General features: G+C 74.6%; 41 protein-coding genes (1 of these 41 running past the window's edge). 24 read left to right on the top strand and 17 right to left on the bottom strand.

From position 1 onward, the window contains the following. Positions 1-381: 381 nt before the first annotated feature. On the top strand, positions 382-1,392 hold the full coding sequence (locus tag IF45_RS0124090) for a helix-turn-helix transcriptional regulator (protein WP_030309509.1): 1,011 nt from the start codon (positions 382-384) through the stop codon (positions 1,390-1,392). Positions 1,393-1,648: 256 nt separating this feature from the next. Next, a complete protein-coding gene (locus IF45_RS0124085; RefSeq protein WP_008409584.1) occupies positions 1,649-1,864 on the top strand; it encodes an I78 family peptidase inhibitor in 216 nt (71 codons plus the stop codon). A 94-nt stretch (positions 1,865-1,958) separates the two neighbouring features. Here the strand turns inward: IF45_RS0124085 and IF45_RS0124080 are convergent, their stop codons facing one another. After that, positions 1,959-3,014 (bottom strand): phosphatase PAP2 family protein, encoded by a 1,056-nt coding sequence (locus IF45_RS0124080; RefSeq protein ID WP_003947317.1) that lies wholly within the window; start codon positions 3,012-3,014, stop codon positions 1,959-1,961. Positions 3,015-3,267: 253 nt separating this feature from the next. Further along, positions 3,268-4,326, bottom strand: a complete 1,059-nt coding sequence (locus IF45_RS0124075; protein WP_030309507.1) for a glycosyltransferase family 39 protein — start codon at positions 4,324-4,326, stop codon at positions 3,268-3,270. Between the two features lie 334 nt (positions 4,327-4,660). Between IF45_RS0124075 and IF45_RS0124070 the strand changes: the two genes are divergently transcribed. Beyond that, positions 4,661-6,382 (top strand): MFS transporter, encoded by a 1,722-nt coding sequence (locus IF45_RS0124070; RefSeq protein WP_030309504.1) that lies wholly within the window; start codon positions 4,661-4,663, stop codon positions 6,380-6,382. A 9-nt stretch (positions 6,383-6,391) separates the two neighbouring features. On the opposite strand, the gene IF45_RS0124065 is transcribed toward IF45_RS0124070, so the two are convergent. Beyond that, positions 6,392-6,835, bottom strand: coding sequence for a cell division protein SepF (locus tag IF45_RS0124065; RefSeq protein WP_008409578.1), 444 nt, complete (start codon positions 6,833-6,835; stop codon positions 6,392-6,394). Between the two features lie 292 nt (positions 6,836-7,127). Here IF45_RS0124065 and IF45_RS0124060 point away from each other — a divergent pair, with 292 nt between their 5' ends. Further along, entirely contained in the window at positions 7,128-8,306 is a 1,179-nt protein-coding gene (locus IF45_RS0124060; protein ID WP_030309502.1) for a DUF5685 family protein, read from the top strand. A gap of 16 nt (positions 8,307-8,322) precedes the next feature. On the opposite strand, the gene IF45_RS0124055 is transcribed toward IF45_RS0124060, so the two are convergent. Then, positions 8,323-9,309 (bottom strand): ABC transporter substrate-binding protein, encoded by a 987-nt coding sequence (locus tag IF45_RS0124055; protein ID WP_030309500.1) that lies wholly within the window; start codon positions 9,307-9,309, stop codon positions 8,323-8,325. A 606-nt stretch (positions 9,310-9,915) separates the two neighbouring features. On the opposite strand from IF45_RS0124055, the gene IF45_RS0124050 reads away from it, so the two are divergent. The 11 genes from IF45_RS0124050 to IF45_RS0124000 all read left to right on the top strand — a co-directional run bounded on the left by IF45_RS0124050 (position 9,916) and on the right by IF45_RS0124000 (position 22,790). Beyond that, positions 9,916-10,830, top strand: a complete 915-nt coding sequence (locus IF45_RS0124050) for an amino acid ABC transporter permease (RefSeq protein ID WP_030309498.1) — start codon at positions 9,916-9,918, stop codon at positions 10,828-10,830. Further along, entirely contained in the window at positions 10,827-12,728 is a 1,902-nt protein-coding gene (locus tag IF45_RS0124045; protein ID WP_030309496.1) for an FAD/NAD(P)-binding protein, read from the top strand. The genes IF45_RS0124050 and IF45_RS0124045 overlap by 4 nt, the downstream gene beginning before the upstream one ends. After that, positions 12,712-13,614: an amino acid ABC transporter permease gene (locus IF45_RS0124040; protein WP_030309494.1), complete on the top strand. Its 903-nt coding sequence runs from the start codon at positions 12,712-12,714 to the stop codon at positions 13,612-13,614. Before IF45_RS0124045 ends, IF45_RS0124040 begins: the two co-directional genes overlap by 17 nt. 5 nt (positions 13,615-13,619) lie before the next feature. Continuing rightward, positions 13,620-14,372, top strand: coding sequence for an amino acid ABC transporter ATP-binding protein (locus IF45_RS0124035; protein ID WP_018895411.1), 753 nt, complete (start codon positions 13,620-13,622; stop codon positions 14,370-14,372). Between the two features lie 75 nt (positions 14,373-14,447). Next, on the top strand, positions 14,448-15,434 hold the full coding sequence (locus tag IF45_RS0124030; RefSeq protein ID WP_030309492.1) for an ABC transporter substrate-binding protein: 987 nt from the start codon (positions 14,448-14,450) through the stop codon (positions 15,432-15,434). Positions 15,435-15,477: 43 nt separating this feature from the next. Next, positions 15,478-16,602: an LLM class flavin-dependent oxidoreductase gene (locus IF45_RS0124025; RefSeq protein WP_008409561.1), complete on the top strand. Its 1,125-nt coding sequence runs from the start codon at positions 15,478-15,480 to the stop codon at positions 16,600-16,602. Continuing rightward, the gene (locus IF45_RS0124020; RefSeq protein WP_018469255.1) at positions 16,599-17,936 is read left to right on the top strand and encodes an NtaA/DmoA family FMN-dependent monooxygenase; all 1,338 of its coding nucleotides are present in this window, start codon (positions 16,599-16,601) and stop codon (positions 17,934-17,936) included. Before IF45_RS0124025 ends, IF45_RS0124020 begins: the two co-directional genes overlap by 4 nt. After that, positions 17,929-18,723, top strand: coding sequence for a DUF1684 domain-containing protein (locus IF45_RS0124015; RefSeq protein ID WP_030309491.1), 795 nt, complete (start codon positions 17,929-17,931; stop codon positions 18,721-18,723). Before IF45_RS0124020 ends, IF45_RS0124015 begins: the two co-directional genes overlap by 8 nt. Positions 18,724-18,955: 232 nt before the next feature. Further along, positions 18,956-19,855 carry a S1 family peptidase gene (locus tag IF45_RS0124010; RefSeq protein ID WP_003947302.1) on the top strand — a complete coding sequence of 300 codons (900 nt, stop codon included), beginning with the start codon at positions 18,956-18,958 and terminating at the stop codon, positions 19,853-19,855. Positions 19,856-20,071: 216 nt separating this feature from the next. Then, positions 20,072-21,190 (top strand): slipin family protein, encoded by a 1,119-nt coding sequence (locus IF45_RS0124005; RefSeq protein WP_018469253.1) that lies wholly within the window; start codon positions 20,072-20,074, stop codon positions 21,188-21,190. 517 nt (positions 21,191-21,707) lie between these two features. Further along, a complete protein-coding gene (locus IF45_RS0124000) occupies positions 21,708-22,790 on the top strand; it encodes a S1 family peptidase (protein ID WP_030309488.1) in 1,083 nt (360 codons plus the stop codon). Between the two features lie 58 nt (positions 22,791-22,848). On the opposite strand, the gene IF45_RS0123995 is transcribed toward IF45_RS0124000, so the two are convergent. After that, positions 22,849-23,907, bottom strand: a complete 1,059-nt coding sequence (locus IF45_RS0123995) for a membrane protein (protein ID WP_030309484.1) — start codon at positions 23,905-23,907, stop codon at positions 22,849-22,851. A gap of 188 nt (positions 23,908-24,095) precedes the next feature. On the opposite strand from IF45_RS0123995, the gene IF45_RS0123990 reads away from it, so the two are divergent. The 3 genes from IF45_RS0123990 to IF45_RS0123980 all read left to right on the top strand — a co-directional run bounded on the left by IF45_RS0123990 (position 24,096) and on the right by IF45_RS0123980 (position 29,654). Next, a complete protein-coding gene (locus tag IF45_RS0123990) occupies positions 24,096-27,614 on the top strand; it encodes a DNA polymerase III subunit alpha (RefSeq protein WP_015508104.1) in 3,519 nt (1,172 codons plus the stop codon). After that, the gene (locus tag IF45_RS0123985) at positions 27,611-28,582 is read left to right on the top strand and encodes a DNA polymerase Y family protein (protein WP_018895416.1); all 972 of its coding nucleotides are present in this window, start codon (positions 27,611-27,613) and stop codon (positions 28,580-28,582) included. Before IF45_RS0123990 ends, IF45_RS0123985 begins: the two co-directional genes overlap by 4 nt. 199 nt (positions 28,583-28,781) lie before the next feature. Further along, positions 28,782-29,654 carry an esterase/lipase family protein gene (locus IF45_RS0123980; RefSeq protein ID WP_003947296.1) on the top strand — a complete coding sequence of 291 codons (873 nt, stop codon included), beginning with the start codon at positions 28,782-28,784 and terminating at the stop codon, positions 29,652-29,654. Positions 29,655-29,767: 113 nt separating this feature from the next. Here the strand turns inward: IF45_RS0123980 and IF45_RS0123975 are convergent, their stop codons facing one another. From IF45_RS0123975 to IF45_RS0123965, 3 genes are all read right to left on the bottom strand, one after another. After that, entirely contained in the window at positions 29,768-30,763 is a 996-nt protein-coding gene (locus tag IF45_RS0123975; protein ID WP_030309482.1) for a lytic polysaccharide monooxygenase auxiliary activity family 9 protein, read from the bottom strand. Between the two features lie 179 nt (positions 30,764-30,942). Then, positions 30,943-31,452 (bottom strand): ribonuclease FAU-1 family protein, encoded by a 510-nt coding sequence (locus IF45_RS0123970; RefSeq protein ID WP_008409552.1) that lies wholly within the window; start codon positions 31,450-31,452, stop codon positions 30,943-30,945. Beyond that, positions 31,433-32,350 carry a GNAT family N-acetyltransferase gene (locus IF45_RS0123965; protein ID WP_010636769.1) on the bottom strand — a complete coding sequence of 306 codons (918 nt, stop codon included), beginning with the start codon at positions 32,348-32,350 and terminating at the stop codon, positions 31,433-31,435. The genes IF45_RS0123970 and IF45_RS0123965 overlap by 20 nt, the downstream gene beginning before the upstream one ends. 175 nt (positions 32,351-32,525) lie before the next feature. On the opposite strand from IF45_RS0123965, the gene IF45_RS0123960 reads away from it, so the two are divergent. Then, positions 32,526-32,912, top strand: a complete 387-nt coding sequence (locus IF45_RS0123960; protein WP_010636767.1) for a GntR family transcriptional regulator — start codon at positions 32,526-32,528, stop codon at positions 32,910-32,912. Positions 32,913-32,990: 78 nt separating this feature from the next. On the opposite strand, the gene IF45_RS0123955 is transcribed toward IF45_RS0123960, so the two are convergent. Beyond that, complete coding sequence (locus tag IF45_RS0123955) at positions 32,991-34,160, bottom strand: DUF5925 domain-containing protein (RefSeq protein WP_030309480.1); 1,170 nt, start codon at positions 34,158-34,160, stop codon at positions 32,991-32,993. A gap of 151 nt (positions 34,161-34,311) precedes the next feature. Between IF45_RS0123955 and IF45_RS0123950 the strand changes: the two genes are divergently transcribed. The 3 genes from IF45_RS0123950 to IF45_RS0123940 all read left to right on the top strand — a co-directional run bounded on the left by IF45_RS0123950 (position 34,312) and on the right by IF45_RS0123940 (position 36,945). After that, positions 34,312-35,658 carry a GH39 family glycosyl hydrolase gene (locus tag IF45_RS0123950; protein WP_030309478.1) on the top strand — a complete coding sequence of 449 codons (1,347 nt, stop codon included), beginning with the start codon at positions 34,312-34,314 and terminating at the stop codon, positions 35,656-35,658. Positions 35,659-35,824: 166 nt separating this feature from the next. Then, on the top strand, positions 35,825-36,415 hold the full coding sequence (locus IF45_RS0123945; RefSeq protein ID WP_030309476.1) for a hypothetical protein: 591 nt from the start codon (positions 35,825-35,827) through the stop codon (positions 36,413-36,415). 83 nt (positions 36,416-36,498) lie between these two features. Next, positions 36,499-36,945 carry a cytidine deaminase gene (locus tag IF45_RS0123940; protein ID WP_030309474.1) on the top strand — a complete coding sequence of 149 codons (447 nt, stop codon included), beginning with the start codon at positions 36,499-36,501 and terminating at the stop codon, positions 36,943-36,945. 15 nt (positions 36,946-36,960) lie between these two features. Here the strand turns inward: IF45_RS0123940 and IF45_RS0123935 are convergent, their stop codons facing one another. The 5 genes from IF45_RS0123935 to IF45_RS0123915 are packed head-to-tail and all read right to left on the bottom strand — an operon-like array spanning position 36,961 to position 43,105. After that, on the bottom strand, positions 36,961-39,099 hold the full coding sequence (locus IF45_RS0123935; RefSeq protein ID WP_242534391.1) for a hypothetical protein: 2,139 nt from the start codon (positions 39,097-39,099) through the stop codon (positions 36,961-36,963). After that, a complete protein-coding gene (locus IF45_RS0123930; RefSeq protein ID WP_026047948.1) occupies positions 39,096-40,433 on the bottom strand; it encodes a lipopolysaccharide biosynthesis protein in 1,338 nt (445 codons plus the stop codon). The genes IF45_RS0123935 and IF45_RS0123930 overlap by 4 nt, the downstream gene beginning before the upstream one ends. Then, on the bottom strand, positions 40,426-41,328 hold the full coding sequence (locus IF45_RS0123925; protein ID WP_030309472.1) for a polysaccharide deacetylase family protein: 903 nt from the start codon (positions 41,326-41,328) through the stop codon (positions 40,426-40,428). The genes IF45_RS0123930 and IF45_RS0123925 overlap by 8 nt, the downstream gene beginning before the upstream one ends. Further along, positions 41,325-42,362: a glycosyltransferase family 2 protein gene (locus IF45_RS0123920; RefSeq protein ID WP_030309467.1), complete on the bottom strand. Its 1,038-nt coding sequence runs from the start codon at positions 42,360-42,362 to the stop codon at positions 41,325-41,327. Before IF45_RS0123920 ends, IF45_RS0123925 begins: the two co-directional genes overlap by 4 nt. After that, positions 42,359-43,105: a glycosyltransferase family 2 protein gene (locus tag IF45_RS0123915; protein WP_239965136.1), complete on the bottom strand. Its 747-nt coding sequence runs from the start codon at positions 43,103-43,105 to the stop codon at positions 42,359-42,361. The genes IF45_RS0123920 and IF45_RS0123915 overlap by 4 nt, the downstream gene beginning before the upstream one ends. Before the next feature lie 370 nt (positions 43,106-43,475). Here IF45_RS0123915 and IF45_RS33160 point away from each other — a divergent pair, with 370 nt between their 5' ends. Further along, entirely contained in the window at positions 43,476-43,712 is a 237-nt protein-coding gene (locus tag IF45_RS33160; protein WP_129805864.1) for a hypothetical protein, read from the top strand. Between the two features lie 5 nt (positions 43,713-43,717). On the opposite strand, the gene IF45_RS0123910 is transcribed toward IF45_RS33160, so the two are convergent. Then, on the bottom strand, positions 43,718-44,812 hold the full coding sequence (locus IF45_RS0123910; RefSeq protein WP_030309465.1) for a GNAT family N-acetyltransferase: 1,095 nt from the start codon (positions 44,810-44,812) through the stop codon (positions 43,718-43,720). A gap of 1 nt (position 44,813) precedes the next feature. After that, positions 44,814-45,230 carry a hypothetical protein gene (locus IF45_RS0123905; protein ID WP_242534392.1) on the bottom strand — a complete coding sequence of 139 codons (417 nt, stop codon included), beginning with the start codon at positions 45,228-45,230 and terminating at the stop codon, positions 44,814-44,816. A 326-nt stretch (positions 45,231-45,556) separates the two neighbouring features. On the opposite strand from IF45_RS0123905, the gene IF45_RS0123900 reads away from it, so the two are divergent. Then, on the top strand, positions 45,557-46,366 hold the full coding sequence (locus IF45_RS0123900; protein WP_008414260.1) for an SGNH/GDSL hydrolase family protein: 810 nt from the start codon (positions 45,557-45,559) through the stop codon (positions 46,364-46,366). 98 nt (positions 46,367-46,464) lie between these two features. Here IF45_RS0123900 and IF45_RS0123895 read toward each other — a convergent pair whose 3' ends face one another. Then, positions 46,465-47,077: the 3' portion of a serine/threonine-protein kinase gene (locus IF45_RS0123895; protein WP_078842918.1), read on the bottom strand. The gene runs 491 nt beyond the window's last position; 613 of the gene's 1,104 nt are visible here — the last part of the coding sequence; its start codon lies off the right edge, out of view; it ends in the stop codon at positions 46,465-46,467.

Raw genomic sequence — 47,077 nt, 5'->3', positions numbered from 1 at the left:
GGTCTCGTGGGCTCGGAGATGTGTATAAGAGACAGCCTCTACACCCCGGGCCACGACCTCACCCTCCGCCTGAGCCCGGCACTGCCGCCTCCTCGGCGGGGGTGAGCGCGGGGTGACGGTGGCCTCAAGCGCCGGCCGGGCTGTGAAGGGTGGGGGCTGAGCTTGCCGCCCGCCTTCGCGTCACCGATGGCCTCAAGCGCCGGCCGGGCTTGGTCCTTGCCCCAGCGGCGAGCAACCACCCTCAGCCCGGCCGGCGTTTGAGGCCATCGGTGACCGACGCCCGGGACAGGCGGCCCCGTCCCCACCCGTCGGCCCGGCCGACAAGCCCGCCCCGGGAAATCGCGGACACCTCCTGTCCGCAACCCCTGCCAGACTCCCCCCATGCTGGACACCTCCGCGCGTCTCCTTCGCCTTCTTTCGCTGCTCCAGGCGCACCGCTCCTGGACCGGGCCCCAGCTGGCCGATCGTCTGGGGGTCACCGCGCGCACCGTCCGGCGGGACGTGGAGCGCCTGCGGGAGCTGGGGTACCCGGTCAACGCCGCCCCCGGCACCACCGGCGGTTACCAGCTCGGCGCCGGTGCCGAACTCCCTCCGCTGCTGCTCGACGACGACGAGGCGGTCGCCGTCGCGGTCGGGCTGCGGACCGCCGCGGGCGGGGGTGTCGAGGGGGTGGGGGAGTCCTCGGTGCGTGCTCTGGCCAAGCTGGAGCAGGTTCTGCCGAGCCGGCTGCGGCGCCGGGTCGGGGCTCTGCACGCGTACACCGTGCCGCTGCTGCGGGATCCCGGCGGGCCGGGGGTCGAGCCGGGGGTGCTGACGGAGCTGGCGGCGGTCTGCCGGGACGCCGAGCGGCTGCGGTTCGCCTACCGGGACCATGCGGGGAACGAGTCCCGGCGCACGGTCGAGCCGCACCGCCTGGTCTGCACCGAGCGCCGCTGGTACCTGGTCGCCTGGGATGTGGACCGGGCCGACTGGCGGACCTTCCGGGCCGACCGGATCACCCCCAGGCCGCCGCACGGGCCGCGCTTCACCCCGCGCGAGGGGCCGGCCGGGGATCTCGCGGCCTACGTCTCCGAGGGGCTGTCCACCCGGGTCTACCCGGACCGGGTGGTGCTGCGGCTGCTGGTGCCGCTGGCGGAGGCGGCCGGGCGGATCTCCCCGTCGGACGGCACCCTGGCGGCCGAGAGCGCCGACAGCTGCCTGCTGACGGCGGGGGCCACCAGCCTCGACGTCCTGGTGATCCACGTTCTGCTGCTGGGCCTGGAGTTCGAGGTGGTCGAGGGGGACGGCGTGCAGGAGGGGCTGCGGGCCGCCCACGGTCTGCTCGGGCGGGCGCTGGAGCGTGGTGGGCGGAAGGGGGAGCGGGACGACGGCGCTTTCCCGGAATCGGAATAGCGGGCCCGTGAATTCCTCTCCCGCGTTGCGGCGCGGCCGCGCGGCGGACGGGCCGGGCCGGGGGGAATGCGGGGCGAGCCCGCGGCAGCGGAATGGCGAATTCCAAGTGGCGGGCGAATAACCCTCCGTAAACCGGCGGAAGAAAAAAGTTGGGCGGGGAACGCCCGTACGTGTGAACGGGTTCCCGGCACACGGGTGTCGCGGTCCTGTGACAGAAGCGTGACCCGTGGGGAATCCGAGGGGCTACGGTGGCGCCATGGCTTCTCTCCCGACTCCGCCCCCCGACCCGCAGGACGACCCCGCCGCCTACGTCGGTCTGACCGCCGAGGAGGCCGAACGGCAGGCAGGGGAACGCGGCTGGACCACCGTCCGTACCCTGCAGCCCGGCGCCATGATCACCATGGAGTTCCTCGTCGGCCGGATCAACTTCGAGGTCACCGACGGCCGCGTCACCCGCGGCTGGAAGGGCTGACGCCCGCCGCGACCGGTACGAGAACGGGCCCGGCCCCCGCACGCGGTGCGGGGGCCGGGCCCGTCGGTGTCTCCGTGGTCTCCGCGGCGCCTGCTCAGCCGCCGGCGACCGGCCGGGGCGAAGGCCCGCCCCGCTGGCCGCGGTCGCCGGAGTGCGGCGGCCTGCGCGTGGCCGAAGGGGGCTGCGACGGCCGTTCGGCCCGGCCCGCGTGCGGGCGCTGCGCCAGGTGCGGGCGGTTGCCCCCCGGTCGTAGCTGCTGTGCCGACGGCTCCACCACCAGCCGTTCGGCGGGGGCGGACGACGTGGACGGCGGGGCGGGCGGTGCCGCCTGCGCGGAGGCGCTCCCCGCCGGTGTGGCCGCGCCGGGGCGGGGCATCGGCAGCCGGTCGCCCCAGCGGGCCCAGAGCAGGTCGCGGGTGGCCAGGATGCGGGCCTCCGCCCAGTTGATCATCGGCTCGAACCAGGGCAGGGCCAGCAGGATCAGCACGCCGGCCGCCCAGCCCAGCAGCACGTCGCTCAGCCAGTGCGTACCGAGGTAGACCGTGGTCAGGCCGACCCCGAGGGAGACCACCGCCGACAGGGTCGACAGGTGGCGGCGGGCGCGTGGCGTGGCGGCCAGGTAGGCGAGGATGCCCCAGGTCACGACGGCGTTGGCGGTGTGGCCGGACGGAAATATATCGCCGCCCTGCCACATCTCGTTGGCCCCGATCTCGGTGGCGTAGTGCGGGCCGAGGCGGCCCATGCCGATCTTGGCGGCGCCCACCGTGACGTTCAGCAGCAGCAGCGAGGCGCCGAGCGCCAGCAGCGGCCGCAGCGTGTGCTGCCGCCAGGAGCGCCAGCCCAGCCAGGCCGCGACCATCACCGCCGTCGGGCCGCGCTGTCCGAGGACCACGTAGTAGTCGAGGTACGGGTGGATCTCGGGCCACTGCTGGTAGGGGCGGAAGAACATGAGCTGCCAGTCCAGCCGGACCAGCCAGCTCGTGGTGATCACGGCCACGACGATGGTGGCGTAGAACGCCAGCGTCGCGCCGAACAGCGCGATCCTGTGCCGGCTCATGCGCGGCACATGGAGCTGCTCCGGCCGCTGCTGCTCACGGTCCAGCCGGGCGAACAGCCGGTCCAGACGGGTGAGGTTCGGTTCGGTACCCACTCAATCGACGTTACAGGGAGTGAGTGGTCGACTCGCTCGAATCTTCGGCTTTGTGATGACCATGTGATGTGGCATAGCTCTCAGCGCCTCCTTTATCCCGGCATTACACAGGTGGCGGCGGAAAGTATTACGGACGGCTCGGTGGTAATGATCCGACCGGTAATTCTTCCACTTTTCCATTCTTTCGCCGAAGGGAATCCGGATACCTTCCCGGACCCCGCGCGGCCTGCGGCCGGGGGAGCGGCGTCGCAGGTCAGGGCGGCCCTGAACCGTTCAGCCAGAAGCCCGCGTACCCGGCCGACAGCAGACCGACACCCGCCAGCAGCAGCCCCCGGCGGGCGGCGCCCCAGCGGGCCAGTCCCACCGCGAGCGGCAGCAGCAGCGGGAAGGCGGGGAGCAGCAGTCGCGGCTTCGAGCCGAAGTAGCCGGAGGCGCAGACCGCCAGCACCACCACGATCCCCGCGTAGACCAGCAGCACCGCCGGCTGCCCCTGCCGTACGCACCGCGCGCAGAGCCAGGCCAGCAGTGCCAGCCCCGCCACCAGCCCCAGGCCGCCCCAGAAGCCGGGCCCGGCCAGCAGGGAGCCGATGAAGCGGGCGAAGGCCAGCCCGCCGTCGAAGCCGTTGCCCCATCCCTCCTGCACGGAGAGGTAGCCGAAGAGCGGGTCGCCGGTGCGTGCCCCCACCCAGACCACGTACGCGCCGGCGCCGAGCGGTGAGAGCAGGGCGCCCGCCGCCATCGCCGGCGTGAGCCGCCGTTCCCGGCGTGCCGCGAGCGCCACGCCCACCAGGACCGCCGCCGTCACCGCCATCCCCACCGGCCGGGTCAGCCCCGCCAGCGAGGCGAGCAGCCCCGCCACGACCCACCGCTCCCGCAGCAGCGCGTACAGCGCCCACGCCGCCAGCGCGGTGAAGAGCGACTCGCTGTACGCCATCGACTGCACGATGCCGACCGGCAGCACCGCCCAGAGCGCCACCGCCGTCACCCCGGCCACGGCCCCGTACAGCCGCTCGGCGACGGCGTAGATCCCCCAGGCCGCCGCGAGCGAGGCGAGGGCGCTCACCACCAGCCCCACGTCCGGCGCCGCCAGCGGCGTCAGCCAGGAGCCCAGCCGCTCCAGCCACGGCAGCAGCGGGAAGAAGGCCAGGTTCGAGTGGACGGCGCCGTCGGGCAGCACCACCTCCCAGCCGTACCCCTGCTCGGCGACCCGCGCGTACCAGAGCGAGTCCCAGCGGCGGGAGAGCAGCCGGTGGGCGTCGTTGCCGGCGAGGGTGCTCCAGGCCGTGAGGACGGCGAGCCCGGTCAGCCGCACCGCCGCGTACACCGCGAGGGCGAGCCCGGCGCGGCGCGGCCCCGGCGGGCCCGGGTCGGGTGCCCGAGGTGCGGAGAGCGGGCGGATTTGATCAGAAGCGGTCACCGGGCGATTATCCGTGCGGAGACCGAGCCACCGGGGAGGGGCCTGTGAGCGAGTGCGGAGCGTACGTGGCACACACCACATTCCGAGGTCGCAACGGTGGGAGGCGCGCCACCCTGCAGCAAGGTGTACTCACGTACGCTGTCGGCTCACTCGTTCGTCGTCGTGGCCCGGACCGGGAGTCCGTACCCCGCCGAAGTGAGACGCACGAGGCTCACTGGGAGGTACGCGTATGACCGGGACGCCCCGCACTGCCCAGCCCGAGGGCGCCGAGGCACCGGCCCGCCGCTGGATGATCCTCGTCGTGCTCTGCGCCAGCCTGCTGCTGGTCGCCGTCGACGCCACGGTGCTCCACGTCGCCATCCCCGCCGTCAGCGAGGACCTGCGCCCCGGCCAGGTCCAGCTGCTCTGGATCGTCGACAGCTACCCGCTGGTCTGCGCCTCCCTGCTGATCCTCTTCGGCACCCTCGGCGACCGCGTCGGCCGCCGCCGCATCCTGCTCCTCGGGTACGCCCTCTTCGGCGTCGCCTCCGCGCTCGCGGCCGCCGCCGAGTCGGCCCAGCTCCTCATAGCCGCCCGGGCGCTGCTCGGCGTCGGCGGCGCCATGATCATGCCCGCCACCCTCTCCATCCTCCGCCAGGTCTTCCCCGACCGGCGCGAGCGGGCGCTGGCCATCGGCGTGTGGAGCGCGGTCGCCGGTATCGGCGCGGCCGGCGGCCCGCTCCTCGGCGGTTTCCTGCTGGAGCACTTCTGGTGGGGCGCGGTCTTCCTCATCAACATCCCGATCATGCTCGTCTCGCTGCCCGTCGGCCGCTGGCTGCTGCCGGAGTCGACCGGCGACGGGCAGGGCCCCTGGGACGCGGTCGGTGCGCTGCTGGCCGCAGGGGGGCTCTTCGGCGTCGTCCTCGGCGTCAAGCAGGCCGGCAGCGGCGAGGTCTCGCTGCTGGGCACCCTCGTCCCGCTGGTCCTCGGCGCCGTCCTGCTGGTCGTCTTCGTCCGGCGGCAGCGGGGGCGCGAACACCCGCTGGTCGACCTGGCGCTCTTCGCCCGGCCCGCCTTCGGCACCTCGGTGGGGTGCATCGTCCTGGCCATGCTGGCCCTGGTCGGCCTGGAACTGATCGCCGCCCAGTACCTCCAGCTCGTCCTCGGCCTCTCCCCGCTGGAGACCGGTCTGCGCCTGCTGCCGCTGACCTTCGCGGCGATGGCGGCCGGGCTGGCCGGCTCGCGGCTGCTGCCCCGGCTCGGGCCGCGCGCCATGGTCGGGGCGGGCTTCACCCTCACCGCCGTCGCGGTCCTCGTCCTCACCGGTATGGGCGACCACGACAACCCGCCCCTGCTGATCGGCGGCTTCGTCCTGCTGGGCCTCGGCCTCCAGACGACCCTTTTCAGCTCGTACGAGTCGATGCTCAGCGAGGCCCCGAAGGAGGAGGCGGGCGGGGCCGCCGCGATCGGCGAGACCTCGTACCAGCTCGGCGCGGGGATCGGCATAGCCCTGCTCGGCAGCGTCATGAACGCCGCCTACGGGCCGGGGCTGCGGCATGTGGAGGGCGTACCCGCCTCCGCCGCGGCCGACGCCCGGCACTCGCTCGGGGAGGCGTACGACGTGGCGCGGGAGCTGGGCGGGCCGGCGGGGGCCGCCCTGCGCACCGCCGCCAAGGACTCCTTCGTCCACGGCCTGCACGTCACCCTGGTCGTCAGCGCCGGCCTGCTGCTGCTCGGCGCGCTGGCCGCGCTGCGGCTGCCCCGGTCGATGGACCCCACCCCGGCGGAGCCCGCCGGACCGGGCCCCGGCTCGACCGACGGCACCGGGACCTCCGTCTCCGGCCCGCGCGGGACCGAGGACGCCGAGGAGGCTCCCCGGGCCGAGGCACCGCGCCCCCGCACCGAGAAGGACTCCGGCCGGGCCGCCCCGGCCGACGGGCACCGCACACGCGACTCGGCGCTGCGCGGCTGAGCGGAGCGGTCAGCTCTGGTTGAAGAAGCCGTTGTCCGTGCGGTGGGCGGCGCCGCCGTCGACGATCTCGGTGTCCGGCGGCGAGAGCAGGAAGACCCGGGTGGCGATCCGCTCGATGGAGCCGCGCAGTCCGAAGATGAGCCCGGCGGCGAAGTCGACGACGCGCTTGGCGTCGCCCGGGTCCATGGCGGTCAGGTTGATGATGACGGGCACCCCGTCCCGGAACAGCTCGCCGATCCGCCGGGCGTCCCGGAAGCTCTCCGGCGTGACCGTGCCGATCCGGCGGCCCTGCTCGTGGGCGGACTCCGAGGCGACCTGGACCCGCGGGTCCGTCACCCAGGCGTCGCCGGGCTCCGGGCCCTCGGCAGCCTCGTCGGCATAGCCGTCGTAGTAGCGCTCGTCGTTGTCGTCGACGAGGCCAAGCCAGGCACTCGCCTTGCGCACCGATCCCATGGACGCCTCCTCTCGCAGCGGTTTCCCTGTTTTCCGCACCCCTATCGTCGTCCATCATGCTGACAACGCGCCAAGGGGATAGGCGGCGCGCGGAGCTTTCGTGACGGTACTGGTGCACGCTATGACCGCATTCCCCAAGGGCCGTGCGGTATCACTGTGCTGACACCGAGTGAAAATACGACGATCGGCGCGCGTCGTGCCGTCCGGGTGACGGACGGGGGCGACCGGGTGACACGAGCGGGGGCACCGGCTCCGGTTCACCGCACGCCGGCGTCCGGGGGGAAGGCAGCGGATGTTCGGAATGGTCCGGCCGTGCACGCACCGGCTGGGGGAGCGGCTGACCGCTCAATGGATGGCTCACCTGTGCGGACTCTGCCTCGCCCTGCGCGGACAGGCGGGGCAGTTCGCCCGGGTGGTCACCAACTACGACGGTCTCGTCATCTCGGTCCTGACGGAGGCTCAGGCCGGGGCGGAGCGGGCCGGAAGGCGCCGCGCGGGACCCTGCGCGCTGCGCGGAATGCGCAGGGCCTCGGTGGCGGAGGGTGACGGTGCGCGGCTCGCGGCCGCCGTCTCGCTCATCCTCGCCTCGGCGAAAACCCGTGACCATGTCACAGATCAGGATGGCCTTCTGGCGCACCGTCCGGTCGCGGCGGCCGCCCGGCGCATAGCGGGCGTATGGGACAAGGAGGGTGCGCGGGCCGGAGCCGGCGTCGGTTTCGACACCGCGCTTCTCGTCGGCGCGGTCGAGCGGCAGCCCGAGGTGGAGGCGCTCGCCGGGCCCGGTACGCCGCTGCTGGCCGTCACCGAGCCGACCGAGACGGCGACCGCGGCGGCCTTCGCGCACACCGCGCACCTCGCCGGAATCCCCGGCAACGCCGCGCCGCTGGCCGAGGCCGGCCGCCTCTTCGGCCGCCTCGCCCATCTGCTGGACGCCGTCGAGGACCAGGAGAAGGACGCCGCGAGCGGGGCGTGGAACCCGCTGACCGCCACCGGCACCCCGCGCGCCGAGGCACGCCGACTCGCCGCCGACGCGCTGCACGGCATCCGCCTCGCCCTGGACGAGGCCGAGTTCACCGACGGGCGGCTCGCCCACGTCCTGCTCGTCCACGAACTGGGCCGCTCGGTGGAACGGGCCTTCGGCGAGGAGCGGCACCGGCACGGGGCCGAGGCGCACGGTCCGGCGCCGGGGAACCCGTACGCGCCCGGGGCGCCGCCCCACCCCGGCGGCCCCGGCGACCTGCCGCCCCCGCCCCCGCCGCCGCCCCGCGAGCCGCGCGGGCTGATACCCGGCTGCCTGGTCTTCGTCGGCATGGCCTGCACCTGCCAGATGTGCTGCGGGACGTACGAGGGGCCGTGGAGCCGGCGGCGCCGGGACGGCATGTGCAAGTCGTGCGGTGACTGCTGCGAGTGCTGCAGTTGCTGCAGCGACGGCTGTCAGTGCTGTGAGTGCTGCGGCTGCTGCGACTGCTGACGGTGCGGGACCGGCGTCAGCTCTTCAGCTCCGGCGGGGAGATGCGGGACTCCTTCAGGGCTGAGCCGGTCACGCCCCACTTCTCGAGGATGCGGGCGTACGTGCCGTCCTCGATGAGGTGGTCGACGGCGGCCTGGAAGGCGGGGGCCAGCGGGGTGCCCTTCTTGAAGGCGAGGCCGACGTCCAGGCGCTGGTACTCGTTGAGGAACTTCAGCCCCGGCTGCTGGTCCACGGCGTACCGCAGGCCGTTGATGGTGCTCATCACGACGTCGCTGCGGCCCTGCTGGAGCGAGCCCCACAGTGCGCCCTGCTCGGCGTAGGTGCGTACCCGGTACGGCTTCTCGCCCTGCTCGGCGCAGCGGGGGCGGTTCTCCTCCAGGGTGACCTCGAAGGTGGTGCCGGCGCCGGTGGCGATGTCCAGGCCGCAGAGCTGGGTGAGGTCGGTGACCTTCTTCAGGGTGCTGTCCTCGCGGACGGCGAAGCCCTGCCCGTCGTTGATGTAGGTGACGAAGTCGAGGGTGGCGCGGCGGTCGTCGGTGACGCCGAAGTTGCCGGTGCCCACCTGGTACTTGCCGCTGCCCAGCGCCGGGAGGATCGCCTCGAAGCTGGCCACCTCGCGCTCGACGGTGAGGCCGAGGACCTTGGCGGCGGCGTCGGAGACGTCACGGTCGAGGCCCGCGACGGTCTTCCCGTCGTCCAGGTAGGTGGAGGACGGGGGCGAGCCCACGCTGGCGGCCAGGGAGATCTCGCCGCCGTCGCGCAGGGCGGCCGGGAGCAGTTTCGCGGCGGCCGGGTCCTTCCGCACCCCGGAGACCACGTCCTCGGTGGGCAGGGAGACCGCCCCGGCCTCCGAGCCGGGCCTGCCCGCGCCGCCCGCCTCGGCCTGCCCGCCCTGGCCGCCGCAGGCGGTGAGGGTGAGGGCGGCGACGGTCACCAGGGCGAACAGCCCCTTCTGACGGCGGGCGGGTCGCCGGGCGGTACCGGGAGGCAAGGGGCTGCTCATGACGGGATTACTCCTGGCGGGTCTCAGGGGGCGGGACAGGGGTCCGCAATGTGGGACGGGGTGGGGTGATGGCTCAACTGGCTTGTTTGGCAAGGGAGTTGAGGATGGCGCGAGGGGAGGGGGCGCCCGGGAGGACGGGCGGGGTGCGGAGCGTGAGTGGTGGCGCGAACCCGTGCGAGGACGGGATGCGGAAAGGGGTGCGCGTGGCGTCCCGGTGCGCCGCGGCAGCGGCGGCGCCGGGCGGCCGGCGGCACGAAAGTGCGGGAGAAGGAAGCGGAAAGATCCGCGAAAGCGGCTCTGACCAGGAAGGACGCGGCGCGGAACGGCTCAGTGGCCGGGGCGGCTCAACAGGAGGAGGACCACACGCGACCGAAGTCGATGTGGGAGCGCGTCACCAGTCGCCGGGTCGGATGCATGGGCTCAGTGGACCAGGCATCCCGCACGGCGTCAACTGCCCTGAGACGGAGTGCCCATGATGCGGACAGCCTTGACAGCGGGCCGCGGAGCCGCCGTAATCTCGACGGCGGACCGCGCTGAGGGGCGCGGCCCGGGTGCAGTGCCGAGCGACGCGAACCGTGCTCCGACTTTGGAGTCACGGAGTCCGCCATGCCCCCGACACCTCCTGCCGCGCCGGCCCCTTCCCCCACGGGCGAGGCCCCGGCCGCCCCGGTCCTCAGCAAGGAGGCCGAGCCCGCTCCGCCGCGCGTCGTCCCCGTACGCCGCACCGGCCAGTGGGCTGCCGCCGCCGTGGTCCTCCTGCTGCTGGCGATGGCCGTCAACTCGGTGGTCCGCAACGAGGCGTTCCAGTGGGGCGTCGTCGCCGACTACTTCACGACCCCGGCGGTCCTGCGCGGCCTCGGCCTCACCCTCTGGCTGACCGCGCTGGTGATGGTGCTCGGCTTCGTCCTCGGCACGCTGCTCGCCGTCGCCCGGATGTCGGCCAACCCGGTGCTCAAGAGCGTCAGCTGGGGCTACATCTGGTTCTTCCGCTCCACTCCGGTCCTCGTCCAGCTGCTGTTCTGGTTCAACATCGGCGCGCTCTACCCGCAGCTCGGCCTCGGCATCCCCTTCGGCCCCGAGTTCCTCACCGTCAGGACCGTCAACCTGCTCGGCCCGCTCACCGTCGCCCTCATCGGCCTCACCCTCCACGAGGCCGCCTACGCCGCCGAGGTGGTCCGCGGCGGCCTGCTCTCCGTCGACCGGGGCCAGACCGAGGCGGCCCAGTCGCTCGGGCTCGGCCGGTGGCGGCGGCTGCGGCGGATCGTGCTGCCGCAGGCCATGCGGGCCATCGTGCCGCCCGCCGGGAACATGCTGATCGGCACCCTCAAGGGCACCTCCATCGTCAGCGTCATCGCCGTCCAGGACCTGCTCTACTCCGTGCAGCTCGTCTACCACCGCACCTACCAGGTCATCCCGCTGCTGCTGGTCGCCACCCTCTGGTACGCCCTGGTCACGACCGTCCTGACGGTCGGCCAGCACTACGTGGAGCGGTACTACGGACGCTCGGAGCGTGACCGGTGACCCCCGCCCTCGTCGTCGTCGGCGCCGGGCCGCGCGGCACCGGCGTCTTGGAGCGGATCGCCGCCAACCTCGCCGAGGTGTACGGCGACCACCCCCTCGACATCCACCTGGTCGACCCGCACCCGCCCGGCGGCGGACGGATATGGCGCCACGACCAGTCGCCGCTGCTCTGGATGAACTCGCACGCCGAGGACGTCACCCTCTTCACCGACGACACCGTCGAGATGGCCGGCCCCGTCACCCCGGGCCCCGACCTCGCCGCCTGGGCCGCCGCGTACCGCGAGTCCACCCTGCCGCCGCCCGCCGTCGCGGCCGGCCCGGAACTCGACGCCGAGATACGCGGCCTGACCCCGGCCGGCTTCGCCTCCCGGCGGCTCCAGAGCGCCTACCTCGGCTGGGTGCACGCCCGGGTCCGCGCCGCCCTGCCCCCGCAGGTCACCGTCCACGAGCACCGGCGCGCCGCCGTCCGCGTCGAGGGCGCGCCGGACGGGCTCCAGCGGGTGTGGCCGGCGGGCTCGGACACCCCGCTGACCGCCGACGCCGTCCTGTTCACCCTCGGCCACCTCGACACCGAACCCGACGACGAGCAGCGGGCCCTCACCGCCTTCGCCGCCCGCCACGGCCTGACCCACCTGCCGCCCGCCTACACCGCCGACAGCGACCTGAGCGCGCTGGCACCCGGCGCCCCCGTCCTCGTACGCGGCCTCGGGCTCGCCTTCGTCGACCTGATGGTGCTGGTCACCGAGGGACGCGGCGGCCGGTACACCACCGGCGCCGACGGCCGCCTCGTCTACCACCCCTCCGGCGCCGAACCGGTGCTGTACGCGGGCTCCCGCCGCGGCGTCCCCTACCGCTCCAAGATCGGCTACGGCTGGCAGGGCGACCCGCCGCCGCTGCCCCGCTTCCTCACCGCCGAGGTGGTCGACGCCCTGCACGCGACGGCCGGGCCCGGCGGGCCCGACTTCACCCGTGACCTGTGGCCGCTGATCGACAAGGAACTCGGCTGGGCCCACTACCACCGCCTCTTCACCACCCGGCCCGGCGCCACCCGCATCGCCTGGGACGACTTCGCCGAGAAGTACGCCGCCGCCGCGCCGCTCAGCGAGGAGCTGCGCACCCTGGTCGCCACCGCCGTCCCCGACCCCGCCGACCGCCTCGACCTCGCCGCCCTCGACCGCCCGCTGGCCGGGACCGTCCACCCGGACCCCGCCGCGCTCCAGACGGCGCTGCGCGCCCACATCGCCGCCGACCTCGACCGCCGCCACGATCCCGCGCACAGCCCCGACCTGGCGGTCTTCCTCGGACTGCTCTCCGTCTACGGGCAGTTGCTGCGGCTCGGCGACAGCGGGCAGCGCTGGCACGGCTTCTTCAGCTACCTCGCCTCCGGACCGCCAGGACCCCGGCTGCGCCAGCTCGCCGCCCTCTCCGAGGCGGGGATCGTCCACTTCCTCGGCCCCGACACCGCGTTCACCGCCGACGAGGAGTCCGGGCTCTTCCGCGCCGCCTCGCCCGCCGTCCCCGGACACCACGTCGAGGCCCGGGTCCTGGTCGAGGCACGGCTGCCCGACGCGGCCGCCGTCCGCTCCGCCGACCCGCTGCCCCGGGGACTGCTCGGCGACGGGGCCGCCGCCGGACCGGGCGGCCTGCTCCGCGTGGACCCCGCCGACGGCCGGCTCCTCGGGCTCGGCGGCCTGCCCCACCCGCGCCGCTTCGCGCTCGGCCCGCACACCGACGCCCGGGGCGCCGGGGCCTTCACCCGGCCCCGTACCAACAGCTCCTCCTTCCGCCAGAACGACGCCACCGCCCGCGCCCTGCTCGCGCTCCTGCGCGGGACGGGGGAGCGGGTCCCCGTGCCCGTACCGTCCCCCTCCCGAGGAACCCATGTCCCTGACCAGTGACCCGCCGCGCGGCGGCCCGGCCGTCCCGGCGGCGCCCGACGCCGCCGGAGCCGACGCCGACGGCCGGCTCACCGTCGTCCCCGTCCGCCACCCCTGGCGCTGGCTGGCGGTGGCCGCCACCGCCGTGCTGCTGCTCCAGTTCGCCCACGGCCTCGCCACCAACCCCGGCTGGGAGTGGGGGGTGTTCGCCGAGTTCTTCACCGCCGAGGTGATCCTGCGCGCGGTCTGGGTCACCCTCCAGCTCACCTGCTACGGCACCGCGCTCGGCTTCGGCCTCGGCGTGGTCCTCGCCTTCATGCGGCTCTCCGCCAGCCCGTTCCTGCGGCTGGTCGCGCACGGCTACATCTGGGCGTTCCGCTCCATCCCGCTCATCGTCCAGCTGCTCTTCTGGTTCAACCTCGCCTACCTCTACGACGAGATCCAGTTCGGCATCCCCTTCGGCCCCGGCTTCGTCTCCTTCGACACCATGGGGCTGGTCGGCGCGATGGGCGCCGCCGTCCTAGGCCTCGCCCTCCACCAGGCCGCCTACGCCGCCGAGATCGTCCGGGCCGGAGTGCTCTCCGTCGACGCCGGCCAGCTCCAGGCCGCCGCCTCGCTCGGCATCCCCCGGCTGCGGCAGATCCGCCGGATCGTCCTGCCCCAGGCCATGCGGTCGATCCTGCCCAACGCCGCCAACGAGATCATCTCGCTCTTCAAGGGCACCTCGATCGTCTCCGTCATGGCGATCGGCGAACTCTTCTACCAGGTCCAGGTCATCTACGGCCGCAACGGCCGCGTCGTCCCGCTGCTGATGGTCGCCACCCTCTGGTACGTCCTGCTCACCACCGTGCTCTCCGTCGTCCAGCACCACGTCGAGAAGCGCTTCGCGAAAGGGGCCACGCCATGAGCGCGATGGTCGAGATCCGTTCCGTCCGCAAGAGCTTCGGCTCCCACGAGGTGCTGCGCGGCATCGACCTGGAGGTCAGGACCGGCGAGGTCACCGTCGTCCTCGGCCCCTCCGGCTCCGGCAAGTCCACCCTGCTGCGGACCGTCAACCACCTGGAGAAGGTCGACAGCGGCCGGATCACCGTCGACGGCAGACTCGTCGGCTACCGCCGCTCCGGCGACAAGCTGTACGAACTGCGTGAGCGGGAGGTGCTGCGCCGGCGCACCCAGATCGGCTTCGTCTTCCAGAACTTCCACCTCTTCCCGCACCTGACGGTCCTGGAGAACATCACCGAGGCGCCCATCTCCGCGCTGAAGCGCCCCCGTGCCGAGGCCGTCGCCGCCGCCCACGCCCTGCTGGAGCGCGTCGGCCTCGCCGAGAAGGCCGGCGCCTACCCCGGCCACCTCTCCGGCGGGCAGCAGCAGCGCGTCGCCATCGCCCGCGCGCTCGCCCTCGAACCCAAGCTGCTCCTCTTCGACGAGCCCACCTCCGCCCTCGACCCGGAACTGGTCGGCGAGGTCCTCGACGTCATCAAGGACCTGGCCCGGCAGGGCACCACCATGATCGTCGTCACCCATGAGATCGGCTTCGCCCGCGAGGTCGCCGACACCGTGGTCTTCATGGACGAGGGCGTCGTCGTCGAACAGGGCCCGCCCGCCGAGGTGCTGGACCGCCCGCGCCAGGAGCGCACCCGCGCCTTCCTCTCCAAGGTGCTCTGAGCCGTGTCCGCCCGCACCCCCTTCGCCTCCCCGCCCGCCCCGACACCCCGTCAGCCCGACACCAGGAGCGCCCCCGTGTCCCGTACCGCCCTCGCCGCCCGCCCCCGGAGCCTGCGCGCCCTCGGCGCCGCCGCCCTCGCCGTCCTGCTCACCGCCTGCGGCTCCGGCTCCGGCCCCGGGCAGGAGACGTCCGGGGCGGGCGCCGCCGACGGCACCGGGATCAACACCTCGCCGCGGCAGGACCGGATACGGGGGAAGAAGGACGCCGAGGCCGCCGGGCTCGTCCCCGCGAAGATCCGGGAACGCGGCACCCTGCGGATCGGCGGCAGCGCGGACGCCGCCCCGCCGCTGGGCTTCTACGCCACCGACGACAAGACCCGGATCGGCGTCGAGACCGACCTGGCCGTCCTGGTCGCCGACACCCTCGGGCTGAAGCCGCAGTTCGAGCAGGTCTCCTGGGAGAACCTCTTCGTCGGCCTCGACAGCGGCAAGTTCGACGCGGTCTTCTCCAACGTCACCGTCACCGAGGAGCGCAAGGAGAAGTACGACTTCGCCACCTACCGCCTCGACGACATCGCCTTCGAGGCGAAGAAGGGCAGCGGCTGGAAGGTGAAGGGCCCCGCCGACGTCGCGGGCAAGAAGATCGCCGTCTCCTCCGGCACCAACCAGGAGAAGATCCTCGTCGACTGGAGCGAGCAGAACGAGAAGGCCGGACGGAAGCCGGTGGACATCGCCTACTTCCAGAAGGACACCGACTACTACCTCGCCCTCCAGTCCGGCCGCATCGACGGCTACCTCGGCCCGAGCCCCGCCGTCTCCTACCACGTGGCCGGCGCCGGGCAGACCGAGATCGTCGGCTCCCTCTCCGGCGGCGGCGCGGACATCCAGGGCAAGATCGCCGCCACCACCAAGAAGGACAGCGGCCTCGTCGACGCCTACGCCGCCGCCCTCGACAAGGCCATCGCCGACGGCACCTACGCCGAGGTGCTGAAGCGGTGGAACCTCAGCGGCGAAGCGGTCGAGAAGTCCGAGATCAACCCGCCCGGCCTGCCCAAGCCCTGACGCACCCCCCGGACTCCCCGTCGTACGGAAGGCACCGCCACCCATGCCGGAACCCCACAAGCCGACCACCCTGCACCTGGCCGCCGCGCTCAGCGCGCCCGGCGCCCCCAGGCCGTACACCGCCGCCGACTGGACCCGCCGGGTCCGGCTCGCCGAGGACGGCGCCCTGGACTTCGTCACCCTCACCGACGCCTTCGGCGAACGCGGGCCCGACGCCCTCCAGGCGCTCACCGTCACCGCGCCCGCCACCGCCCGGGTCGGCCTCGTCCCCGCCGTCACCACCACCCACACCGAGCCGTTCCACCTCCAGGCCGCCGTCGCCACCCTCGACTGGGTCAGCGGCGGCCGGGCCGGCTGGCTGCCCGCCGTCTCCACCACCGAGGCAGAGGCCCGCCTCTTCGGCCGCCGCCCCGCCGCCCCCGCCGCCGCCCTCTGGCACGAGGCGGCCGAGGTCGCCGAGGCGGCCGGGCGGCTCTGGGACAGCTGGGAGGACGACGCCGAGATCCGTGACCTCGCCACCGGCCGCTTCGTCGACCGCGACAAGCTCCACTACGCCGACTTCACCGGCCGCACCTTCAGCGTCCGGGGCCCCTCGATCGTGCCGCGCCCGCCGCAGGGCCGCCCGGTCGTCGTGGCCGACACCGCCAGCCCGCACGCCCGCGACCTCGCCGCCCGCCACGCCGACGTCGCCCTCGTCCACGCCCAGGGTCCGGCCGCCGCCCGCGCCGCCCGAGAGGAACTGCTCGCCCGCGCCGAGGCCGCGGGCCGCGACCCCGGCACCCTGCGGGTCCTGGCCGTGCTCACCGTCGACCTCGGCGGCGGGGAGTACGCGGCCGTCCCCTCGCACGGCGGCGGCGGACCCCGGGCGGGCGGCGCCGGCTCCCCGGCCGTCTACCGGGGCGGCCCCGTCGACCTCGCCGAACTCGTCACCGCCTGGCACGACACCGGCGCCGTCGACGGCTTCCACTTCGTGCCGGCCGACCCCGACCGCGACCTGGAGCGGCTCATCAACGGCACCGTCGCCCTGCTCCAGCACCGGGGCCGGTTCCGCACCTTCTATCCCGGCGCCACCCTCCGCGACCACCTGGGCCTGGCCCGGCCCGCCAGCCGGTACGCCGCCGCCCGGGGAGCCGACCGATCCGCGACCACCCAGGGGGAGCCTGCATGACCAGCCGGCCGATGCACCTCGCCGCCCACTTCCCGGGCGTCAACAACACCACCGTCTGGGCCGAGGACGCCCAGACCTCGCCCCCGCCGGCCGGACCCGGCGGGCGGCAGATCGCCTTCTCCTCCTTCACCCACCTGGCCAGGACCGCCGAACGCGGCCTCTTCGACTTCTTCTTCCTCGCCGAGGGGCTGCGGCTGCGCGAGCACCAGGGACGCATCCACGACCTCGACGTGGTCGGCCGCCCCGAGTCGCTGACCGTCCTCACCGCGCTCGCCGCCACCACCGAACGGCTCGGCCTCGCCGCCACCGTCAACGCCACCTTCAACGAGCCCTACGAACTGGCCCGCCGCCTCGCCACCCTGGACCACCTCAGCGCCGGCCGGGCCGCCTGGAACGTCGTCACCTCCTTCGACGCGTTCACCGGGGAGAACTTCCGGCGCGGCGGCTTCCTCGACCGGGCCGACCGCTACACCCGCGCCGCCGAGTTCGTCGCCACCGCCCGCGCACTGTGGGACGCCGCCGCCCCGGACGGCGCCGGGCAGCCCGTCACCCACACCGGGCAGCACTTCGGCATCGAGGGACGGTTCGGGCTGCCCCGCTCCCCGCAGGGCCACCCCGTCGTCATCCAGGCCGGTGACTCGCCCGAGGGCCGGGAGTTCGCCGCCGCCGCGGCCGACGTCATCTTCACCCGGCACGGCACCCTGGAGGCGGGCCGCGCCTTCTACACCGACGTGAAGGACCGGCTCCCCGCCCACGGCCGCCGCCCCGAGGAGCTCAAGATCATGCCCGGGGTCACCTTCGTCCTCGGCGACACCGACGCCGAGGCGCAGGAGAACGCGGTGGAGATCCGGCGCCGCCAGATCTCCCCGCAGAACGCCCTGTACGCCCTGGAGCAGATCTGGGGCATCGACCTCTCCGGGCACGACCCGGACGGACCGCTGCCCGAGGCCGACCCCGACGTGGACTCGACCTTCGTCCAGGGCCGCGTCAAGCACGGGGACCCGCGCCAGATCGCCGAGAAGTGGCGGGCGCTCTCCGCCGAGAAGGGGCTCAGCAGCCGGGAGACGGTCATCGAGGCCACCGGCCGGCAGTCCTTCGTCGGCACCCCCGCCGCCGTCGCCGAGCAGATGATCTCCTTCGTCGACCGGCGGGCCGCCGACGGCTTCATCCTCGTCCCGCACCTGACGCCCGACGGACTCGACCCCTTCGTCGACCGGGTGGTGCCGATCCTCCAGGAGCGCGGCGCCTTCCGCACCGAGTACACCGGCACCACCCTCCGCGACCACCTCGGCCTGCCCGCGCCGCGCCCGCGTACGGAGGCCGGCCGTGGCTGAGACCGCCGAGGAGTGGCAGCACCGCCGCACCGCCGCGCTGACCGCTCCGTACGGCCCGCTCTCCGTCACCGGTGTCCACTGGCTGGACGATTTTCCGGAAGGACGACTTCCGGCCATCCCGGGGCGGTGGCAGCCCGACGGGGACCGCCTCGCGGCGACCGCCACCGCCGCCGACGGGCTCCTCCTCGACGGCCGCCCGCTGGAGGGCACCGCCCGCCTCGGCGCCGACCAGGGGCCGCCCGGGGATGCCCGCGCCGGGCAGGGCGGGCGCCGGTTCGCGGTGCTGCGGCGCGAGGGCCTGTGGGCGGTCCGGGTGCACGACCCGGAGTCCGGGCGGCTCCGCGCGGCGCCCAGGATCGCCCGCTGGCCCGAGGACCCGGCCGCGCGGACCCCCGGGACGTTCACCCCGTACCCGGACACCCGGACGGTGCGGGTGGCCAACGCCGACGGGCGCCCGCGGGGGCTCGGCCTCGGCGGCGAGCTGGTCTTCACCCTGGGTGGCCGGGCGGTGACGCTGCAGGTCACCGTGGAGGCGGGTGGCGGGCTGTGGGCCGTCTTCGCGGACGCCACCGGGGCGGGGGAGCGGGCGGCGGCCGAGGGTGGGTACCGGTTCCGGTTCCTGCGTACCCCGGCGCCGGGCGCCGGCGGCTCGGTCGCCGTCGACCTCAACCGGGCCGAGCTGCCGCCGTGCGCCTTCTCGCCGTACTTCCTCTGCCCCTTCCCGCCGCCCGGCAACACCCTCGCGGTGCCCGTGCGGGCGGGGGAGCGGAACCTCGCGGAGGGCTGAGGCGTCCCACTCCGCGGCGCGAGCCCCGGGAGAGCCGACTCCCGGGGCCCTGCGCGCTGCACCCGCCCGGCGGCCGAAAGCAGCCCTTGTGCGCCTTTGGCGGGCGCCCAATACTCCCGTCCAGCGCTTGTCAGGGGCACGACGCATCCGGAATGCGGACGCTCCCCCGACTGCGCCTCACAAGGGCCCCGCCCCCGCGCGGCCCTCGGTTCCTTTCGGGAGGAAACAGCCAGTGAGGATCAAGCGCACCACCCCCCGCAGCAGCGTCGCGAGACGCACCCGCCTGGTCGCTCTCGCCGCCGGCCTCGCCGCCGTCGGCGCCCTCGCGACTCCGACGGCGCACGCCGGCGAGAGCGCGGCGTTCAGCTCGGCGGAGCTCACGAGCGCGGCCGAGGCGGTTCTCGACACCGACGTCGCCGGCACCGCCTGGTACGTCGACAAGGCGGCCAACAAGGTCGTCGTCACCGCGGACTCCACCGTCTCCAAGGCGGAGATCGCCAAGATCCGGAAGGCGGCGGGCGGCGAGGCCGGCGCCCTGGAGATCAACCGCACCGAGGGCACCTTCAGCCCGCTGCTCTCCGGTGGCGACGCCATCTACAGCAGCAGCTCGCGCTGCTCCCTCGGCTTCAACGTGCGCAGCGGCAGCACGTACTACGCGCTGACCGCCGGGCACTGCACCAACGGCACCAGCACCTGGTACACGAACTCCTCGCGGACCACCGCCTTCGGCACGGTCGCCGGGTCGAGCTTCCCCAACAACGACTACGGCCTGATCCGCTACACCAACTCCTCCGTGCCGGCCTCCGGCACCGTGGGCAGCGTCGACATCACCCGGGCCGCCAACCCGACCGTCGGCCAGTCGGTGACCCGCCGCGGTTCCACCACCGGCATCCGCAGCGGCACGGTCACCGGCCTCAACGCCACCGTGAACTACGGCAGCGGCCAGGTCGTCTACGGCATGATCCAGACCAACGTCTGCGCCGAGCCCGGCGACTCCGGCGGCCCGCTCTACTCCGGGTCGACCGCCCTCGGTCTGACCTCCGGCGGCAGCGGCAACTGCTCCTCGGGCGGCACGACCTTCTTCCAGCCGGTCGTCGAGGCCCTGAACGCCTACGGCGTCAGCGTCTTCTAGCCCCCGCCCCACCCCGGACCCGCCAGGGTCCCCGCACCTCGGGCCCGTACGGAGCGCGGACGCGCGTTCCGTACGGGACGGCCCCCGGGCGAACCGGTCGCGAACGGTTCCCCGGGGGCGGCCCCCGTTCACGACCGCCCCTCCCCGCCGGGCCGCCGGACGCGTTACCGTCGAAAGTGACGTGCATCACTTTCCTACGGGACCCTGGGGGCCGTCATGATCGAGGAGCTGGTGACCGCGGGCGCGGCCACGGCGTCCGCCGGAGCGCTGTACGTGATGGCCGCCGCCCGGGTGGTCAAACAGTACGAGCGCGGCGTGGTCTTCCGTCTGGGGCGGCTGCTGCCCGAAGTGCGCAGGCCAGGGTTGACCCTGGTGGTGCCGATCGTGGACCGGCTGCACAAGGTGAGCCTCCAGATCATCACCCTGCCCATCCCGGCGCAGGAGGGCATCACCCGCGACAACGTCACCGTCCGCGTCGACGCCGTCGTCTACTTCAAGGTGGTCAACCCCTCCGACGCGCTGGTCCGCGTCGAGGACTACCGCTTCGCCGTCTCGCAGATGGCGCAGACCTCCCTGCGCTCCATCATCGGCAAGAGCGAACTGGACGACCTCCTCTCCAACCGCGAGAAGCTCAACCAGGGCCTGGAGCTGATGATCGACAACCCGGCCGTCGAGTGGGGTGTCACCATCGACCGGGTCGAGATCAAGGACGTCTCCCTGCCGGAGACGATGAAACGCTCCATGGCCCGGCAGGCCGAGGCCGACCGTGAGCGCCGGGCCCGGGTCATCAACGCCGACGCCGAACTCCAGGCGTCGAAGAAGCTGGCGGGCGCCGCCCAGGTGATGTCCGAGCAGCCGGCCGCGCTCCAGCTCCGGCTGCTCCAGACCGTGGTCGCGGTCGCCGCCGAGAAGAACTCCACCCTCGTCCTGCCGTTCCCGGTCGAGCTGCTGCGGTTCCTGGAACGGGCCGCGCCGCTCCCGGGCGCCCAGGAGGCCGGGGCCTCCCCGGCCTCGTCCGGGCAGGGGGCGACGGCCGCCACCGCCGCGAGCGCCGGGGAGGCGGCCGACCCCGAGGCCCTCGCCGCGCAGGCACGCGAGCTGGCCGGCGAGTTCCCGCCGGGGACCTCCGGCGACGTGGTGCGCCAGCTGCTGGAAGGGCTCGGCGAGAAGGGCGTCCCGGGCCTGGTGGGGGAGCGGGCGGTCTCCGAGGCGGAGCCCGGGACACCCGGGACCCTCGCCGGGGCGGAGGGCGAGGGTGAAGGTGAGGAGCGTACGGACGCCGAGGGCGCCGACGGGTCCGGGGACGCCCCGGGGGAGGGTGGCGCGCGGGGCTGAAACCGTTCGTACGGTCGGCGCACCGTCCTGAGGGGCGGGTGCGGCGGCCGTGAGGGGAAGGGCCGGCCGGGATCTCCCGGCCGGCCCTTCCGTGTGTCCGGGGGCGGCCGTGGTGTGCGCCGGGCGAGTTGGGGAGGTTCGGTGACAGGGGCGCGCCGGGGGTGTGACCGGGGTGCGGGCGGGGTGGGAACGCCTGATTCCGGTGGGGCGGTTATGAGACAGGACTAGTCCTCACCTCGGGCGGTGGGGTGACTGCGGAGGGTGCAATTCCGCAGGTGCGAGCTGGGATGACGGCGAGCGGGCGGGTGTGCGGCGGGGCGCGGGCGAGTCGTACGGGAGGCCGGAAGTCGACCTTGTGTGGCGGCTCACGGCCTCGCAATAGTTGCTGCCACGCAGGGCCCGGAGCGTTCGGGCCGGTCACCGCCGGCCCCCTGTTCCTCCGGGTCCGTTCCTTCCGGCTGCCCGGCCGACCCCCACATGCGGTCCGGCGGCCGAACCCCCCACAGGAGGACGTGACGTGAACCACCGACGCATACCCAAGCGGCGGGTCGCCGTGACCGGTGCCGGCATCGCCGCACTGGTCGCCGCCGGGCTGACGTTCCAGACGGCCAACGCCAGCGAGCCGCAGAGCGCCGAACCGCGCACCCTCTCGGTCGCCTCCGCGGGCAAGCTCGCCGACACCCTCGCCGGTGACCTCGGCAAGGCGGCCGCCGGGACGTACTACGACGCCAAGGCGAAGAACCTGGTGGTGAACGTCCTCGACGAGGCCGCCGCCACCGAGGTCGAGGCGTCCGGTGCCCAGGCCAGAATCGTCGAGCACTCCCTCACCGCGCTGAACGACGCCCGGGCCACCCTCAAGGACCGGGCCAGCATCGCGGGCACCTCGTGGGCGATCGACCCGACCAGCAACAAGGTCGTCGTCACCGCCGACCGCACGGTCGAGGGCAAGGAGCTGGCGAAGCTCACCAAGGTGGTGGACGCGCTCGGTTCCAAGGCCGAACTCAAGCAGACCAAGGGCGAGTTCAAGCGGTTCATCGCGGGTGGCGACGCCATCCACGGTGACGGAGGCCGCTGCTCCCTCGGCTTCAACGTGGTGAAGGGCGGCGAGCCGTACTTCCTCACCGCCGGGCACTGCACCGAGGGGATCTCCAGCTGGTCCGAGACCTCGGGCGGTTCGGAGATCGGCACCACGGTCGAGTCGAACTTCCCCGGCGACGACTACGGGCTGGTCCAGTACACCGGCTCCACCGAGCACCCCAGCGAGGTGAACCTGTACGACGGCAGCACCCAGGCCATCACCGATGCCGGTGACGCCACCGTCGGCCAGTCGGTGACCCGCTCCGGCTCCACCACGCAGGTCTCCACCGGCGAGGTCACGGCGCTCGACGCCACCGTGAACTACGGCGGCGGCGACGTCGTCGAGGGCCTGATCCAGACCACCGTCTGCGCCGAGCCCGGCGACAGCGGCGGTTCGCTCTTCGACGGCTCCACGGCGCTGGGCCTCACCTCCGGCGGCAGCGGTGACTGCTCCTCGGGCGGCGAGACCTTCTTCCAGCCGGTGCCGGAGGCGCTCTCCGCGTACGGCGTCGAGATCGGCTGACGCCCCGCTGAACCGAACCCCGGCCGGAGTCCCAGCCCGGCCGGGGTTTCGCGTGTCCTCACTGCGGCGGCAGGCCCCGCGACCGCTCCCGGTCCCCCCGGTACAGGGAGGCCGCCAGGGTCACCAGGATGCCGCCGGCCGCCCAGGCCGCCAGCACCAGCAGCGAACCGGTGAGCGCCCGCCCGTCGAAGTACGCGATCGAGCGCGCCGCCCAGGTCCCGGCGCCGGGCTGGAGGGCCGGGCCGATCGCCTCCCAGAACGGCGGCAGCATCGGCAGCGGGAAGGCGCCGCCCGCGCTCGGGTTGCCGCCGACCACCACGATCAGCACGGCCAGACCGATGCCGACCACGCCGGTCGCCGCCTCCAGGGCCAGCGTCAGCGCCCCGACGGAGAAGACCACCAGCGCGCCCAGCCCCCACAGCCCCCACAGGCTGCCGGGCAGCGCCCCGAGAACCGGCCCGACCACCACCGCGCCGCCCAGGCCCCCCGCGATCGCGTAGAGCGCCATGGTGGCGAGCCGGATCACCGCGCGCCGCCCGTTGGCCGGGCGGGTGCCGGCGCTGATCGCCAGCAGGGAGGCGGTGAGGTAGCCGCCGACGCACCAGCCGACGACCAGGTAGAACGAGGACAGGCCGTTGAAGTCGTCGTCGCCGGCGGGGGCGACGTCCACCGTCCGCACCTGGCGGTCCTCGGCGGCGTCCGCCCTGGTGATGATCTGCTCCAGTGACGTGGCCAGCACGGTGCCGCCGCCGGAGGCTACCAGCAGCCGGTCGGTGGTGCCCCGAGGGTCCACCACCAGGGCCCCGTCGATCTTCCGCTCCATGATCTGGTGGCGGGCCTCGGCCTCGTCGGCGACCGTCCGCGCGTCCAGCGGGTCCCCGTCGAGCCCGTCGAGCCGGGCGGCCAGCTCCTGGCTCTGCCCCGCCGCGCCCGGGACGGCCACCCCGAAGGGGACGTGGTGCGGCCTGGGGTCGTGCAGCGCGCCCACGTAGCTGGCGATGAAGAGGAGCTGGAGGGCGAGGGCGCCGATGACGAGCAGCGTGGTGCGCGGGGTGACCGCGTCCCGCAGCTCGGCGGCGAGGCCCCGGGGCGTGGCGGGTCCGGCGGAGTGCGACATCCCCCCACGCTGTCGCCGCCCGTCCGGCCCCGCAGTCGGGACCGGTCCGAATGGCTGACCGGGCGGAGCCCTGTCCGGGGTGTGAGAAGAAGCGCAGGTCATGGAGGGCCGCGAGCGGGGCGGGGCAGGCCGCGTACGGTTATCGTACGGATGTTCGAAACCTGGTCTATGGTGGAGGGCGGGGGTGAGTGGAAGCCAAGATTCCGGAGGTGTGCGCGGTGGGGTTCACGCATCTGCACACCGTCTCGGGGTACTCCCTGCGGTACGGCGCCTCGCACCCCGGGCTCCTCGCCGAGCGCGCCGCCGAACGCGGCATGGACGCCGTCGCCCTCACCGACCGGGACACCCTCGCCGGAGCCGTCCGCTTCGCCAAGGCCGCCGCCACCGCCGGGGTCCGGCCCCTCTTCGGCGTCGAACTCGCCGTCGGCGAGCGCCCCCGCCCGCAGGGCCGGGTCCCGGTGCGCGGCGGCGCCTTCATCGACGAGTCCGCCGCCCGCGTCACCTACCTCGCCCGGGACGGCGCCACCGGCTGGGCCACCCTCTGCCGCCTGGTCACCGCCGCCCACGCGGCCGGCACCGACCAGCCCCTGCTGCCCTGGCGGGAGAACCACGGCGAGGGCGTCACCGTCCTGCTCGGCCCCGCCTCCGACGTCGGCCGCGCCCTCGCCGCCGGCCGCCCCGACCGGGCCGCGCGGCTCCTCGCCCCTTGGCGCGAGGTGTACGGCGACGCGCTCCGCCTGGAAGCCGTCCACCACGGGCTGAGCGGCACCGGCCCCGGCTCGCTCCGCCTCGCCGCCCGCACCGTCGGCTTCGCCGCCGACCAGGGCGTCCCCGCCGTCCTCACCAACGCCGTCCGCTACGCCGACCCCGGCTCCGGCCCGGCCGCCGACGTCCTGGACGCCGCCCGCCGGCTGGTCCCGGTCGACCCGCGCCGGGGCCTGGACAGCGGCGAGCGGTGGCTGAAGGACGCCGCCGCCATGGCCCGTACCGCCGAGCGGATCGCCGAGGCCGCCGGGCTCGGGCCCGAGGGCGCCGCCCGGCTCCTCGCCGAGACCCGCCGCACCGCCGACGCCTGCCTCGTCGACCCCGAGGACGACCTCGGCATCGGCGCGGTCCGCTTCCCCGAGGCCGCGCTGGTGGGCGCCGGGCGCCGCACCGCGCAGCGGGTGCTCGCCTCCCGGGCCGCCGCCGGCATGGTCCGCCTGGGCCACGACCGGAAGGCCGCGTACTGGGACCGGCTCCACCACGAGCTGGACATCATCGGCCACCACGGCTTCGCCACGTACTTCCTCACCGTCGCCCAGGTCGTCGACGACGTCCGCGACCTCGGGGTACGGGTCGCCGCCCGGGGCTCCGGCGCCGGCTCCCTCGTCAACCACCTGCTCGGCATCGCCCACGCCGACCCGGTCGAGCACGGGCTGCTCATGGAACGGTTCCTCTCCAAACGCCGGGCCGTCCTGCCCGACATCGACATCGACGTGGAGTCCGCCCGCCGCCTGGAGGTCTACCGGGCGATCCTCGGCCGCTTCGGCGCCGAACGGGTCGCCACCGTCGCCATGCCCGAGACCTACCGGGTCCGGCACGCCGTACGCGACGTGGGCGCCGCCCTGTCCATGGACCCCGCCGACATCGACCGCATCGCCAAGGCGTTCCCGCACATCCGGGCCCGGGACGCCCGCGCGGCCCTCGCCGAACTGCCCGAACTGAAGCAGATCAACGAGGAGTTCGGCGGCCGCGACCGGCTCTGGCAACTGGTCGAGGAGCTGGACGCGCTGCCGCGCGGGGTCGCCATGCACCCGTGCGGCGTCCTTCTCTCCGACGCCTCCCTCACCGCCCGCACCCCCGTCGTCCCCACCAGCGGCGAACAACTGCCGATGTCCCAGTTCGACAAGGAGGACGTGGAGGACCTCGGCCTGCTCAAACTCGACGTGCTCGGCGTCCGTATGCAGTCCGCGATGGCCCACGCCACCGCCGAGGTCGAACGCGCCACCGGCGAACCCCTCGATCTCGACCGCCAGGCCGACCCGGCCCTCGCCGACCCGGCCACCTACGCGCTGGTCCGCTCCGCCGAGACCCTCGGCTGCTTCCAGATCGAGTCGCCCGGACAGCGCGACCTGGTCGGACGGCTCCAGCCGGACAGCTTCCACGACCTGGTCGTGGACATCTCGCTGTTCCGCCCCGGCCCGGTCGCCGCCGACATGGTCCGCCCCTTCATCGAGGCCCGGCACGGCCGCGCCCCCGTCCGCTACCCCCACCCCGACCTGGAGGACGCCCTGCGCGACACCTACGGCGTCGTCGTCTTCCACGAGCAGATCATCGAGATCGTCTCCGTCCTCACCGGCTGCGGCCGCGACCGCGCCGACCAGGTCCGCCGCGCCCTCTCCGACCCCGACGCCCAGGGCCGGCTACGCGTCTGGTTCGCCCAGCACGCCGCCGCCCGCGGCTACACCGCCGAGGTGATCGCCCGTACCTGGGAGATCGTCGAGGCGTTCGGCAGCTACGGCTTCTGCAAGGCGCACGCCGTCGCCTTCGCCGTCCCCACCTACCAGTCGGCCTGGCTCAAGGCCCACCACCCGGCCGCCTTCTACGCCGGGCTGCTCACCCACGACCCGGGCATGTACCCCAAGCGGCTGCTGCTCGCCGACGCCCGCCGGCGCGGGGTGCCCGTGCTGCCGCTCGACGTGAACCGGTCCGGCACCACCCACCGGATCGAACTGGTGTCCGGTGACGGGGAGCGGCCCGGCCGGTGGGGCGTCCGCCTCGCCCTCAGCGACGTGCACGGCATCAGTGAGGCCGAGGCCGCCCGGATCGAGGAGCACGCCCCCTACACCTCGCTCCTCGACTTCTGGCAGCGCGCCCGGCCCGGCCGCCCCGTCGCCGAACGGCTCGCCCAGGTCGGGGCGCTCGACGCGTTCGGCGCCAACCGCCGCGACCTCCTGCTCCACCTCACCGAACTCCACCGGGGCCGCCCGCGCGGCGCCGCCGCCCAGCCCACCCTGCTCGGCGCCGACTCCGCGCCCGGCGCCCGCCGCGTCCCCTCCGCCGGACTGCCCGACCTGGACGAGACCGAGCGGCTCAGCGCCGAACTGGGCGTCCTCGGCATGGACGCCTCCCGCAACCTCATGGACGACCACCGCGACTTCCTCGAAGAGCTGCGGGTCACCTCCGCCCGGTCGCTGCGCGGCGCCTCGCACGGCAGCACCGTGCTGGTGGCCGGCGCCAAGGTTGCCACCCAGACCCCGCCGGTCCGCTCCGGCCGCCGGGTCGTCTTCACCACCCTCGACGACTCCACCGGCCTGGTCGACCTCGCCTTCTTCGACGACAGCCACGAGGCGTGCGCCCACACCGTCTTCCACTCCTGGCTGCTGCTGGTCCGCGGCACGGTGCAGCGCCGGGGCGCGCGCAGCCTCAGCGTGGTCGGCACCGCCGCCTGGAACCTCGCCGACCTCATCGAACTCCGCCGCGAACAGGGGCTGGAGGCGGTCGCCGCCCACCTCGCCGCCGACCCGGACCAGAGCCCCGGGGCCGCGCCCGGCCGCCGCATCCGGATGAGCACCGGCTACGAGATGAACGCCTGGGCCGACCTCCGCCCGGCCGGCCCCGGCCCCGACGCCACCGGGACCCCGCCCGCCCCCGCCGGGATCACCCGCCCCGAGACCGCCGGGAACGGGCGGCTGTGGCACCGCAGCCAGGGGAGCGCCGGATGATCCTCTGCATCAGGTTCCGCCTGGGCGCGGAGCGCGAAGCCCTCCTGCCGGAGCTGGCCCGGCTCGCCGAGGACGTCAGCCCCCTCGTCCAGGCCGTACCGCCCGACACCCTCCTGGTCGACGTGCGCGGCGCGCTGCGCTACTTCGGGCAGGACGCCGAGCGCCTCGCCTCCGTCCTGCGGGTCCGCGCCCTCGCCCACACCGGGACCGCCTGCACCATCGGCGTCGCCGGCAACCCGCTGCTGGCCCGGATGGCCGCCCGGCAGGCCGAGCCCGGCACCACCCTGCTGGTCCCCGACACCCCCGAGGCCGTCGCTGGCTTCCTCCACCCGCGCCCGGTCGTCGCCCTGCCCGGCGTGGGCCCCGGCACCGCCCGTACCCTCTGCGCCTACGGCCTGGACACCGTCGGCCGCCTCGCCGCCGCCCCGCTCGGCACCCTCCAGCGGCTCACCACCGCCCGGACCGGGCGCGAACTGCACGAGAAGGCCCGCGGCATCGACCGGACCCCGGTCGTCCGCAACGCCGCCGCCCAGTCGCTCGCCGCCGAACGGCTCTTCGGCCGCGACGAACTGGACCGCGACTCCCAGCGCCGCGCCCTGCTCTCCCTCACCACCGAACTGGGACTCCGGATGCGCGGCACGGACCAGGTGACCCGGGCACTGGCCCTGACCGTCCGCTACGCCGACCGCTCCACCACCACCCGCAGCCGCACCCTTCCCGAACCGACCGCCCACACCACCGCCCTCACCGCCACCGCCTACGCCCTCCACGACGCCCTCGGCCTCCAGCGCGCCCGGGTCCGCGCCCTCGCCCTGCGCGCCGAGGGCCTCACCCCCGCCGAACACGCCGCCCACCAGCTCACCTTCGACCCCACCGACGAGAAACTCCACCGCCTGGAAGCCGCCGCCGACCGCGCCCGCGCCCGCTTCGGCCCGGGGGCGGTCCTGCCGGGGACGCTGGCGGCGTGAGACGAGGCCGGGCCGTGGTCCGCCTCGGGCACGCACGTACGGAACGGGCACGCGGCTGACGCGCCACCAGTTTTTACCGGCACGTAACTTCCCTCCGGCCGCTACTCCTGCGTAACTTGACCGGAGCACGACACCTCGTGATCCGGATCACAGGGCTGCCCCGACCCGAACCCCACCCGCGTCGCAAGGAGTCCGTCCCATGCTGCCCTGGAAGAGATGGCTGCGCCCGCTCGCCGCCCTCGCCCTCACCGCCGCCGCGGTGCTCACCCCCGCCGCCACCGCCTCCGCCGCCCCCACCGCACAGGCCACGGCGAGCAGCGGCTGGAACGACTACAGCTGCAAGCCGTCCGCCGCGCACCCCCGCCCGGTCGTCCTGGTCCACGGCACCTTCGCCAACTCCGTCGACAACTGGCTGGTGCTCGCGCCGTACCTGGTCAACCGGGGCTACTGCGTCTTCTCGCTCGACTACGGACAACTGCCCGGCGTGCCCCTCATCCACGGCCTCGGCCCGATCGACAAGTCGGCCGAGCAGCTGCGGGACTTCGTCGACAAGGTGCTCGCCGCCACCGGCGCCCCCGAGGCCGACCTGGTCGGCCACTCGCAGGGCGGCATGATGCCCCGCCACTACCTCAAGTTCCTCGGCGGCGCCGACAAGGTGAACGCCCTGGTCGGCATCGCCCCCGACAACCACGGCACCACCCTGCTCGGCCTCACCAAGCTCCTGCCGCACTTCCCCGGCGCCGAGAAGTTCCTGAACGACAAGACCCCCGCCCTCGCCGACCAGATCGCCGGCTCGCCCTTCCTCACCCGGCTCAACGAGGGCGGCGACACGGTGCCGGGCGTCCAGTACACCGTCATCGCCACCCGTTACGACCAGGTCGTCACGCCCTACCGGAGCCAGTACCTGGACGGGCCGAACGTCCGCAACGTGCTGGTCCAGGACCTCTGCCCGGTCAACATCTCCGAGCACGTCGCCATCGGCACCATCGACCGCATCGCCTTCCACGAGGTGGCCAACGCCCTCGACCCGGCCAACGCCACCCCGACCAACTGCGGCTCCGTCATCAACTGACCCCGCCGCCCCCGCACACCCCGAAGGGCCGCCACCGCTCCCCGGCCAGGGAGACGGCGACGGCCCTTCGGCCCGTCAGGGCAGGTGGGGTGAGGCGGAACGCGCGGGCGGCGTCAGTGACGGGAGCCGACCGCGCGGCGGCGGGCCGAGGCGAAGAGGAAGGCGGCGCCGAGGGCGAGCGCGCCCGCACCGCCGATCGCCACGTACGGGGTGACGCTGTCGCCGCCGGTCTCGGCGAGGTTCCCGGCGGCCGCCGGCTTCTCCTCGACGGCGGCGCCGGCCGCGCCCTTCGCCTCGGGGGCGTTGTTCTCGCCGGCGGCCTCGTGTCCCTCGTGGCCCTCGCCGTGCGCGGCGGCCGCCGCCTTCTCCTCGGCGGTGTCCCCGCCGTGGCCCTCGTGGGAGACGGTGGACTTCTCCGTGCCCGAGGCGATCTGCTCCTCGGTGGGCGCCTCGGCCGCCGGTGCGCCCGCCGCACCGCCGCCGAAGACCACGTCCGAGCAGGTGTAGAACGCTTCGGGGCTGTCCGAGCGCTGCCACACGCTGTAGACGAGGTGGCGCCCGGTCCGCTCGGGGACGGTGCCCTCGAAGACGTACTCGCCGCCGGTCGCCTGCGGCTGCTCGGCGGTGGCGAAGGGCTTCTCCTCCAGGTCCGACCAGTTCAGCGGCTTCGCCGGGTCGTACCCCTCCTTCGTCAGGTACAGCTCGATGGTGCCCGCGTGCGGGGCGGTCGCCCGGTAGCGGAAGGTGTGCTTGCCCGCGCTCAGCGGCGAGGAGGGCCAGTCGGCGCGCGGCAGGTCCAGGCCCTGGTACTTCTCGCGGCCCGCGCTGCACAGCTTGCCGTCGGGGACGACCTCGCGGTGGCGGCCCGCCACGTCCGGGAGGTTGACCTCGTTCCAGTCGTAGAACGCCTGCGCGCCGCTTGCGGCGACCGCGGCCTTGCAGGCGTCGGACGACGGGCTCTCCGGCCCCTCCGCGTAGCAGGCCGAGACCCGGCTGACCGGGTCCGTCATCGTGCCGTGCGCCCCGGCCGGGGAAGCGCCGAGCACGGTCAGCGCCAGCGGGACGGCGAGCAGGGCGGCGGTCCTGGCGGCGGTGCGGCGAACGGTCATGGGCGGGCTCCTCGCAGGGTCGTCGATCGGGTGCGGCCCGGTCACCCGGGACCTCGGCCGCCACCGAAAACTAGCCTCCCGACCAGCCCGTTCCACCCGGAAATCCGCCCGGGGGCCGATCCTTATGGTCCTCTTAAGATCGCGCTAAGCGGCCCATCGGACGGGAGCCCACACCACCCTCAACGGGCCGTCAGCTCCGTCAGCCGCCCGGCCCGCGCCCGCTCCTCCAGCGCGTCCAGCGCCGCCCAGGCCGCCGCGGCCGCCACCGGGTCGCTCCGCTCCAGACCGCTCGCCGCGAACTCGTCCTCGTCCAGCCGCAGCACCTCGCCGCCGTCGGCCGGGACCCACAGGTCCAGGTCGAGGTCCTCCACCACCAGCACGCCGTCCGCCAGACCGGCCGGGCGGGTCACGTCGCAGTACCAGCCCTTCAGGGCGCCCGCGGCGTCCCGCACCTCCTTCACCGCGTACCAGCGGCTCCGCCAGAAGTGCTCGGTGAACACGTCCCCCGGCTCGAACCGCACGAAGCCGAAGTCCCGCACCCCCTCGCCCGCCCACGGCGCGCGCACGGTGACCCGCTCCCCGTCGTCGGCCAGCAGGTGCGCCGGGTACGTGATCTTGGTGCGGCCGTGCTTGACCAGCCGTACGCCGACCGTGCCGGCGGACGGGGCGTCAGCCCAGCTCGCGGACATGGCGTACCTCCGTCGCGCAGATCTCGTAGCCGAACTTGCGGTTGACGGCGAGCATCGGGGCGTTCTCCGCGTCGTTCCCGGTGAACGCCTCCCGCAGGCCGGCCGCCCGCGCCTTGTGGAGCGTGGCGGTCTTCGCCAGGCTCGCCAGCCCCCGCCCCCGGTACTCCCGCAGCGTCCCGGTCATCGCCGAGGACATCCGGCTCACCCCGTCGGTCACCACCGCGCTGAACGCCACCGGCCGCCCGTCCACCAGCGCCAGCGTGGCCAGCTCCCGGGACTGGCAGGGGTGGCCCCAGGTCGACTCCAGCCACTCGGCGTAGTCGTCCAGCTCGGCGCCGACGTCACTCGGCTCGTCGGCGGTCACCGCCGCGTCCAGCTCGAAGACCGGACGCGGATCGTCGGCGAAGGCCGTGCAGTCCACCAGCTCCACCCCGGCCGGCACCTCGGGCAGCGGCGGCAGCGGGGCCGTCAGGTCGAGCCGCAGGAAGTGGGCCGGGCGGCGCGCGGCGTAGCCGTGGCGCCCGGCGTAGGCGAGGCTCTCCTCGTCGCCCAGCACCCAGCTGTAGGCACGCTCCGCGCCCACCTCGCGCAGATACGCCTCGGCCGCCGCCACCAGCGCGGTACCCGCGCCCCGGCCCCGCCGGTCCGGGCGGACGTAGGTGTTGACGTAGGCGTTGCCCGGGGTCGGGCTCTCGTGGGCCAGCCCCGTCTGGCAGCGGCCGACCACCTCGCCGTCCACCTCAGCCACCAGCAGGCGCTGCCGGGCCGCCTCGGCGGTGTGCTCCCGCTCCCACACCTGCGCCTCGGCCGTGGTCAGCAGGGGCGGGATCGCCTCCCGCAGCACCCGTACGACCGCTTCCGCGTCGTCGGGCCGGAAATCTCTCACCGTGATCGTCATGCGCGTGACGCTAGGTCCTGGCGGTCCCCCGAGTCGCGTCAATTTCCGTACGCCCGGCGTCCCTCGCGCGGCGGCCCCGGTACGCGGCCGCCCTGGCCGGAGCCCGCAGCACCGGCCCGCTCCCGGCCCTCCACGCCGTACCGGCGGAGCGTCACCGGTACGGGACAATCGCCGCGTGACAGCCGACGACATCCACATCGAGATCGACCCCCGCGACCCCACCGCCCCCTACGAGCAGGTGCGGGCCCGCCTCTCCGAACTGGCCCGCTCCGGCGCCCTGCCCGTCGGGCACCGGCTGCCGACCGTGCGCGGCCTCGCCGAACGCCTCGGCATCGCCGCCAACACCGCCGCCAAGGCGTACCGGGCACTGGAGGCCGACGGGGTGATCGAGACCCGCGGCCGCAACGGCACCTTCGTGGCCGCGGCCGGGGAGGCCGCCGACAAGGAGGCCGCGGCGGCGGCCGCCGCCTACGCGCAGCGGGCGCGGCGGCTCGGCCTAGACGCCGAGAGCGCCCGCACCGCCGTCGAGGAGGCGCTGCGGGCCGCCTACCGCACCCGCTGACGGGCCGGGGCGCCAGCCTGACGCGCCGTCAGGACCGGCGCCCCGCCTCGACAGGTACAGCCCTCACAGGTACCGCCCTCACAGGTACAGCCCCGCGTCGGCCCCCGCGCGCTGGTCGGGCAGGTCGGTCGGTCCGGTCCCGCGCCGCAGCGCGTACAGCTCGGCGAGGGTGGCGCCCTCCCGGCCGACGCCCTCGGAGGTGCCGAGCCAGGAGACCGCCTCGTCGCGGGTGAGCCCGCCCACCTCGATCCGGGCCAGACAGCGGCCGGGCCGCACCACGGCGGGGTGCAGCCGCTCCAGCGGCTCGTTGGTGGTGACGCCGACCAGCACGTTGCGGCCCTGGCCGAGCAGGCCGTCGGTGAGGTTGAGCAGCCGGGACAGGGCCTGGCCCGTCGAGCTCTTCGCCTCGCCCCGGATCAGCTCGTCGCAGTCCTCCAGGAGCAGCAGCCGCCAGCGGGCCTCGCCGTCGCCGCCGTCCTCGCCGATGGCGATGTCCATCAGGTAGCCGACGTCGGAGAAGAGCCGCTCCGGGTCGAGGACGCAGTCCACCTGGCACCAGTCCCGCCACGACCGCGCCAGCGTGCGCAGCGCCGAGGTCTTCCCCGTGCCGGGCGGACCGTGCAGCAACAGCAGCCGCCCCGCCACCTCGTCCGGCGTGGTCTTCATCAGCCCGTCCATCGCCTCGGCGACCGGCGCCGTGTAGTTGCCCCGTACCTCCTCCCAGGTCCCGGCGCTGATCTGCCGGGTGGTGCGGTACGGGCCGCGCCGCGGCGAGAGGTACCAGAACCCCATCGCCACGTCCTCGGGCTGCGGGTCCGGCTCGTCCTCCGCGCCGTCCAGGGTCTTCCTGACCAGGTCGGCGGCGAGTTCGGGGCTGGTCGCGGTCACGGTCAGCTCGCAGCCCCGGGTCCACCGGGAGACGAGCATGGTCCAGCCCTCGCCCTCGGCCAGCACCCGGCCCCGGTCGCCGTCCTTCACCGTACGGACCACGGTGGCGCCGTCCGGCAGCTCGGGGGCGCCGGGCTTCAGCTTCTCCACCGTCCCGCTGTGCGCGTACGCCTGCTCGCCGGTGGCGAACCGGGAGAGGAACAGGGCGTCCACCACGTCGACCGGGGAGCAGTCCCCGTCGAGGTTGAGCCGGGTCTCCAGCAGCCCGGCCAGCGGGGCGGGAAGGGTGTCCGGCGTGCGGGCGGGGGTGGGCGTCGTCGTCTCGATCGGGGTCTCCTGGTGCTCGGCCATGTCCGCCATGGTCGGCGAGCGCGGGCCCGGAACGCACGCGGTTTTCCCCGCACCCCGCCCCACCTGAGCGGCGACGGCGTGTCGCGGGCCGGCTTCCCGGTTTCCCGGTTTCCCGGCGGAACCGGTGCCACCGCCCGGCGCGCTGCCTACCCTGGAGGCGATGCGAGACCACGAGGGGCGGCGCGCCGCGGCCGGCCGGAGGCGCCTGGCGCTCCTGGCCGCCGCCCTCGCCCTCGCCCTCCTGCTCCTCGCCGCCTGTTCCGGCGGCCCGCCCGACGACCCGGCCCCGCCCGCCGAGCTGGGCTGGGGCTTCACCCACACCCAGCACAGCGCCGACGCGGGCGAGGACCGGGCGGTGCGCCGGGCCCGCACGACCCTGGAGGGCACCGGCCTGCCACAGGTCCAGCACCTGATGGGCTGGGGCTCCGCCAACCCCGAACCCCGGCCCGGTACGTACGACTTCGCCGCGATGGACCGCCGGATCGCGCTCGCCGAGGAGACCGGGGCCACCCCCGTGATCACCCTGTGCTGCGCGCCCGACTGGATGAAGGGCGGGAGGGAGGGGCGCACCGACTGGAGCACCCGGTCCCTGGAACGCGCCCCCGACCCCGAGCACTTCGCCGACTTCGCCGAGCTCGCCGCGACCACCGCCCGCCGCTACCCCCAGGTCCGCCACTACCTCGTCTGGAACGAGTTCAAGGGCTTCTGGAACGAGGCCGAGGGCCGCTGGGACCACGAGGGCTACACCGAGCTGTACAACCAGGTCCGCCGCGCCCTCAAGGAGGTCGACCCCGCCCTCCGCGTCGGCGGCCCCTACCTCGTCATGGACAGTTTCCCGCCCGGCCGCACCGAGGGCGCCTCCCGCGAGGTGCGCGGCGACTGGGGCGCGCTCGACCGGCGGACCGTGGACGCCTTCCGGTACTGGAACCGGCACAAGGACGGTGCCGACTTCGTGGTGGCCGACGGCTCCAGCTACACCACCGACGGCGAGCTGGTCCCGGACGCCTTCGCCGCCACCGCCAAGTTCACCGACGTCGGCCGCTGGGTCCGCGAGGAGACCGGCGGGCTCCCGCTCTGGTGGGCCGAGTACTACGTCGAACCCGGCGACGCCGACGACCAGCGCGCCGGCTGGCCCGAACCCCGCCGCCGCGCCGTCCACGCCGCCGGCCTCGCCGCCCTCGCCCGGGGCGGCGCCACCACCGCCTTCTACTGGAACCCCGAACGCACCACCACCCCCTGCCCCGGCTGCCTCTGGCGCCCCACCCACCTCCCCGACGGCGGCACCCCGCTGCCCATGCTCGACCTCCTGGCCCGCTTCCAGCGCGAGTTCGGCCCGGGCACCCGCTTCACCTCCGTCCCCGGCGACACGTCCCCCGGCCTCACCGTCCTCGCCGACGACCACGCCACCCTGATCGTCAACCACCGCCCCACCGCCCGGACGGTACGCGTCGCCGGGGCCCGGGTGCGGCTGGAGGCGTACGAGGTCAGGTGGCTGGAGCGGGGGTGAGCGACGGAGTCCGTCCCCTGCCGTCCGGCGGTGGCCGTTGTGTGAAAGATGGGCAGGTGCCGGGACGGGGTCACCTGCGCCGGCCTTAGGGTGACTGTCTGTCAACACGTGGTGATGCGCGCTCCACCGTCAAGGGAGCCCGCCCGCCACCCGAAACCTGAGGACCATGTCAGAACTCTCCTTCGAACTGCGGCGGTCCGCCAACACGGTGACCTCGCGGGAACAACGCCACGTCGCCTTCTGGGGCGGGACCGTGGGGCAACTGGGTGCGGTCGAGCTGGTCGTGCCCGCGCTGGAGGTCATTCCGGTGGGAGACCGGGAGACCGGTGGTGCGGCGGTGACGGGGGAGAGCGTGCCTCCATCGTCGTTCACCGGGCTCGCCTACGGCGGACGTCCCCGTCTGGCGCGGGGCCGCCTCCAGGTGGCCGGCCAGGAAGCCGCGCTGTCGCGCGGCTCCTGGCGGACCAGCCGTGAGGGCCGTGCCCTGCGCATCCGCGTGGTGGGGCGGGAGTACCACTACCAGGAACGCGGCAACCGCCGGCACCACGTGCTGGAACGGGCGGGCGCGCGGGTCGAGATGACGCGGTCGAGCGCGTCGCTCGCCTCCGAGACCCTGCGCGGGACGGCGGGCGGCGCGGTGGACTCGGTCGACCTCAGCCTCGCCATCCTCCTCGAAGGCGTCTACACCCGGAACCTCTCCCTGCGGGGCGCGCTCATCTCCGCACCGGGACGCCTCCTCGACCGGCTCGGCGGCTGACACCGGTTCGGCGTACCGAGGGGTGGCCGCCACGGGAGGGAAATCCCGTGGCGGCCACCCTGCTCTGCTCGTAGGCTCCGGTCATGGCACTCGACCAGGCACTCGTGGACGCCGCACGTGACCAGCTCGACCGGCGTTGGCCAGCCGGCGAGGACGGCGGCGCGGCGGCCGTGCGGCTCGCCGACGGGCGGGTGCTGACCAGCGTCGGGCTGGACAACCTCAACATGAGCGTGACGCTCTGCCACGAGACGGGCGCCCTGATCCAGGCGTACACCCTGGACGTCGCCGTCACCGCGACCGTCTGCCTCTGCCGCGACCGGGAGCGGGGCCGCGTGCTGGTCCTGCCGCCCTGCGGCATCTGCCAGGAGCGGCTGGCGCTCTGGGGACCCGAGGTGGAGGCGGCCGTGCCGGACGACACCGCTCCCGGGGGCTGGCGCGCCGTCACCCTCGCCGGGCTGAACCCCCACTACTGGGGCCCGGCCTTCACCGCCGACGGCACCTGGCCCACGCAAGCCGCCCACAGCTCCTGACGCCACCCGGCCGCCTCAGGCCAGTGTCCAGAAGCGGTGCACCAGTGCGCTCACCGTCACCAGCAGCAGCGGTACCGCGAACCAGAACAGGGCGCGGACCGCCGGGGAGGGCGGGGCGTCGGGAGCCGCGCGGAGGCGGAGGAACTCCCGTGCGCCCAGCAGGAGGACGAGCAGGCCGGCCGACAGCGCGCCCAGGACCGACCACGGTGTCCAGGTGACCGTCGGCCCCGGCGGTCCGGGCGTGGCCGCCTCCGGCATGCCCGGCGGCGCCTCGCGCAGCGCGTACACGGCGGCGTCGGCGTTGCGCACCACCGGGACCAGGTCGTCGCGGGCGTCCAGGGTGGCGAGGAGCCGCCGCTCCCAGCTCGTCGAGTAGCCGGCGTCCAGCTCCAGGTAGGCGGACTGGCCGCGGCCCACGATCAGGTACGAGACCGGGCCCGCCTCGCGCAGGGCCTCGGCCAGCGGGCCGGCCAGGACCGGGTCGCGGGGGGCCTGGGTGGGGACGTAGCGGACGCGTTCCATCGCCCGGGAGCCCCAAGGCAGGGCGGGGGTGACGCTCTCCTCCGGGTCCTCGCTGAGCCAGAGCAGGCGCACGGTCGGGTCGGCCTGGGCATGGACCCACTCCATCGCGGCGACCTCGCCGGGCCGTACCCGTTCGAACGCCTCGTTGCCCCAGCGGGCCACCAGGAAGCCGCCGACCAGGACCAGCCCGGCCAGCAGGGCCGCCAGCGGGGCCAGGGAGACCCGGTCCCAGGCCCGTTCCCTCTCGCTCGTCCCGGCGCGGGGGAAGAAGGCGAGGGCCGCCAGCAGGGCCGCGCCCGGGAGGGCGAAGAGGAAGACCCGCAGCGCCATCTCCCCGCCGTACGCCTGGAGGGCGAACCCGGCGGCCGGGACGAACGCCAGGACCGGCAGGGCCCGTTCGCGGTACCCGGCCTCCCTCCTGCGCCACCAGCCCCAGCAGGCCAGGGCCATGACGAGCCCGGCCAGCGCCACCCGGGAGTACAGCACGAGCTGGTGGGTGGCGGAGCCGCCCTCGATGCGGCCGGAGACAGAGGAGGTGACGTTGGCGCCCAGGCCGCCGATGCCGCCGAAGAGTTCGTCGAAGTGGCCGGACCAGTAGGGCTCGGCGAGGAAGCAGACCCAGCCCACCGCCACCACCCCGAGGAGCATCGGCAGCCCGCGCAGGGCGCACCGGCCGAGCACCACCAGGACCGTCACCACGCCCAGCATCACGAAGGGCGTCAGCTGGTGGGCGGGGACGGCGGCGGCGAAGAGCGCCAGCGCCACCCCGAGCAGCACCGCCCGCCGCCCGGGCAGCGCGTCCGGCGGCGCCTCCGCACCCGGCAGCATCCCGCCGGACGGCGCCGAGGGCGCCAGGAACCACCGCAGCAGCAGCGCCGCGAAGGCCAGGTACAGCAGGTACGTGAAGCTCTGCGGGGAGAAGTAGTCCTGCCCCACCCAGCTGCTCAGCGCGAAGAACCAGACCCCGCACCAGCGCGCCCGCCACCCCGCCCGCACCGACCGTGCCAGCAGCGCCAGCGGGACCAGGGCCAGCAGGTTCACCGCCAGGGGCCACCAGCGCACCACCTCCGCCAGCTGGGCGGGATCGGTGACGCCGCACGCGCGCAGCACGAAGGCGGCCGCCGCGAAGAACCCGGGCCAGCTCCACCGCGCGTCCAGCGCCGGGGCCGAACCGCCGGTCCGGTCCAGGTACTCCAGGAAGCCGAGGTGCTGCCAGGCGGTGGCGAACCGGGGCTGCTCCTCGACCACGGCGGGCAGCGCGTGGAGCGAGACCACCGTCGCCACCAGGACCAGGCCGAGCAGGAGGCGCTGCGGGCGGGAGGGCCAGAGCAGCGCGGCGAACGCCACCACCAGCAGCGCCGCCCCCGCGAAGACGGGCCAGGGCAGGACACCGACCAGGCCGAGACCGCCCATCGCGTCCAGCGCCGCCTCGTCCAGGCCCGGGACCGGCAGCCAGTACAGCGCGAGCCCCGCCGCCAGCAGCACCGCCGGCACCACCGCGCGCAGGCGCGGGCGCCGCCGGGCCGGGGTGACGGGCGCCGTCGCGGGCGGGGCCTCGGGCGCCGGGTCCTTCGCCCAGGCCGGGCGGTGCTCCGCCGCCGGCTTCTCCCGCGCCGCCGTCCCGCCGCTCACCGTCCGCCTCCGCCCGTCGGGGCCGCGCCCTCCGGCGCCGCCCGCACCACCGGGACCAGCCGCACCGCCGCCACCAGCGCGACCACGGCCAGCCCCGCCACCTCCGCCACCCCGGCCCCCACCAGCCCCGCCCGGGGCAGCAGGAGCAGGGTCAGCCCCAGCATCACGACACAGAACACGCCCTGCAGCCAGGCCAGTCCCGAGGTGCGGCTGCGCGCCCGCTCCACGCTGAAGTACACCTCGGTCACCACCCGCAGCAGCGCCCCCACCGCGTACCAGCGCAGCAGCCCGGTCGCCGCCCCGGCGTACTCCGCGCCGAAGACGCCCAGGATGTACGGCGCCCCGAGGAAGAGCACGGCGCAGACCGGCACCATGATGCGGGCCGTCCGCAGCAGCGCCGCCCGCGTGTTGCGGCCCAGCCGCGCCGGGTCGTGGGCGCCCTCCACCGTCAGCGAGGCGCCCATGTTGACGGCGAGCAGGTTGACGGTGCCGCCGATGGTGATCGTCACGTAGAAGTACGCGTTGTCGGCCGGGGAGACCTGGGCGGCCACGATGACCGGCACCAGGTAGACCACGGCCAGGGAGAAGAGCGCGCCCGTGCAGTCGCCGGCCAGGAAGCGGCCCAGTTCGCGCAGGGTGGGCGGCCGGGCCGTGGCCCGGGTCTCGCGTTCGTGGCGCGGCACCAGACGACGCAGCACCAGCCAGCCCAGCGGCACCACGGAGACCGCGATGGCCACCGCCCAGGAGACGAAGACCCCCGCCACCGGCACCGCCCCGGCCAGCACCACCAGCAGGACCAGTTTCACCAGCGAGAAGGCGGTGTTGCCGACCGGCACCCAGACGGCGCTGCGCAGCCCGGTCAGCACCCCGTCCTGGAGGGTCAGCAGCGCCCAGGCCACCACCGCCAGCAGGAAACCGGCGGCCGGCAGCGGACCGTGCAGGAAGGAGTAGGCCGGGCCCCACAGGTCGAGGGTGAGCAGGAAGACCCCGGCCGCCGCGGCGACCAGCAGCGCGCTGCCCGCGTAGGTGCGCCGGACCAGGGTGCCGGTGGCCGCCCCGGAGACCGGCACGAACCGTGCCAGCGCCCCCATCAGGGTGACCGCGGTCAGCCCCGCCAGCAGTTTCATCGCCGCGATGGCGGCCGAGCCGTGGCCGACCGCCTCCTCGGAGTAGTAGCGGGCCGCCGCCACCCAGAAGCCGAGCCCGAGCACGGCCGAGACCCCCGTGTTGACCATCAGGGCGTACGCGTTGCGCAGCAGCGGGGCCCGCCCGGGCGCACCGGCCGGGACAGGTCCCGCCGGTGCGCCGGGACGGGCGGTGCCGGTGTCAGCCACGGGACCGGATCGCCTTCCGCCGGGCCTGCCGGGCGCGCCGCACGACGGCGTACCCCCGGGTCAGGGCGCGGTCCGGGGCGTACGCCCGGGTCAGCGCGCGGCACTCCAGCAGCCGCCCGAACAGCTCCGGCCCCGTCGAACGGCGCACCGTCACCCGCCGCAGCGCGTACGGGCCCTGGGCGCGGCGCGCCGGGACGTTGCCGACCGCCAGCGACTGGGCGTACCCGGCCGCCCGCACCGCCTGCCGCACCCGCCGGTCGGAGTAGCCGAACGGGTAGGCGAACGAGGCGGGCGGCGCGCCGAGTTCGGCACCGACCAGCTCCCGGCAGTACGCCAGCTCGGTGGCGAGGCGGCCGGGGGTGAGCTGGTCGAGCTGCGGGTGGGTGTGGCTGTGGCCGCCGATCTCCACTCCGGCGGCGGCCAGTTCGCGCACCTGCCCCCAGTCGAGCATCCGGTCCGGGGCGCCCCCGGCCTCGTGGAGCCCCCGCAGCCAGCCGGTGGTGACGAACACCGTCGCGGGCAGCGCCAGTTCGGCCAGGACCGGCAGGGCGTGCCGGTGCACCCCCTCGTAGCCGTCGTCGAAGGTGATGAGGACCGGCCGGGGCGGCAGCGGGCGGCCGGTGCGCCACCGGGTGGCGAGCTGGGCGGTGGTGAGCGGGGTGCAGCCGTACGCCGTCACCATCGCCATCTGCTCGGCGAAGGCGTCCGGGGTCACCGAGAGCGCCCGCGTCGCGGCGGCGGGGGAGCGGGTGACGGCGTGGTACATCAGGATCGGCACCGGCTGGTCCTCCGGTCCCCTCGCCCGGCCGTCCGCCTCCCCGGCGGGCGCACGCGCCGCCCTCTCCCGCAGGGCCCCGCCGCCGGGCGGGTACCGGCTGAGCAGGTCGCCGCTCATGACCGTGCCCGGGGAGGACCGTCCGCCGCGTCCGTGGCCGGGGAGATCCCCGGGATGCGCGGCACGGTGAAGGAGGGCGCGTCCGCGCGGCGGGCCCGCCAGGAGCCGGCCAGGTAGCCCCCGGCCGCCGACGCTGTGCCCACCAGGACCGCGCCGGCCCGTGCGGCCCCGCCCCGCCTGCCGCGCAGGGCGTCGGCCAGGCCCCGGGCCACGGCTGCGGGCAGCGCCCGGGTGACGTGCCGGCGCTCGGACGCCAGCCCGTCACCGGCGCCGACGCTGCGCGCCACCAGCGCCTTGGAGAGCCCCTCGGCCCAGGTGCGGGAGCGGAAGTAGGCGAACCGCTCCCGCACCGGCACCACCCGGTGGTGGATGACGGCCCGGTCGTCGACGAGCAGCACCGCGCCGGGCCGGGCCCGCGCCAGACGTACGCAGAACTCGGTCTCCTCCCCGCCCAGCGGCCGCCGCCCGCCGTCGCGGCCGATCCCGAGGGCGAAACCGCCGGCGAGGCCGAAGGCCGAGCGGCGGAACGAGGCGTTCCCGCCGAGCACGTTGCGCACCCGGACCCGCCCGGGCGGATGCCCCCGGTAGGTGCACCCCACCACCCAGTCGAACTCCTCGGGGAACCAGGCCGGCCGCCGCCCCGAGGCCCACCGGGGCAGGGTCCGCCCGCCGACCGCCAGGACCCGGGGGTCGGCGTACCCGGCGGCGAGGTGGCGCAGCCAGTCGGGGTCGGCGACGGCGTCGTCGTCGAGGAAGGCGACCAGGTCGCCCCGGGCCGCGCCGACGCCGGTGTTGCGCCCGGCGGAGAGGCCGCGCGGCCCGTCGTTGGGCAGCACCCGGACCCCGTGCGGACCGTCGGCGAAGTGCCGCTCCAGCCGCTCCAGCAGCACCGGGTGATGGTCGACCACGAGCAGGATCTCCAGCGGCGGCAGCGTCTGGGCGCCCAGCGAGCCGACCGCGTCCAGGATGTCCTGCCAGCGCTCCTCGGTGTGCACGCAGACCACCACCGAGAACCCCTTCGGCACGGCGGTCACGAGGCGCCCCCGAGCGGGGTCACCGACGGGCGGCGCACGCCGCGTGCGCGGGTACGGCCGGAACGTTCGCGCAGGATGACTCGCAGCACCCGCAGCCCGTCGCGGACGGCCCGCAGATTGCTGGCGCCGTGGATGCGCAGGTACTCGTGGCTCGGTATCTCCTGGACCCGCAGCCCGGCCTTGACCACGCGGATGTTCATCAGGGTCTCCACCTCGAACCCGGTGCAGTCCAGGTCGATGCGGTCCAGGCAGTGCCGCCAGAAGGCGTTGTAGCCGTAGCAGAGATCGGTGTAGCGGGCGCCGAACTTGGCGTTGACCACCGCGCACAGGACGCGGTTGCCGAGCTTGCGGACCGGCGTCATGTCGTCGGTGCCGCCGCCGTTGGCGAAGCGCGAGCCCTTGGCGAAGTCGGCGCCGGAGACCAGCGCGGAGACGTAGCTGACGATCTCCGCGCCGTCGGCGGAGCCGTCCGCGTCGACCATGACGATGATCTCGCCGGTGCAGGCGGCGAACCCCGCGATGAGGGCGTCGCCCTTGCCCCTGCCGCGCTGGCGGACCACCTTCACCTCCGGCCACAGCTCCCGGGCGACCTCCACCGTGCGGTCGGTGGAATTCCCGTCGACCAGCACGACCTCATGTATCCAGGCGGGCAGCGTCTTGAACACGTACGGCAGGTTCTCCGCCTCGTTCATGGCCGGAATGACCACGCTCACCGGCGGTGTGATCGCGAGATGCGAGGAGATACGGCGATAGGCGTCCGGAATACGGGCGGTGGCACTGTGCTCCTGGCTGCCGTTGGCCGAAGGCGCGGGCAGCGGGTTCCGGCCAGGTACTGCCGGCTGAAGAAAAGTCACGGGTCCGTTCCCTCTCGTCCGGCGGGCCGCCCGGTCGGGCGGCCCGGCACTGTGTCCGGTGCGAAAGGGGGCGTGAGCCCACCCCGTCCGTGCCCGTGGCGGACCACGGACATGGTGTGTGAGCTGGTGATTCCGCCGCGCGGCCCGTGGCGCGCCCCGCATGGCGGGACCCGCCGCGGCACCCCCCTGCCGCGCTCCGCCCCGGTCCGTCACGGTCGCCGGGCCCTCCCCAGGAGCCCGGCGGCCACGGGCCGGCGCGGTGGTGCATTTCATCGGTATTGACCTGCGTGCTGACCTGCGTGCTGACCTGCGTGCTGATCTGCGTGCTGATCTGTGTCGCGACCTGTGTTCCGGCGAGTGCGCCGACGTCTGTGTGCTCGCGCTACTTTATGGCAGAAACCAGGATCAGATCCTGCTTTCCGGTATTCAGCCGGATGAGTTCCGCAGAATGACGCATTCTCTTCGTGAACGCCCTCCCGGTGTGGCGGAGAGATGAATTCCTCAGCCGCCGGTACGGAATTGGCCCATCCGTTTCAGCAGGGCGTCGGCGGGACGGAACAGCTCCGGCCGCCCCTGCACGGTGTTGCGCAGCGCGCGGACCGGTGCCCGCCGCATCCGGTGCCCGAACGCCACCGGGTGCTGCCGGGTCACCCACCCCTCCGCCACGGTCAGTTCCCGCGTTTTCAGGGAGTCCTTGTACTCCTTGCGCCCACGCCCGAGGTCGAGCAGCGTCATCCCGTCCTCCGCCGCTCCGCGCGCCATCGCCAGGTGCAGCACCAGCCCGGGGGAGTACTTCGCGTACGCCGGGTCGTACGCCGGGAACCAGCAGGCCAGCACCGCCGCCGAGCGGAGCCCGAAGTGGGCGGCGACCGGCCGCTCGCCGGCGTACAGCACCGAGAGCAGGCCCCGGACCTCGCCGGGGCCGGTGTGGAACAGGTGCTCCACCAGGCGGGTGATCCACGGCTTGGCGAAGCGGTCGCCGCGTCCGGTGCGGCGGTACTGGGCCGACTTCCAGGCCATCAGGACACGCAGCAGCTCGGGGTCGCGCTCGTCGTGGACGTACCGCAGCGGGCCCAGGTCGCGGTCGAGCCGGCGTTCCTTGGCCAGGGTGGTGCGGGTGAACTTCGGTGAGCGCTCCCGCAGTCCCGCGAGGTAGCTCTCCCAGCCGTCCGCCACGTCCATCACCGGCGAGCCGAAGCGGGCCCCGGCCCCGTCCGCGAAAACCGGCTGGTCCGCCGCGAGGTGGTCGAACTCCCAGAGGGCGAGGCCCGCGCCGCGCAGCAGCTCGCCCGCGTCGCCCGTGAACCCCGGCCCGTGGACCAGCCCCTGGCAGTCCGAGACGCCGAGGCCGACGGCGCGGCCGACGCCGGCCGGGGTCCGCTGGTGCGGGAAGAAGGCGGTCGGGACCCCGTCGTCGCGGACCACGGCGATCCGGACGTCCCGTCGGCAGGCACCCATGGCCAGAGTGAACTCCGGTGCCAGGAAGGGGTTGTGGAGCTGCGGAGCCTCGGCGGGCGGCCTCGCCCGCTGGAGCGCGGACCAGGCGGCCCGGTCGGCGGCGGTCAGTTCCCCCGGGCGGTGCACGGTGATGTCCACGTCAGCCGACCCGCTCTCGCGCGGTGCGGCGGCGCCGGACGAGCCGCCCGGCGAGCGCCCCGGTGAGGACCAGCCAGCCGACCGCGCCGACCGCGACCACCCCGGTCCGCGCCGACCAGGTGCCGAGCGTCAACAGGGCCTGCGCCACCAGGGTGTTGACCGCCAGCGCCGCGCCGAGGGCGGCCACCGCCCGGCTCCACGGGTCGAGCCCGGACAGGGCCAGGGCGACGGCGCCGCCGGGTGCGGCCGCCAGGAAGGCGAAGGTGAGCGCGGAGTGCCAGGGCGCCCCGGGCCCGGTCAGGGCCAGCAGGGCACCGGCCGCGACGGCCGCGCACCACGCGGCCGCCAGTACCGGCGTCGGCGCCTCACCCCCCGGTGAGCCGCGATGTCGTTCCGTGAGAGAAGACGATGGCTTCATGCCGATGGTCTGCATTGGCGACTTTGCCCCCCAGCGCGCCGGATGCCGGACTTCAATGTGGCGCAGAGCTGCCGGGCCGTCAAGATGCGGAGAGAGTGTGCAGATGCGGGCGGCGGTCCCGCCCGTCTGAGGCCATGCGTTCACGAACGAGTGGTTCGTGTTATCGGAATGACCAGGCGTCACATCGTTGCCCGACCTATTGCTTTCGCAAAGAGTGCAGCGCAGGCCCCTCTCTCCGCGCGTAGATGTTTTGGCATGAACACTTCCGAGGCTCCGTCGCCGCGTGCTACCAAGTGCACGCCGACCCCCCCGCAGATGGAGGCTTCATGAAACTGCGTAGAACCGCGACATATGTGACCTCGCTCCTCGCCGCCGTCACCCTCGCCCTCACCGGGGCCAGTGCCGCAGCGGCCGCCGACGCCCAGGCCGCAGGCGGCTACGTCGCCCTGGGTGACTCCTACTCCTCCGGGGTCGGTGCCGGCTCCTACGACAGCGGCAGCGGCGACTGCCGGCGCACCCCCAAGGCGTACCCCGCCCTGTGGGCCGCCGCGAACTCGCCCGCCAGCTTCGACTTCGTGGCCTGCTCCGGTGCGGTGACCAGCGATGTCCTCAACAAGCAGATGGGCCCGCTGAACTCCTCCACCAGCCTCGTCTCGCTCACCATCGGCGGCAACGACGCCGGGTTCGCGGACGTCATGACCACCTGCGTCCTCCAGTCCGAGGCCAACTGCATCGCCCGGGTCAACACGGCCAAGGCCTTCGTCGAGAGCACCCTGCCCGGCCGGCTCGACTCGGTCTACTCGCAGGTCCGCGCCAAGGCCCCCTCGGCCAACGTCGTCGTCCTCGGCTACCCGCGGTTCTACAAGCTCAACGGCACCTGCGTGGCCGGCCTGACCGAGGGGGAGCGCACCGCCATCAACGGCGCCGCCGACCTCCTCAACTCCGTCATCTCCAAGCGTGCCGCCGACCACGGCTACGCCTACGGGGACATCGCCGCCGCCTTCACCGGCCACGAGATCTGCTCCGGCGACTCCTGGCTCCACAGCGTCAAGTGGACCGGCATCAACGACTCCTACCACCCGACGGCCGCCGGCCAGTCCGGCGGCTACCTGCCGGTGCTGAACTCCAAGGCCTGACCGGGCGTCGAACGGTCCCGCGCCTCGCACCACGAGCACGCGGCAGAGGAGGTCCCGCCACCAAGCGGGGCCTCCTCACGGCCTTCCCCCCCAGGCGCTCACCAGCCCAGCAGCCACCCCGCCGCGGCCGCCAGCAGCACCACCAGGGCCGCCAGCGCCACCAGGACCGGAGCCTTCCGCCCGGCCCCCCGGAGCCCACGCTGCGCCCCGGACGCCTCGCGGCCCCGCCCGGACCGCCGCCCCGCAGGACCGCCGTCCTCCGCGCGCCCGCCGCCGCGCCGCGCCCCCGGCACCACGGCCATCGCGCCACCCCGCGACCGCGACCCGCCCGCCACCCGGTGCAGCAGCCGCTCGGCCTCCGCCGCACACAGCCGGTCGTCCGGGTGTTTGCGCAGCAGCCCCTCGATCACCGGCCGCAGCGGACCCGCCCGGCCCGGCGCCGGAAGCGCGTCGTCCACCGCCGCGCCCAGCGTCGCCAGGGCCGTCTCACGGCGGAACGGGGTCCGCCCCTCCACCGAGGCGAAGAGCAGCACCCCGAGCGCCCACAGGTCCGAGGCCGGGCCCGGCTCCGCCTCCAGCGCCCGCTCCGGGGCCAGGTACTCGGGGGACCCCACCACCTCTCCCGCGTCCGTCAGTTCCTCCCCGCCCTCCACCAGCGAGCTGCCGAAGTCGGTGAGCACCACCCGCCCGTCGAGGGCGAGCAGCACATTG

The sequence above is a fragment of the Streptomyces albidoflavus genome, assembly GCF_000719955.1.
GTDB classification, from domain to species: Bacteria; Actinomycetota; Actinomycetes; order Streptomycetales; family Streptomycetaceae; genus Streptomyces; species Streptomyces albidoflavus.
Note: the sequence above shows the minus strand (reverse complement) of the source record. Positions and strands in the feature narration are given on the sequence as shown.

Bases quoted from the DNA above. Each gene is read 5' to 3' on its own strand.
- IF45_RS0123980 (WP_003947296.1), top strand. From the start codon at position 28,782: ATGCTGCCCTGGAAGAGATGGCTGCGCCCGCTCGCCGCCCTCGCCCTC.
- IF45_RS0123900 (WP_008414260.1), top strand. From the start codon at position 45,557: ATGAAACTGCGTAGAACCGCGACATATGTGACCTCGCTCCTCGCCGCC.
- IF45_RS0124040 (WP_030309494.1), top strand. From the start codon at position 12,712: ATGTCCCTGACCAGTGACCCGCCGCGCGGCGGCCCGGCCGTCCCGGCG.
- IF45_RS0124065 (WP_008409578.1), bottom strand. From the start codon at position 6,835: ATGGGATCGGTGCGCAAGGCGAGTGCCTGGCTTGGCCTCGTCGACGAC.
- IF45_RS0124055 (WP_030309500.1), bottom strand. From the start codon at position 9,309: ATGAGCAGCCCCTTGCCTCCCGGTACCGCCCGGCGACCCGCCCGCCGT.
- IF45_RS0124050 (WP_030309498.1), top strand. From the start codon at position 9,916: ATGCCCCCGACACCTCCTGCCGCGCCGGCCCCTTCCCCCACGGGCGAG.
- IF45_RS0124005 (WP_018469253.1), top strand. From the start codon at position 20,072: ATGATCGAGGAGCTGGTGACCGCGGGCGCGGCCACGGCGTCCGCCGGA.
- IF45_RS0123970 (WP_008409552.1), bottom strand. From the start codon at position 31,452: ATGTCCGCGAGCTGGGCTGACGCCCCGTCCGCCGGCACGGTCGGCGTA.
- IF45_RS0123905 (WP_242534392.1), bottom strand. From the start codon at position 45,230: ATGAAGCCATCGTCTTCTCTCACGGAACGACATCGCGGCTCACCGGGG.
- IF45_RS0123955 (WP_030309480.1), bottom strand. From the start codon at position 34,160: ATGGCGGACATGGCCGAGCACCAGGAGACCCCGATCGAGACGACGACG.
- IF45_RS0124060 (WP_030309502.1), top strand. From the start codon at position 7,128: ATGTTCGGAATGGTCCGGCCGTGCACGCACCGGCTGGGGGAGCGGCTG.
- IF45_RS0123940 (WP_030309474.1), top strand. From the start codon at position 36,499: ATGGCACTCGACCAGGCACTCGTGGACGCCGCACGTGACCAGCTCGAC.
- IF45_RS0123945 (WP_030309476.1), top strand. From the start codon at position 35,825: ATGTCAGAACTCTCCTTCGAACTGCGGCGGTCCGCCAACACGGTGACC.
- IF45_RS0124070 (WP_030309504.1), top strand. From the start codon at position 4,661: ATGACCGGGACGCCCCGCACTGCCCAGCCCGAGGGCGCCGAGGCACCG.
- IF45_RS0124085 (WP_008409584.1), top strand. From the start codon at position 1,649: ATGGCTTCTCTCCCGACTCCGCCCCCCGACCCGCAGGACGACCCCGCC.
- IF45_RS0123925 (WP_030309472.1), bottom strand. From the start codon at position 41,328: ATGAGCGGCGACCTGCTCAGCCGGTACCCGCCCGGCGGCGGGGCCCTG.
- IF45_RS0124020 (WP_018469255.1), top strand. From the start codon at position 16,599: ATGACCAGCCGGCCGATGCACCTCGCCGCCCACTTCCCGGGCGTCAAC.
- IF45_RS0123965 (WP_010636769.1), bottom strand. From the start codon at position 32,350: ATGACGATCACGGTGAGAGATTTCCGGCCCGACGACGCGGAAGCGGTC.
- IF45_RS0124035 (WP_018895411.1), top strand. From the start codon at position 13,620: ATGGTCGAGATCCGTTCCGTCCGCAAGAGCTTCGGCTCCCACGAGGTG.
- IF45_RS0123995 (WP_030309484.1), bottom strand. From the start codon at position 23,907: ATGTCGCACTCCGCCGGACCCGCCACGCCCCGGGGCCTCGCCGCCGAG.
- IF45_RS0124090 (WP_030309509.1), top strand. From the start codon at position 382: ATGCTGGACACCTCCGCGCGTCTCCTTCGCCTTCTTTCGCTGCTCCAG.
- IF45_RS0124025 (WP_008409561.1), top strand. From the start codon at position 15,478: ATGCCGGAACCCCACAAGCCGACCACCCTGCACCTGGCCGCCGCGCTC.
- IF45_RS0123985 (WP_018895416.1), top strand. From the start codon at position 27,611: ATGATCCTCTGCATCAGGTTCCGCCTGGGCGCGGAGCGCGAAGCCCTC.
- IF45_RS0123975 (WP_030309482.1), bottom strand. From the start codon at position 30,763: ATGACCGTTCGCCGCACCGCCGCCAGGACCGCCGCCCTGCTCGCCGTC.
- IF45_RS0123950 (WP_030309478.1), top strand. From the start codon at position 34,312: ATGCGAGACCACGAGGGGCGGCGCGCCGCGGCCGGCCGGAGGCGCCTG.